Source organism: Ancylobacter sp. FA202 (assembly GCF_000380205.1).
GTDB lineage: Bacteria > Pseudomonadota > Alphaproteobacteria > Rhizobiales > Xanthobacteraceae > Ancylobacter.
Genome location: NZ_KB904818.1, coordinates 1272125 through 1329795, shown reverse-complemented (window position 1 = coordinate 1329795; position 57671 = coordinate 1272125). Strand labels below are relative to the sequence as shown.

The window sequence follows — 57671 nt, the reverse complement described above, 5'->3', positions numbered from 1 at the left end:
AGAGGGTGAGTGGGGCATAGCCGCGCCGGTTGAGGAACAACAGCGCCTGCCCGCCGGCCTCGATGGTGCGCTCCATCTCGCGGGCGAGGCGCGGGGCGATCCACTGGCCGCGCGGCGGGCCCTCGCGGCGCAGATCGATCGGCTCCAGCCGCGGCACCTTGGTGCCGGCGAAGCGCTCGGGCAAGGCGAGGCGGGTGTAGCGCCCGCGCCGGGCGTTCACTTCCGTCTCGATCGAGGGGGTGGCGGAAACCAGGGCGATGGTCGCCCCCTCCAGCCGCGCCCGCACCACCGCCATGTCGCGGGCGTGGTAATGGACGCCGTCCTCCTGCTTGTAGGCGCTGTCATGCTCCTCATCGACGAGGATCAGGCCGAGATCGCGGAACGGCAGGAACAGCGCCGAGCGGGCACCGGCGACCACCGAGACCTCGCCCGAGGCGACGCCGCGAAAGATCCGCCCGCGCCGCTTGGTCGACACGGCGGAGTGCCATTCCGCCGGCCGCACGCCGAAGCGGCGGGCAAAGCGGTCGAGAAAGGCCTGGGTCAGGGCGATTTCCGGCATCAGGATCAGCGTCTGCCGTCCCTGCCGCATCGCTTCCGCCACCGCCTCGAAATAGGCCTCGGTCTTGCCCGAGCCGGTGACGCCGTCGATGAGGAAGGGCTGGAAGGCGCGCGCCTTGACCGAGGCCACCAGCTGCGCGGCGGCCTGCGCCTGCGCCGGCAGCAGCTCCGGCACGGCATGGTCCGGGTCCGGCGTCTCGGCGGCGGGCTCGGGCGGCAGCACCACCGTCTCCAGCACGCCATCGTCGATGAGCCCGTCGACCACGGAAGGCGACACGCCCGCCTCCTTCGCCGCCTCGCTCTTGGCGCGCACGAACCCGTCTTCCAGCGCGGCGATTACTTTTTCGCGCGCCTTGGTGCGGCGCTCGGGCCGGTGATCGGTGAGCCGCACGCCGATGCGCTCGCGGGTGATGCCGGCGCTCTCGTCATGGCGCAAGGCGAGGCGCAGCACCATGCCGGGCGGGGTGACGGTGTAGTCGGCGATCCACTCGATGAAGGCGATCATCCCGGCGTTCAGCGGCGCCACATCATAGCGGCGCTGGATCGCCTTCAGCTTGGCGGGGTCGACCGGTTTGGGCTCAGCGGTCCTGGAGTCGGATCGGCTCGGCCAGACGCAGCCGAGCATGGTGCGGGTGCCGAGCGGCACCACCACGATATCGCCCACCGCCACCTCCATGCCCTCAGGCACGCGGTAGGAATAGGCCGAACCGATGGCGAGCGGCAGCAGCACATCCACCACGCGGGCACGCGAGGGGAACAGGGAGGGGGAATCGGCGGGAGCGGACATGGCGGGGGTCTTCATAGCGCATCGGCGCGCGGTGCGCCGGGTCGATCGAGCCGGCGCCGCATGCTGCCGGCAGCTCGATCATTCCCGAGCGAGGCGGGTTTCCGGTTCGCGTGAATGAAATGCGTAAAGACAAATTCCTGGAGCGCGGCCGGTGGACCGGCTTTCACCCGAGTGCCTCTAGGAAGGGACCGCCGGCCTGCTGGCGACGAGCACATAGTTCATGGTGAAGGTTGTCGGCGTGTCGCCTTCGAGAAAAGCGTAGCGCACAAAGGCGCTGAACATGGCTCTCATCAGGCGTCGAACCGGCAGGAACAGCCGGCCCTTGAGGCTGAGGCGGCGTTCGCATGGGGCTTTCAGGAGCTCCAGGCGAAGGCCGGTCGCCGACATGAGGCGCCGCAGCTTGTACACCCCCAGCGCATGCACATGGGTGGGGTCGCCATTCTGGAAGACCATCGAGAAGGGGCTGTCACCGTTCGGAAAGCGGGCGATCAGATGCCCCTCTGGTTTCAGGATTCGATGAATGTCGCGGCAGAGAGCCACCAGATCGTCATAGGGAATATGCTCGAAGACATCCAAGGCAACGACGACATCCGCCGTCTCCGCCGCGATTTCCGAGAGGTCGTCGACCACGGGGAAGCCGGCGCGGCGTGCCCGTTCCTGCAGCGCGGACTGAATCTCGCTTCCGATGACGTCGATGGCGCGGCTCCGACACCACCCCAGGAGCGATCCATTGCCGAAGCCGATTTCAACGAGGGACGCAGGCGTTGTTGATGCCTTCCTAATATAAGGACCAATCTCGCCGTCGAAATATGCTTGGCTGTAGGCATCGCAGGTGCCGAAAGCGTTCTCCTCCCAGCCTTTCCAGTCGATATAATCGGAATACGACATAGGTATTTCCAGCGAATTTCTCGATTGGAAGTCGATGTGACGAGTTGAGAGAGTATAATCAGCTAGCATGCCGCCGGAGTGTTGAACAGGCGGCCGATTCCAAGGTTCTCGGCGCGACTGGATAAGGGTGCCTCCGCCATAACGTCGGAGGTCCGGCAGCATCAGGAACGGCGTTTTTTAACGGCTGCGCCGTTAGAACGGATCGGCCGGCCTGGGGCAGGGCAAGCGGAGGTGAAGCCATGGCGAGCACGGACGCACAGAAGGCGGAGCGGGCCGAACGTGGGCTGCTGGCGGGGGCGGCGCCTGACGTGGCGGCGGCGCTCACAGGCTGGCTCGGGCGGCTCGGCCATGAGCGGCGGCTGGCGGCGAAGACCCGCGAGGCCTATGCCCGCGATGTCGCGACCTTTCTCGGCGTGCTGGCGCGCCATCTCGGCCATTCCCCCACCATGGCCGACCTCGCGCAGATGCAGCCGCGCGATGTGCGCGCCGTGATCGCCGCGCGCCGGGCCGAGGGCATCGAGGCGCGCACGCAGATGCGCTTTCTCGCCGCCGCCCGCTCCTTCGGCCGGCATCTGGAGCGCGAGGGGCTGGGCAAGGTGGGCGCGCTGACCGCCGTGCGCGGGCCGCGCATTCCCCGCACTTTGCCGCGCCCGCTGACCATGGCGGATGCGCGCGCCCTTTCCGACCCGGCCACACGGGCGGGGGATGCGCGCGAGCCGTGGATTCTCGCCCGCGACGCGGCGGTGCTGGCGCTGCTCTACGGTTCCGGCCTGCGTATTTCCGAGGCGCTGGGGCTGATGCGCCGCGACATGCCCCTGCCGGGGCGCGGCGACCAGATTCTCGTCCACGGCAAGGGCGGCAAGACCCGGATGGTGCCGGTGCTGCGCCAGGTTCTTGAAACGGTGGATGCCTATGCCCGCGCCTGCCCCTATGATCTGGAGCCCACGGGGGCGCTGTTTCGCGGCGCCAAGGGCGGTCCGCTCTCGCCGCGCGTGGTGCAGCTGGCGGTGGAGCGGATGCGCGGCGCGCTCGGCCTGCCCGACAGCGCCACCCCGCACGCGCTGCGCCATTCCTTCGCCACCCATCTCTTGGGGCGGGGCGGCGATCTGCGCTCGATCCAGGAACTTCTTGGCCACGCCTCGCTTTCCACCACGCAGATCTACGCCGCCGTCGACACGCAGACGCTGATGGCGGCGTGGAAGGCGTCGCATCCGCGCGCCACAGCGAAATAGGAGCGCGCGATGACTCCCATTCAGCCGATGATCGAGCACATGTCGATCGGGGTCAGCGACTATGAGCGGGCGCTGGCCTTCTATGACGCCGTGCTGGCCCCGCTCGGCTTCATGCGTGTCGCCTCCCATGCCGAGGCGGAGGGCGAATCCGCCTGCTGGGGTCCCGAAGGGGAGCTTCCCTCGCCGGAGGGCACGCCGGGCGCGGCGCCGTTCTGGATCCAGCACCGGGCCGAGGCGGTCACTCCGCCGCCGGGCTTCCACCTGTGCTTCATGGCGCCGACGCGCCGCGCGGTCGAGGCGTTCCACGCCGCCGGGCTGGCGGCGGGCGGGCGCGATGCCGGCGGGCCGGGCCTGCGCCCGCAGTATGGCGAGGGCTACTATGCCGCCTTCCTGTTGGACCCGGATGGCTGGAAGATCGAGGCCGTTACCTACACGGATGCGTGATCCCGCGGGGAAATGGCGGCCGGGCGGTGCCGGGGAACCGGAAGGGGCTTTTCACCTTGGGGAAGCTGGGGGACACTCGCAGGCGTTGGACCCGACCAGAGGAGACCAATTCATGAAGCGTCTCGTGACCGCTCTGTGCGCGCTTGCCCTGACCACCGCCGTCGCCGGAACCGCCTTCGCCTGCCCCTACCAGGCAGCCAAGGCGGCGCAGACCGACGTCAAGGGTTCCTGACCGGCCCTCGTCTTCCCCCTCGATACAGACCGGCCCGGAAGGTGACTTCCGGGCCGCTTTTTGCGTCGATCAAACGTCTGTCGCCGGCCGAGGGCCGCGCCCTCACATGTGGAGGGCGCGCTTTTCCACCGCCATCGCCGCTTCCTTCACCGCTTCCGAGCGGGTGGGGTGGGCGTGGCAGGTGCGGGCGAGGTCTTCCGAGGAGCCGCCAAACTCCATCAGCACCGCGCATTCATGGATCAGCTCGCCGGCCTCCGAGCCGATGATGTGGGCGCCGAGCACGCGGTCAGTGGTGGCGTCGGCGAGGATCTTCACGAAGCCGTCGGTCTCGTCATTGGCCTTGGCGCGGCCATTGGCGAGGAAGGGGAACTTGCCGACCTTGTAGGCGATGCCGGCCTGCTTCAGCTCTTCCTCGCTCTTGCCGACCGAGGCCACCTCCGGGAAGGTGTAGACCACCGAGGGGATGACCTCGTAATTCACATGGCCGGCCTGCCCGGCGAGCAGCTCGGCCAGCGCCACGCCCTCATCCTCGGCCTTGTGCGCCAGCATCGGGCCGGCAATGGCGTCGCCAATGGCGAAGATGCCGGGCACGCTGGTGCGGTAATAATGATCGGTGACGACGCGCCCGCGTGCGTCCTTCTCGACGCCGAGCGCCTCCAGCCCCAGCCCTTCGGTGTAGGCGACGCGGCCGATGGCGACGAGCACCACATCGGCCTCCAGCGTCTCACCTTCGCCGCCGGCGGCGGGCTCGACCGAGACCTTCAGCGTCGCGCCCGAGGCATCGACGCCCGTGACCTTGGCGCCGAGCTTGAACGCCATGCCCTGCTTTTCCAGGATGCGCTGGAACGACTTGGCGACATCAAGGTCCATGCCGGGCAGGATGCGGTCGAGATATTCGACCACCGTGACCTCAGCCCCCAGCCGCCGCCACACGCTGCCGAGCTCCAGCCCGATGACGCCGGCGCCGACCACCAGCAGCTTGCCCGGCACCTTGTCCAGCGCGATGGCGCCGGTTGAGGAGACGATGCGCGTCTCGTCGATCGTGATGCCCGGGAGCTTGGCCACATCCGAGCCGGTGGCGATGACGATGGCCTTGGCTTCCAGCGTCTGCTGCGAACCGTCCGCCATCGCGACATCGACCTTGCCCGGCGCGGGGATGCTCGCCGTGCCGTGGAAGGTGTCGATCTTGTTCTTCTTCATCAGGAAGGCGACGCCCTTGGTGTTGCCTTCCACCGCCTGGTCCTTGAAGCCGAGCAGCGCCGCGTGGTCGAGCTCCGGCGCGCTGACCTTGATGCCCATCTTGGCGAAGCTGTGCCCGGCTTCCTCGAAGCGGTGCGAGGCGTGCAGCAGCGCCTTGGAGGGGATGCAGCCAATGTTCAGGCAGGTGCCGCCGAAGGTGGCGCGCTTCTCGACCACCGCGACCTTGAGCCCAAGCTGGGCGGCGCGGATGGCGCACACATAGCCGCCGGGGCCGGTGCCGATGACGACAAGATCGTAGGACATGGTCAGTTCCTTGAGGGCTTGCTCGACATAGCGAGTTGCGTCAGTTGGCCTTCTGCACCGCGAGGCGCAGGCCCAGCAGCACGAAGGTCGCGCCGGTCAGCCGGTTGAACCAGCCTCCGAACGCCTTGAAACGGGCGCGTACGGAAGGGTTGGTGAAAAACAGCGTGACGCCGGCAAACCACGCGATCAGCGCGCTCGCCATGCCGATGCCATAGAGAAACGACACGGCCGCTGGCGTCTCATGGCTCACCAGCGCAGTGAAGAGCGAGAGGAAGAACAGCACGGGTTTCGGGTTGAGGGCATTGGTGAGGAAACCCATGCCGAAGCAGGCGCCCAGCGAGAGCGGCCGGCCCGCCGTGGCGCCCGCCGCCAGTTCGCCCTCGTTGATGTCGAGCGGCTTGTCGAAAAACGACTTCACCCCGAGATAGAGCAGATAGCCGACGCCCAGCCATTTAATGAGCGCGAACAGCGCGAGTGACTGCGAGACAATCAGGCCGATGCCTAGCAGCGTGTAGCTGATGTGGAACAGCAGCGAGGCGCCGATGCCAAAGCTGGTGAAAAGCGCGGCGCGCCGGCCATGCACCACGCTCTGGCGGACGACGAGGGCGAAATCCGCCCCCGGCGCCACGATTACCACCGCGAACACGGCCATCAGCGCCGCGAATTCGCTGACATAGGTCATTGCATCCTCCGCCGGGCCACGCCCGGTTCACCCACGCGTCCCGCTTACAGATCCAGCACGAGGCGGGTCGGGTCTTCCAGCGCTTCCTTGACGCGGACGAGGAAGGTGACGGCGCCCTTGCCGTCGACGATGCGGTGGTCGTAGCTCAGCGCCAGATACATCATCGGGCGGGCGACGATCTGGCCCTTCACCACTACCGGGCGCTCCTCAATGCGGTGCATGCCGAGAATGCCCGACTGCGGCGCGTTGAGGATCGGGGTCGACATCAGCGAGCCGTAAATGCCGCCATTGGTCAGGGTGAAGGTGCCGCCCTGCATGTCCTCGATGCCGAGCTTGCCGTCGCGCGCCTTGCGGCCGAGGCCGGCAATGGCCTTCTCGATGCCGGCGACCGAGAGCTGGTCAGCGTCGCGCACCACGGGAACCACCAGGCCCTTGTCGGTGCCGACCGCGATGCCGATGTGGTAATAATTCTTGTAGACGAGGTCGGTGCCGTCGATCTCGGCGTTCACCTCAGGCACGTCCTTCAGGGCCTGGATCACCGCCTTGGTGAAGAAGCCCATGAAACCCAGCTTCACGCCGTGCTTCTTCTCGAACACGTCCTTGTACTGGGCGCGCAGATTCATCACCGCCGACATGTCGACATCGTTGAAGGTGGTGAGCATCGCCGCCGTGTCCTGCGCGTCCTTCAGACGGCGGGCGATGGTCTGGCGCAGCTTGGTCATCTTCACGCGCTCTTCGCGCGAGGCGTCGTCTGGCGCCGAGGGGGCGCGGGCCGGAGCCGGGGCGCGGGCGGCGGCGGGTGCCGGCGCGGTGGCCAGCGCCGCGAGCATGTCGCCCTTGGTCACGCGCGCATCCTTGCCGGTGCCGGCGAGCATGGCGGGGTTGAGCCCGCTCTCCGCCGCCAGCTTGGCGACCGCCGGGCCGTTGGCGCCGGAAGACGCGGCAGCGGCCGGGGCCGGAGCTTCAGCCTTGGGGGCCTCTGCCTTCGGAGCATCCTTGGGGGCTTCGGCCTTGGCGGGAGCGGCGGCAGGGGTCGCCTTGGCCGCGCCGGAGCCTTCGCCGATGGAGCCGAGCAGCGCGCCGACGCCGACCGTTTCGCCGTCCTTGGCGATGATCTCGGAGAGCACGCCGGCCGAGGGCGCGGGCACCTCGATCGTGACCTTGTCGGTCTCCAGTTCGACAATGGGCTCATCGGCGACGACAGTGTCGCCCGCCTTCTTGAACCACTTGCCGATGGTTGCCTCGGTGACCGATTCGCCCAGCGTCGGAACGCGGATCTCGGTGGCCATGCTCGTTCTTCCTCACCGTTTGCCGGCTGCGGGGCCGGCACTCCCTCGGGTCTTGCGAACTCAGGTCTTGCGGATAGTCGCTATGCTCAGCCCAGGGCGTCCTGCAGGAACGCCTTGAGCTGCGCGAGATGCTTGGACATCAACCCCGTCGCCGTGGCGGCGGAAGCCGGGCGGCCGGTGTAGCGCGGCCGCGAGGAGGCGGAGCCGGCCTGTTCCAGCACCCATTCGAGATAGGGCTGCACGAAGGCCCAGCCGCCCTGGTTCTTCGGCTCTTCCTGGCACCAGACGATTTCCGCCTGCTTGAAGCGGCCGATTTCCTGCGCCAGCGTCTTGAGCGGGAAGGGGAAGAGCTGCTCGACGCGCATGAGGTAGATGTCGTCCAGCCCCCGGCGCTCGCGCTCCTCATAAAGGTCGTAATAGACCTTGCCCGAGCAGAGCACGACACGGCGGATCTCGCTGTCCGGCTTCAGCGTCACCGCCTCGGCCGGCAGGTTGGCGGCGAAGTTGCGGTCGGCATCGTCCCACAGCACGCGGTGGAAGGTGGTCTGCGGGCCGAACTCCGCCAGCGTCGAGACGGCGCGCTTGTGGCGCAGCAGGCTCTTCGGCGTCATCAGGATCAGCGGCTTGCGGAAGTCGCGCTTGAGCTGGCGGCGCAGGGCGTGGAAATAGTTCGCCGGCGTCGTCAGGTTGGCGACCTGCATATTGTCCTCGGCGCACATCTGCAGATAGCGCTCCAGACGGGCGGAGGAATGCTCCGGCCCCTGGCCCTCATAGCCATGCGGCAGCAGGCAGACCAGGCCCGACATGCGCAGCCACTTGCGCTCGCCGGAGGAGAGGAACTGGTCGAAGATCACCTGCGCGCCATTGGCGAAGTCGCCGAACTGGGCTTCCCAAATGGTCAGCGCGTTCGGCTCGGAGAGCGAATAGCCATACTCAAAACCGAGCACGGCCTCTTCCGAGAGCATCGAGTTGATGACCTCGTAATGCGCCTGCCCCTCCCGCACATGGTTGAACGGGGTGTGGCGCTCCTCGGTCTCCTGGTCGATCAGCACCGAATGGCGCTGCGAGAAGGTGCCGCGCTCGCTGTCCTGGCCGGACAGGCGCACCGGATGGCCGTCGAGCAGCAGCGAGGAGAAGGCGAGCGCCTCCGCCGTCGACCAGTCGATGCCGGCGCCGTCGTCGAGGATCGCCTTGCGGCGGGCGTCGAGGAAGCGCTGGATGGTGCGGTGGACGTGGAACCCCTCCGGCACGGTGGTGATGCGGGTGCCGATCTCGCGCAGCTCGTCGAAATCGACGCCGGTGACGCCGCGGCGCGGGTCGTCCTCGGCGGCGGCGGCCTTCAGCCCGGCCCAGCGGCCGTCGAGCCAGTCGGCCTTGTTCGGCTTGTAGGCCTGGCCGGCCTCATATTCGATGTCGAGCTTCGAGCGCCATTCCGCGCGCATGGCGTCGATCTCGCCCGGCGCGATGACGCCTTCGGCTTCCAGCTTGCGCGAGTACAGCTCCAGCGTGGAGGGGTGCTGCTTGATGAGCTTGTACATCAAGGGCTGGGTGAAGGCCGGCTCGTCGCCCTCATTATGGCCGAAGCGGCGGTAGCAGAACATGTCCACCACCACAGGCTTGCGGAAGCGCTGGCGGAATTCGGTGGCGATCTTGGCGGCGAAGGTCACGGCCTCGGGGTCGTCGCCATTCACGTGGAAGATCGGCGCCTCGATGGTCTTGGCGACATCCGACGGGTAGGGCGAGGAGCGCGAGAAGCGCGGATAGGTGGTGAATCCGATCTGATTGTTGATGATGAAGTGGATCGAGCCGCCGGTGCGGTGTCCCTTCAGTCCCGACAGGCCGAGGCATTCGGCCACCACGCCCTGGCCGGCGAAGGCGGCGTCGCCATGCAGCAGCAGCGGCATCACCTGGGTGCGTTCGGCGTCGCGCAGCAGATCCTGCTTGGCGCGCGACTTGCCGAGCACCACCGGGTCGACGATTTCCAGATGCGAGGGGTTGGCGGTCAGCGACAGGTGGACCTGGTTGCCGTCGAACTCGCGGTCGGAGGAGGCGCCGAGATGGTACTTCACATCGCCGGAGCCCTCGACCTCGTCGGGGGCCCAGGAGCCACCCTTGAACTCGTGGAACAGAGCGCGGTGCGGCTTGCCCATCACCTGCGTGAGCACGTTCAGCCGGCCGCGATGGGCCATGCCGAGCACGATTTCCTTCACGCCGAGATTGCCGCCGCGCTTGATGATCTGCTCCAGCGCCGGGATCAGGCTCTCCGCGCCGTCGAGGCCGAAGCGCTTGGTGCCGGTGTAGCGGACATCGAGGAACTTCTCGAAGCCCTCGGCCTCCACCAGCTTGTTGAGGATGGCGCGCTTGCCCTCGCGGGTGAAGGTGATTTCCTTGTCCGGGCCTTCGATGCGCTCCTGAATCCACGCCTTCTCCTCGGGCGAGGAGATGTGCATGAATTCGACGCCGAGCGTGGCGCAATAGGTGCGCTGGAGGATGGCGACCATCTGGCGGACGGTGGCGAACTCCAGGCCCAGCACATGGTCGATGAAGATCGGCCGGTCGAGATCGGCCTCGCGGAAGCCGTAGGAGGCGGGGTCGAGCTCGGGCGCGGCACGCACCGGCTCAAGACCCAGCGGGTCGAGCTTGGCATGCAGATGGCCGCGCATGCGGTAGGCGCGGATCATCATCAGCGCCTTGACGGAATCGCGGGTGGCCTGCTGGACGTCGGCGCTGGACAGCTCGACGCCGGCCTTCTGCGCCTTCTCGGCTGCCTTGGCCTCGACCTTGCGGCCGATCGCCTTCTCCACCTCGATCCACTGCCCGTCCATCGCCGAAACGAGCTCGCCATTGGCGTGGATCGGCCAGCCCTGCTTCTTCCAGGAGGCGCCGCGGGCGCTCTTCTCGACATCGGCCGGGGCGTCCTTCAGCCCGGCGAAGAAAGCCTGCCACTCAGCGTCCACCGAGCTGGGGTCGGCCTCATAGCGGGCATAGAGGTCCTCGATCCAGGCCGCATTGGCTCCGTAGAGGAAAGAGGTGTTGAGGAAGGTCTCGTTCACGTCCGCGCGCGACATCGTCGGCTCCTGGGGGACCGGTCGGGTCCGTTGGCAGTACTTTCGTGCCGTAGATCGCCTGCGGGGGTTGCCCCGGGCTGACTGCGGCGCCCCTTAGGGTGGGGCGAAAGTCGAAGGCTCTATATAGGCCTCGTATTCACCTCGGGAATGCCGCAGGAATGCGGCACGGGGATGCGAAAACGCTGGCCATCATTCACAAGCAATAACGGCACCGGCACTTGACGCGCCAGCGGCAGGAGCTTCCCGCCGCCTGGAAACGGCGAGATCGCCGTTCACGTCCTCGCGACGGGGCCATGTGCCCCGCCGGAGGCCGCTCGAAAAGCTCAAGCGCCGAGGCCGGGCGCGATCTTCTGGCACTCGCCGACCAGTTCCTTCACCGAGGCGACCGACTTGTCGAGCATGGCGCGCTCATTGGCATCCAGCTCGATTTCGACGATCCGCTCGACGCCATTGGCGCCGATGATGACCGGCACGCCGAGATAGAGGTCGTCAATGCCGTACTGGCCGGTGAGATAGGCGGCGCAGGGCAGCAGGCGCTTCTTGTCGCGCAGATACGAGGTCGCCATCTCGATCGCCGAGGCGGCCGGGGCGTAGAAGGCCGAGCCGGTCTTGAGCAGGTTGACGATTTCGCCGCCGCCCTTGCGGGTGCGGTCGACGATGGCGTCAACCTTCTCCTGGCTGGTCCAGCCCATCTTGACGAGGTCCGGCAGCGGGATGCCGGCGACGCCGGAATAGCGCACCAGCGGCACCATGTCGTCGCCATGGCCACCCAGCACGAAGGCGGTGACGTCTTCCACCGACACGTCGAACTCGTCGGCGAGGAAATAGCGGAAGCGGGCGGAATCAAGCACGCCGGCCATGCCGACCACCTTGTGGGTGGGAAGGCCCGAGGCCTTCTGCAGCGCCCACACCATGGCGTCGAGCGGGTTGGTGACGCAGATGACGAAGGCGTCGGGGGCATGCTGCTTGATGCCGGCGCCGACCTGTTCCATCACCTTGAGATTGATGCCGAGAAGATCGGAGCGGCTCATGCCGGGCTTGCGCGGCACGCCGGCGGTCACGATCACCACATCGGCGCCGGCAATGCCCTCATAGCCATTGGCGCCGACGAGCGCGGCGTCGAAGCCGAGGACCGGGGAGGCTTCGGCAATGTCGAGGCTCTTGCCCTGCGGGATACCTTCCGCCACGTCGAAAAGCACGACGTCGCCAAGTTCCTTGAGGCCGGCGAGAAGGGCGAGAGTACCGCCGATCTGGCCTGCCCCGATCAGTGCAATCTTTGCTCGAGCCATGAGATTTCCTGACTTTCCGAGGGGAGGGTGCGGCGCTCCGCCGCGCCGGGGTTCCGATAGACCTTATCGCTGCGTGGTTCAAGCGAGGAAGGCCGTTGAGGTAAATACGCCCGAGTACAACTTTCGGACCAAGTACTGGTATACGAAATACCTGTCCGCGACGGGCGCTGGCCGTGTTCTAGCGGCGCCGACTGGCGAGATCTTCCATCAGTTCGATCTGGATTGCCTGGATTTCCGCCAGGCGCTCCCATTGCCGCGTGAGCATGTGGTCGATCTTCTCGTGCAGATGGCGGATTTCCAGCTCGGCCTTCAGATTGACGCGGTAGTCGTTCTCCGAGCGTCGCCGGTCCTTCACCTCCTGCCGTTTCTGGCTCATCATGATGACGGGCGCTTGAAGGGCGGCGACGCAGGACAGCACGAGGTTCAAGAGGATGAACGGGTAGGGGTCGAAGGCGCCCATCAGCCCGGCGATGTTCAGCGCCATCCAGAGATTGATGAACACCATGAACGAGATGATGAAGGTCCAGCTGCCGCCGAAGGAGGCGATGGCATCGGCCGCGCGCTCGCCGAAGGTGCGCCCGAGCTCGATCTCGTCCTCGATATTCTCGGTGAGGATGTCGTTGGCGGCGAGGCTGGCGATGACGTCGTGGTCAAGCTCGCTGAGGTCGCCGCGCTCGGCCTTCAGCGTGGCGGCGATATAGGCGCTGCGCTCCTTCGCCAGCGCCTGGCGCGAGATATAGGCATCGGGCGCGATGTCGGGATGCAGCGCCCTGATGTGATCGGCAAGGCCCGGCCGCAGCATGTCGAGGCGCAGGCCATTGCGCGCGGAAACGATCTCGCCGGTGAGGGCGCAGCTGTGATGCGGGGAGGGTTGGTGGGGGTGGGGCGCGTGCGTGCTCATGCCGGAGCGTTCCTGTGAAAGGTGCCCGGGCGGCGGGCGTTTCTGGCATGCGGGAAGGGCCGGGCCGCCATCCGCGCCTCCATTCAGGTCTCGACGAGGCCGGTCGTGTTGCCGCTGGCGTGCGAATCGCCACGCCCATGCGGGCGGGCGATATAGTCGTCCGAGCGCATCTCGTGCAGGCGCGAGACGGTGCGGGCCCATTCAAAGGCTTCCGCACCCTCGGTGCCGAGATAGAGCTGCTCCGGCTCGGCGGGGGCGGAGGCGACCACCTTCACGCCCTTCTCATACAGCTCGTCGATCAGTGTGATGAAGCGCTTGGCCTCGTTGCGCGTGTCCTGGTCGAGCTGGGGAATGTGGTCGATGACCAGCGTGTGGTAGCTGCGGGCGAGGCGCAGATAGTCGGTGGCGCCCAGCGGCACGCCGCACAGATCGGCGAAGCTGAAGCGCGCCGCGCCGCCGCCGGCGCGGGGCACGGGGATGGTGCGGCCGCCGGAGGTGACGCTGGCGGGGGCGCCGCCGTCAATGCCGGCGATGCGGTGCCAGACCTTGTCCATCTCGCGGTCGATATCGGCCATGGTCTCGTGCGCCGCCGGCACATACCAGGTGCGGGCGCCGCCGAGCTTTTCCATCCGGTAGTCGGTGGGCGATTCGATCCGCACCACTTCCATGTGCTGCTCGATCATGGCGATGAACGGCAGGAACAGCGCCCGGTTCAGGCCGCCCTTGTAGAGGTCGTCCGGGGCGACATTGGAGGTGGCGACGATGACGACGCCGAGATCGAACAGTTTCTCAAACAGCCGGCCGAGGATCATCGCGTCGGCGATGTCGGTGACGTGGAACTCGTCGAAGCACAAGAGCCACGCTTCCTCATAGAGCGCGGCGGCGACCGGGGCGATGGGGTCGCCATCCTTGATGCGGCCTTCCTTCATGTCCTTGCGCACCTGGAAGATGCGGGCGTGGACATCGGCCATGAATTCGTGGAAATGCGCGCGCCGCTTGCGCTTGCGCACCGCCACGCTCTCATAGAACAGGTCGACCAGCATGGTCTTGCCGCGCCCGACGGCGCCGTGGATATAAAGGCCGCGCACGCGGGGAATCGTGTCCTCGCGCCGTGCGAACAGCCAGCCCAGCGCCGAGGATTTGCGGGCGAGACGGCGGGAGGCGATGCGCTGTTCGAGAGCCGCCAGCGCCCCGACCACCCGGGCCTGGCCGGCATCGGGCGTGATGTCGCCAGCCGCCATGCGGGCGACATATCGTGCGGCAAGCACCGAGCCGCCGGCTTCCGCCGCCACCATTTCCGCCATATTGGGGCACCCCGCAATGTTGCAGCGCACGCTTAACGTTAGCCGGCCGTTGCGGCAAGGGTTGCGAAAGACTACCGTTGCCCAAAGCAACCGTGGCGCAAGGCAAGCGTTGCGCAAGCCCGGCCAGGGGAAGACCGCCCCCGCCTCGGCCGGGTGCGCCGGACGACGGCACCAATGCGCGACCCATCCCCGAAAAATGCATGGCAGGGCGGCGGGAACCGACGGGCGGTTTGCGCGTTATTTTCGGTTTGCCTTGACCCGTCCGCATTTATTCCCTCACACTCGCTTGGCTTCTCCAGACGGGTGAGACCGGAATGCGGGTGCGCGGCTTTGGCGATTCTGGCGGAAAGGCCCCTTTTGGGCGGGCCGTGTCCGTGGCGTTGGCTGTGGCCTGCGGGATAGGCGTGTGCAGCGCCCCGGCGGGGGCGGTGGAGCGCAAGGCCTCGACCTCCGCCAGCCTGCCATCCTCCGCCATCATCATCGACCGCGATGACCGTCTTTCCCGCGAGGACTATTCCCGCACCTTCGGCCTGACGCCGGCCGCCATGGCCTCGCGCTTCGGCGCCACCGGCCTGGTGCGCTGCGGCTCGGCGGTGGGCACCGGCCAGCTGGTGGGCGCCAACAACGTGCTGGTGACGGCCTCGCATGTGCTGTTCACCCCCGGCGGCGAGCCGCGCGGGCGGGGCGCCGACTGCACCTTCGAGATCACCGCCGGCGGCAGCCGGCAGAAGGTGTCGGTCGATGTCGACAAGGTGGTGTGCGGCGCCCGCGAGCCTTATGGCCAGCCGGCGGTGAAGGACTGGGCGGTGGTGCCGCTCGCCGGGCCGGTGAAGGGCGTGAAGCCCTATATGCCCGGCACGATGCAGGTTCCGGGCGACATCGTGCTGGCGGCGGCGGCGAAGAGCGGCGGCCAGGAATATTATTCGCTGCAGAACTGCCAGGCCCGCAAGGTGACGACCACGGCGTCGAGCGGCCTGCGGGAGGTCGCGATCGACTGCGACGCCGAGGGCGGCGTCTCCGGCGCGGCGATGCTGTCGCCGGACGGGGCGTTTCTCGGCGTCTATGTCGGTTTCCGCTCGGCCCATCCCGGCAAGGTCGGCCCGTTCTCGATGAGCCATTACAATTTCGGCCTGTCGGCCGATGGCGCCCTGCGCGAGGCGATCACCGAGGTGGTGACGCGGGCCCGCACGCTGAGCGCCAGCCGCTAGTTCGCCCTCCCTCTGCCGGAGGGAAGGCGTCAAGCCAGCGGCACGGGCAGGCGCGCGTGTCGTTGCTCCCTCGCACGGTGTCCGCGACCCTACGCATTGGCGCGGTGGTGGCGGTGGCGTAGAGTGGGGCAGGCTCGCCGAGGCCGCATGCGAGCCATGCAGATGCAGGAGTTGTCTCGTTGTGCGGTGCGCATATTTATGCTGCGCCGCAATAATGATCTGCGGTCCCGTCGAGACCGAGCCCATGACACCGTCCGCCGCCCCTTCATCTGCCGCGCCGCGGGCGCCGCTTGCCCCGCCTTCCCCGGCGCTGGTGCGGCTGCCGGGCCATATCCGCAAGCTGGTGCCGGCGGAACGTGAGGCGATACTGGCGCATCTGCTGCGGCTCGATCCGCTGAGCCGCTTCATGCGCTTCGGCGGGGTGGTGTCCGACAGCGCGCTGGCCCGTCACGCCACCCGCCTTGTCTCCGGCGAGGCGAGCGCCATCGGCTATTTCGTCGAGGGCGATTTGCGGGCGGTGGCGGAGTTGCACCCGCTTGGCACGCGCCCGGGAAAGCCGGCGGCAGCCGAGGCGGCGTTCAGCGTCGAGCGTCCCTGGCAGGGCAAGGGCATCGGCTCGGCGCTGATGAAGCATCTGGTGCTGCTGGCGCAGAATCGCGGCATCGAGGAATTGCAGGTGGTGTTCCTGCCCAATAACGGGCCGATGCGGAACCTCGCCGTGCACCACGCGGCTGATCTCCAGCTCGACGACGAGGAGATGGTGGGGCGCATGCGCGCCCCGCGCGCCACCTTGTTCTCGCAGGCCCGCGAATTCATCGGCGACATCTTCGCCGTCTTCTCCTCCGCCGCCGACCTGCAGGAGCGAATGCTGCCGCCGCATCTGCGCGGCAACTGAGGCGCAGGGGCCGGGCAGGCGCGAGGCCCTGATCGCCGGCCTTGATCGCAGGCCTTGATACCCTGCGTTGATGCCTGGCCTTGAGTACCGGCCTTGACTTGGCCTTGATCGGGACTGAGAGAGGTCGGCCACTGGCTCCAATCCGCCCCGGCACGATGTATCCCAGCTCCCGCCTTCCCGCATTTCCTGCCGGCCTGCGCCTCGCGGCCGCGCCCGTCTCGCCTCTGCGCAGCCCCGGCTTCGTGCGATTCATCGCGCGTTTCGTGGCCCGCTCCATGGTGGTGGCGCTGGTCGCGCTCGCCGTTCTGGTCGGGACCAGCGCGAGCTTCGCGCAGATTCCGCCGGAACAGCTGCAGGTTCAGCAGAAGCTGGAGGGCCAGCGCGCCATCGTCGACGGCGTGGAGGCGGCGCTGGGGCGCGACGGTTTGCGCTCGATCGACCTCGACGATCTGCGCAACCGGCTGGACCCGGTGCGGACCGACCTGACCGCCGGCATCGCGCTGCTGGAGCCGCTGCTGGCGAACTTGAATCACCGGGTGAAGGAAATCGGCGCCAAGCCGGCCGAGGACGCCCCGCCGGAAGACGCTTCCATCACCTCCGAGCGCGACGCTCTGACCGCCCGCGCCACCGAGCTCGACGGCGTGCTCAAGCAGGCCAAGCTGCTGAAAGTGCGGGCGGATCAGCTTTCCGACCGCATCACCAGCCGGCGCCGGGCGCTGTTCACCGACACGCTGCTGGCGCGCTCCTACAGCATTTTTGATCCCTCGCTGTGGCTGCAGGCCGCCGCCGCCGTGCCGGTGGAACTGCGCGGCATCAACTATCTGCTGAGCGATTGGGCCGCCTATGCCAATGCGCGCATGCCGTTTCTCGGCCAGGTGGCGGTAGCCTTCGGCGCGCTGGCGATCGTGGCGCTGATCTTCCTGGCGCGCAGCATCCTCGCCCGGCCGCTGCACCGCGCCGAGCTTGGCGCGGAGGGCGAGACGCTCTCGCGCCTGCGGGCGTGCGGGCTTTCGGCACTGGTGGCCATCCTGCGGATGGCGGCGGCGCCGCTGGCCGCCACCGCTGTTCTGGCCCTCCTGAACAGTTTCGACCTGCTGCCCCCGCGCGTGAACGAGATCGCGCAGGGGATTCTGCTCGCGATCACCATCATCGCCATCGGCGTCGGTCTGCTCGACGGGGCGCTGGCGCCGCGCGAGCCTCAGCGCCGCGTGGTGCCGCTGTCGGACGAGATCGCCGGCCTGATCTTCCGCTACACGTCGATTGGCCTTTGGATTCTGGCGACCGCCGTGACGCTCGGCGCCTTCCACCGCGCCCTGGTGGTTCCGGTGCCGCTCTCGGTGGCGACCAGCGCCACCATGTCGCTGTGCCTCGTCCTGGTGGCCTCGCGCAGCATGCGCGCCCTCAACGCCCTGTCCGGCGACACGGATGAGGATGAGGGCAAGGCGGCGGATGGCAAGGGTCCAGAGAGCAGGGGTCCAGAGATCAAGGCGCCGGAGAGCAAGGCCTCGGACGGCAAGGCTTCGGACGGCAAGGCTTCGGACGGCAAGGCCGACGATGGCCGGGACGCCCGTTCCTTCACCCTGCTCAACTGGATCAAGTTTCCCTTCTGGGTGCTGAACCTTTCCATCCTCGGCGCGCTGATTACCGGCTATGTCAGCATCGCCTCCTTCCTGTCCTCGCGAGCGCTGATCGCCGTGGTCATGGCCGGCACGCTCTATCTCGTGGTGGCGCTGATCAATTCGCTGTTCGTCGATTCCCTCGCCACCGGCCCGAGGGCGCGCCACGCGGCGAAGGCGCTCGGCATCCGGCCGGCGAGCCTCGAACTTCTGTCGGTGCTGATCGCTGGCGTGCTGAAGGCGGTGGCGATCATCGGCATCGTCATCGTGACGGTGGGCACCTTCGGCACCTCGACCTCGGACTTCGCCGATCTGGCGAGCCGCGTCACCCTCGGCTTCACCATCGGCAATTCGACGGTCGCCATCGGCGACATTCTGAGCGCGCTGCTGTTCCTGGTGATCGGCATCGTCATCGCCCGCGCGGTGCAGCGCTGGTTCGCGGTGGCGATCCTGCCGAAGACCGCCTTCGACCAGGGCCTGCAGAATTCCATCGCGACCATCATCGGCTATATCGGCTCGATCACGGTGATCGCGATGGCGATGGGGCAGCTGGGGCTGAACCTCGAGAACATCGCGCTGGTCGCCGGTGCGCTCTCGGTCGGTATCGGCTTCGGCCTGCAGTCCATCGTCTCGAACTTCGTCTCCGGGCTGATCCTGCTGGCCGAGCGGCCGATAAGGGTCGGTGACACCATCGCGGTGAAGGGCGAGGAGGGCTATGTGCGCCGCATCAGCGTGCGCGCGACCGAGATCGAGACCTTCGACCGCGCGGCGGTGCTGATCCCCAATTCCGACCTCATCACCGGCATGGTGAAGAACTTCACCCACGCCAACACCACCGGCCGGGTGATCGTGGCGGTCAACGTCTCCTATGACGCGGATGCCGACGAGGTGCGCGACATACTGATCGGCTGCGCCTGCGACCACCCGCAGGTGCTGCGCTCGCCGCCGCCGCGGGTGTTCCTGATGGCGTTCGGCGACAGCTACCTGAAATTCGAGCTGCGCTGCGTGGTGGCGAATGTCGACTATGCGCTCACCGTGAAGAGCGACCTGCATTTCGCCGTGCTCGACCGGCTGAAGACCGCGAAGATCGGCATTCCCTATACGCCGTGGAGCATCTATCGCGGCGGGCGGATCGGCGAGGAGCCGCCGGCCGGCGATGAGGGCGGCTAGGCATTTTCGCTGAACTCGGCGTCATCGCACCCGCGCGTTAGAGATTGGTTTACCGATCCGGGCGGATTCAATCGTTCCCGGACCTCCCCGTCTCCGCGCCCCTTGAGAGTGTCGCATGTCCACCTTCCTGCTGAAGCGCCTTGCCGGCCTGCTGCTCGTGCCCCTGATGCTCGCGGCCTGCGCCGCCGGGCCGACCACGGCGCCGGTGGACGAGACTTTCTATGCCAACATTGCCAAGGGCGGCGCGCTCGACCCGCAGGCGGCGGCCGCGCTGATCAGCGACTACCGGCGCGGGCGCGGCCTACCGGCTGTGACCATCGACCCGGTGCTGATGAATGTTGCCGAGCGTCAGGCCAAGTCCATGGCGGCGGCGGACCAGCTCTCGCACAATATTGGCGGGCGGGGGCTGACCACGCGGCTGAAGGCGGCCGGGTTCAGCGGGCTGAAGGCGGCGGAGAATGTCGGCGCCGGCTATCACACCCTGGCCGAGGCGTTTTCCGGCTGGCGGGATTCGCCCTCGCACAACAAGAACATGCTGCTGTCGGGCGCCACCCGCCTCGGCATCGCCGCCGTGCGCTCGCCGCGCAGCAAGTACAGCGTCTACTGGGCGATGGTGATCGCGGTGCCGGACCCGAGGGCCGAGGCGGCCGAGGCGGCGGCGAACCCGGCCGGCGCGCCCGCCAGCGCACCGGCGGCGGGCGGCACGCAGGTTCTGCTCAATGGCGCGCCGCTGCCCTCGCAATAGGCCGCGAAGGGCGCTCGCGTTCAGCAGCCGGAGCGTGGCCGGCACTCGCGGCTCAGCGCCGCCGAGTGTGCGGCGCTCGCGCTCAGCGCCGCAGAGTGTGCGGCGCGAGCGGATTGTCGGTCATGGCGACGCGGTCGGGCTGGCCGATCGCCGGCAGGCCCATGAAGGCGTCGAACAGCCGGCGGATCATCGCCGGCTCGACATCGCGCACGATCATCACCAGGCGGGTGCGGCGGTCGTCATCCGGCCAGGCGGCGAGCTGGCTCGGCGGGTGCAGCACATGCTGGACGCCGTGCAGCACCAGCGGGTGCTCGGGGTCCTCGGCCAGCTTCACGATACCCTTGAGCCGCAGGAGCTTCGGCCCATGCGTGCCGCGCACCAGCTCCAGGAACATGTCGATGGCGGCGGCGGAAACCGGCGCCTCGGTGGCCACGGTGAAGGCGCGAATGCGCTCGTCATGGCGGTTCTCGTCATGGGCGTGGGCGCGGGAGGCCTCCTCCGCCGCGCTCACCGCCTCGTCGGCCAGCCAGCGCGACACGTCGGGGATCTTGGTGGCGGGATCATAGAGCCCGGCGCCGAGCAGCGCGGCCGGCGTCGCCTCGCCCTTCGCCGCATCCAGCACCGGCGCGCCGGGGGCGAGGCGGGCGAGGCGCTGGCGCAGCGCGGCGAGATCGGCGATCCGCTCGGGCGTATCGACCAGATCGGTCTTGGTGAGCACGATGCGGTCGGAAATCGCCGCCTGCCGCACGGATTCCGGGTGGGCGTCGAGCGTGCCGAGGCCGTTCACCGCGTCGACCACGGTGACGACGCTATCGAGCCGGAAGCGCATCAGCAGATAGGGATGCATCATCAAGACGTGCAGGATCGGCGCCGGGTCGGCGAGGCCGGTGGTCTCGATCACCACCCGGCGGAAGGGAGGGATGACGCCATTGTCCATGCGCCGCAGCAACTGCTCCAGTCCCTCGGACAGATCGCCGCGAATGGTGCAGCACAGGCAGCCGGAGGCGAGCAGCACGGTGGCGTCGTCGAAATGCTGGACGAGGAGATGGTCGAGCCCGATCTCGCCGAACTCGTTGATCAGCACGGCGGTGTCGGCCATGTCCGGCTGCTGCAGCAGCGTGTTGAGCAGCGTCGTCTTGCCGGCGCCGAGAAAGCCGGTGAGCAGCGTGACCGGAAGCGGTTCCGGGGGGAGGCGGGTCGCCTCGCTCATGAGCGAAATCCTGTTCGGGCGCGTGGGCGCCACGGTCCCGCGAGGCTGAGGCGCCCGCAGGCTATTGCGGTGGCGGAGGAACGACGAGATTGGCCGGCGCGGCACCCGGCCCGGAGGCGGGCTTCACGGCGGGTTTGGCCGCCGGCTTCGACGCTGGCTTGGCGGCGGCGGGTTTGGCGGGGGCGCCACCGGCGGGCGACGCCTGCGCCGTGGCCGGCTTGGGTTTGGGCTTCGGCTTGGGGGCTGGCGCAGCAGCGGGAGCGGAGGGATCGGCGGGGTCGATGATCGCCGTGGTCTGGCCCTTCTTGTCGCCCGGCTTTTTCGCGGCCGGCTTCTTCGGCGCCGGCGGCGCCGGGTAGGCGGCGGCGAGCGCCTCGGCGCTGGGGAACGGCCCGACGAACACCTCGACCGGCGGCATGGAGGGCGGCAGCTTTTGCAGCAGGCTGGCGCCAGTCACAGTGCCGTCAAGCCGGGCCATGCCGGCGGCGACATAGCCGGTGGGGGCCGGGCCGCTGTCGTCATCGGCTTCGGAGGCGGTGTTCTTGCGCTTGCCGCCGCACACCTGCTCGCGCATGTCGGTGGGTGGGCCGCTCTCGTTGCGCAGCGATTCCACCGACGGCGCGAGCGAGCCGAACACATTGCCGGACTGCTGGAAGCCGCGCTCCAGCAGCAGGGCGGCCTGCTCGGTGCGGGCCTTGCCGGATTCGGTGCCGAGCACGACGACGAGAAGGTGCCGGTTGCCACGGGTGGCGCTGGCCACCAGGTTGAAGCCGGAGGCGCAGATGAAGCCGGTCTTCATGCCGTCGGCGCCGGGATAGCGGTCGATCAGCTTGTTGTAGCTGCGGATCACCGCCGGGCCGATCTTGATCGCCGGAATGCGGAACAGGTCGGCCTGTTCGGGGAAATTGAGGAAAATGGCGCGGGAGAGGATGGCGAGGTCGCGCGCCGTCGACACCTGCGCCGGGTCGGGCAGGCCGTTCGGGTTGGCGTAATGGGTGCCGGTCATGCCGAGTTCGGCGGCGGTGGCGTTCATCTCGTCGATGAAGGCGGGCAGGTTGCCGCTGACGCCTTCGGCGAGCACCACGGCGATGTCGTTGGCCGACTTCACCAGCATCATCTTCAGCGCGTTGTCGACCGTCACCTGGGTGCCGGCCTTGAAGCCCATCTTGGAGGGCTTCTGCGTCGTCGCGAAGTCGGAAACGGTGATCAGTGTCTCCGGTGTCAGCCGGCCGGCGCGGATGGCCTTGAAGGTAACATAGGCGGTCATCAGCTTGGTGACGGAGGCGGGATACCAGGGCTTGGTGGCGTCTTCCGCCAGCAGCACCTTGCCGCTGTCGACCTCAATGACCAGCGCCGGGGTGGCGCGCGCCGCCAGCGGGGCGACCAGGGCGGCACTGACAAGCCCGGCCACGAGCCAGGCGCGACGGGGGCGGAACAGGGAAAGGTTCAACACGCTTCCAATATCCGTTTCTGACCGGGGCAGCGGGCCGGGCCGGCCCGAGAAGGATTTCGCCCCTTGCATAACCCGAACCCTGCGGCGGCGCAAAAACAAAGCCCGCCGGCCGGATCACAGCGGCGCCATCCGATCGGCGCGATCCGTTCGGCGCACTGCCGCACAGGCTTCACGCAAATGGCTCTAGAATCGACGCATGAGTGATTCGGCATGAGTGATTCGATCCGCCGCCTGCACGCCGCCGTGGCCGCGACACAGAAGGGCGACAACCCTTCCGTGCGGACCCAGAAGCTGTTCCGCAAGGGCCGGGCGGCGATGGCGAAGAAGGTGGCCGAGGAGGCGGTGGAGGTGGCGCTGGACGCCGTGGTCGGCGACCGCGCCGCCACTGTGCGCGAGAGCGCCGATCTTCTCTACAATCTAGTCGTGCTGTGGGTGGAACTCGGCATCGAGCCCGAGGATGTGTGGGCGGAGATGCGCCGACGCGAGAAACTGCTCGGCATGGCGGAGAAGATGCCCAAGCGCCGAGGCAGGGCCGGCAAGGATGCGCCGCTCTTCGAGGCAGGGGTGGCCGTCCGGCCGCTTTTGTGGGACATCGCCGACGGTGCCGGCGCCGCGCCTCTTCCCGACATGCCGCGCCGGCGCCCCTAGCGCACGTCCGGTGAGAGCCGGTTCACCGAACCCACTTCGCTTCGTCAGGTCCTTGCATGCTGCGCCGCCTCTACCAGTGGGTGATCGACCTCGCGGAGCGGCGTTCCGCGCCGTGGGCGCTGGCCGCCGTGTCCTTTGCCGAAAGCTCGTTCTTCCCGGTGCCGCCTGATGTGATGCTGGTGCCGATGTGCCTGGCGCGCCCGGCCCGCGCCTGGTGGTACGCAACGGTGTGCACGCTGGCCTCCGTGGTCGGCGGCCTCTTCGGCTATGCGATCGGTGCGCTGCTCTACGACTCGCTCGGACTGTTCCTGATCCAGCTCTATGGCTATGGCGCCCGGGTAGATGCCTTCACCGAGGCCTATCAGCGCTATGGCCACTGGATCATCCTCATCAAGGGACTGACCCCGATCCCCTACAAGGTGGTGACGATCACCTCGGGCTTCGCCCATTACAGCCTGTTCTGGTTCGTGGTGCTCTCGGTCATCACAAGGGGGCTGCGCTTCTTCATGGTGGCGGGGCTGCTGTACTGGATAGGCCCCTCGGCGCGCACCTTCATCGAGGAACGGCTCGGCCTGGTGACGGCGGCGTTCGCCGTGCTGGTGGTCGGCGGCGTTCTGGCGGCGGTGTACCTGTTCTGAGCGTCAATGGCGTCCGCCGCTGCGGCCAAGGCGCGCTTCCAGCAGCGTCTTCGCCAGCAGCGTGACGATGGCGAGCAGGGCCAGCAGCGAGGCCACCGCAAAGGACGCCTGGAACTGGTACTCGTTGTAGAGGATCTCGACCTGCAGCGGGATGGTGTTGGTCTCGCCGCGCACATGGCCCGACACCACCGAGACGGCGCCGAACTCGCCCATGGCGCGGGCGTTGCACAGCAATACGCCGTAGAGCAGGGCCCATTTGATATTGGGCAGGGTGACGCGCGAGAACACCCGCCAGCCGTCGGCGCCGAGCGTGACCGCCGCCTCCTCTTCGACCGTGCCCTGCTCCTGCATCAGCGGGATCAGCTCGCGCGCGACGAAGGGAAAGGTGACGAAGATCGTCGCCAGCGTGATGCCGGGCCAGGAGAAGATGATCTTCCAGCCATTGTCGATCAGCCACGGGCCGAAATAGCCCTGCGCCCCGAACAACAGCACGAAGACGAGACCGGCGACGACCGGGGATACCGAGAAGGGCAGGTCGATCAGCGAGATGAGCAGGCTCTTGCCGCGAAATTCGAACTTGGTGATCGCCCAGGCCATGACGAGGCCCATCACGGTGTTGGCGGTGAGCGACAGCGCCGTGACCAGAAGGGTGAGGCGTATCGCCGCCAGCGCGTCCGGCTCGACCAGCGCGGCGAGATAGGCGTGCCAGCCCTTCACGAAAGCCTGCGCGAAGACCGCGACCAGCGGCAGCACGATGAGCAGGCCGACAAAGGCGGCGGCGGCAACGATGAGGATGGCCTTGACGAGGCCGGGCTCGTCGCGGACGGGGGAAGCGCTCATGCAAGCCTCCCGGTGCGGCTCTGCGACCAGCGCTGCAAGCCATTGACGACAAAGAGCAAAAGGAAGGACGCCACCAGCATCGTCGCCGCAATCGCGGTGGCGTCGGCGTAGCGGAATTCTTCCAGCCGGATGACGATGAGCAGCGGCGCGATCTCCGACACGTTGGGCAGGTTGCCGGCGATGAAGATCACCGAGCCATATTCCCCGACCGCCCGGGCGAAGGCGAGGGCGAAGCCGGTGAGGAAGGCCGGCAGCACCGCCGGGGCGATGACCCGGCGCGCCGTGGTCCAACGCCCGGCACCGAGCGTGGCGGCGGCTTCCTCCAGATCATGGTCGAGGTCTTCCAGTACCGGCTGGACGGTGCGCACGACAAAGGGCAAGCCTATGAAAATCAACGCGATCAGGATGCCGAGCGGGGTGAAGGCGACCTTGATGCCGAGCGGGGCGAGCAGGGCGCCGATCCAGCCATTCTCGGCATAGAGCGTGGTCAGCGCGATGCCGGCCACTGCCGTGGGCAGGGCGAAGGGAATGTCGATCAGCGCGTCGAGCACCCGCCGGCCGGGGAAATCATAGCGCACCAGCACCCAGACGATGACGCCGCCCAGCACCAGGTTGATGCTCGCGGCGGCGAGCGACAGGCCGAAGGAAATCTTCAGCGCATTCAACGTTCTAGGCGCGGTGAGAATGGCGAGGATCCGTTCCGGCGACAGTTCCGCCGTCTTCAGGAACAGCGCCGCCAGCGGGATGAGCACCACCAGCGACAGCCAGAGCAGGGTCAGCCCCAGGGTGAGGCCGAAGCCGGGGATGACGCTTTGCTGGCGGCGGGTGGGGGCCGGGGGAAGCGCGCCCACCAAGGTGGTTCGATCCAGCGTCGTCTCGTTCAAGGCGGTGCTCCCGAAGGGGATGGTCACGGCGAAGGCCGTGCCTTGCGGCACGGCCCGGGGAGGGATCAAAAGCAGTGGCCGATGAGGCCGATGAGGTGGACAGTGAGGCCGATGGGGCCGATGCGACCAACCTCCCCGGCCGGCCTCAGTTGGAGTAGATCTGGTCGAACACCCCGCCATCGGCGAAATGGGTCTGCTGCGCCTTGCGCCAGCCGCCGAAGGCCGGGTCGTCGATCGTCACCAGCTCGACCTTGGGGAACACCTTCTCATAGGCCTTGGCCACTTCGGCGTCACGCGGGCGGTAGAAGTTCTCCGCCGCGAGCTTCTGGCCTTCCTTGGAGTAGAGCAGCTTGAGATAGGCCTCGGCCACTTCGCGCGTGCCCTTGCGCGCGACATTCTTGTCGACCACCGCCACCGGCGGTTCGGCGAGGATGGAGAGCGAGGGCACGACGATGTCGAACTTGTCGTCGCCGAATTCCTTCTTCGACAGGAACGCCTCGTTCTCCCAGGCCAGCAGCACGTCGCCGACGCCGCGCTCGGTGAAGGTGACGGTGGAGCCGCGCGCGCCGGTGTCGAGCACCGGGACATGCTTGTAGATCTCGCCGACGAATTCCTTCGCCTTGGCCTCGTCGCCGCCATTCTGCTTGAGCGCATAGGCCCAGGCGGCGAGGTAGTTCCAGCGCGCCCCGCCCGAGGTCTTCGGGTTGGGGGTGATGACCTGCACGCCGGGCTTGGTGAGGTCGTTCCAGTCCTTGATGCCCTTCGGGTTGCCCTTGCGCACCAGGAACACGATGGTCGAGGTGTAGGGCGAGGCATTGTCCGGCAGGCGCTGCTGCCAGTCCTTGGCGAGGAAGCCCCTGTCGGCGATGGCGTCGATGTCATAGGCCAGCGCCAGGGTGACGACATCGGCGTCGAGCCCGTCGATCACCGAGCGGGCCTGCTTGCCCGAGCCGCCATGCGAGGTCTTGATCTCGACGCTCTTGCCAGTCTCGGCTTTGTAGCGCTCGGCGAACAGCTTGTTGAACTGGGAATACAGCTCGCGGGTGGGGTCATAGGAGACGTTGAGCAATGTCACGTCGGCGGCGCGGGCTACGGGCGCGTAGGCCAGCGGCGCCGCCAGCGCGGCGATGAGCGCGGCGGCAGCCAGGGGCTTGAAAGGAAAGGACATGAAACGGAAGGACATGAAACGGAAGGACATGGGCAAACTCCCCGGCAGCGCCGTGGCGCTGGTGAATGCGATTGGGGGGAGGTTTTCACAGCAGGCGACGGCGGTCAACATTAATTCTACCGAATTAATAGGAAATAGCGGAAACCTTCGGCAATGAACGGGTTTTGGCCGGGCGCGCGGGCGGCTGGGTCCCCGGGTCATGCCCGGGGATGAGGGGAGAGATGAGGCGCGCCATAGCCGGACGGCCTTCTCCTGCGCTGGCGAGGAAATGCGCCGAGCCAGCGAGATGCCGCGCGGGCTTTGGCCGGGCGCGCGGGCGGCTGGGTCCCCGGGTCATGCCCGGGGATGAGGGGATGGGTGTGCCGGGATGAGGGGCGGCGCGGTTCCGGCGCTGGCCGTGTCAGGCAAGGTCGATCAGGATCTTCAGCTCGGTGCCGGCGGGGCTCAGCAGCGGCTCGAAGCCTTCCGCCACCACATCGTCGAGCTTGATGCGGCGCGTGACCACCTTTTCCGCCGGCAGCAGCCCCGAGCCGATCAGCGCGGCGACGCGCGGCCACATCAGCGTCGAGTAGCACCACGACCCGCGCAGATCGATGTCCTTGAAGGTGAGGGTGAAGCCGTCCACCGCCGGCTTGCCGACATGCAGGCCCACCTGCACCACCACGCCCTGTCGGCGCACCGCCTCAATGCAGGTGGCGGTGGCGGCTTCGGCGCCGACGCATTCCAGCGCCACATCCACCCCGACATGACCCTCCGTCTGGTCGCGGATCGCCTCGACCACATTGTCGGTTCTGGGGTTGAGGGTGATCACGTCGGGCAGCACGGCGCGGGCCATTTTGAGCCGGTTGTCATTGGTGTCGGACAGGAAGATGGTGGTGGCGCCCGCCGCCCGCGCCGCGAGAATCTGCAGCTGGCCGATCGGCCCGGCGCCGGTGACGAGCACGGAGGAGCCCGGCCGCACCCCGCCGCGCTCGGCGGCATAGACCACCACGGCGGTGGGCTCGATCAGCGCCGCCTGCGCGTCCGAAACGCTGTCGGGCATGGCGAACACGTTGTAATCATTGACGACGGAATATTCCGCCATGCCGCCCCATGGCCACATCAGCCCGACAATGCCGAGCTTGTCGGAGAGCTGGTAGAGGCCCCGCCTTCCGTAATGGTCGTCGCGCGGCGAGATCAGCGGCTGAATGGAGACGCGGTCGCCGGGCGCGACATTCGTCACCTCGGCGCCGACCGCGACGACGGTGCCGCCATATTCGTGGCCAAGAATCTGCGGCAGCTGGGCGCCGGTGTAGGGATGCGGCGCGGTGGGGATGAAGATCGGGCCGGCGGCATATTCGTGCAGGTCCGTGCCGCAGATGCCGCAGAAGCGGTTCTTCACCAGCACGTCGCGCGGGCCGAGCCGGGCGCGGTCCGGTTCCGGCACCTCGTCGATGCGTACATCGCGTTTGCCGTGGAAGCGGGCGGCTTTCATGGGAATGTCCTCAAATCGCGAGAAAGGGGAGCGTCAGGGTTTGCCGCGTCAGGCTTTTGGCGCGGCCAGCGCGTCGAAGGCTTCCAGCGCCCGGCTGGCATAGACGGCGGAAGGGCCGCCGCCCATTTCCAGCGCGACGGCGAGCACCTCGATGAGTTCCTCGCGGCTTGCGCCATGGCCGGCCGCGTTGGCGACGTGGAACAGGATGCAGTCGGCGCAGCCCTGATGCACGGCGATGGCGATCGCGATCAGCTCCTTCGTCGCCGCGCTGAGCGCGCCGGGGCGGGAGGCCTCGCCCATCAGCGCGCGGAAGGCGCCCATCGGGCCGGGCGCCGCCTTGGCCAGCGCGGAAAAGCGCCGGTTCATGTCCTTGAGCTGATCGTGGATGCTCTCATTGCTTGCCATGGCCGTTCCTCAGATGAAGACCATGCCGCCATCCACCATCAGGGACTGGCCGGTCATGAAGTCGGAATCCGAGGAGGCGAGGTAGCGGGCGACGCCCACGAGATCGTCCGGCTGCGAGGCGCGGCCGAGCACGGCGGTGGCGGCGAAGGTGTCGAAGGCCTCGTTTTCCTTGGTGGTGAGCTTGTTGTCGCGAAAACCCTTGTCGATCACGTCCCACATCGGCGTGGCGACGACGCCGGGGCAGAAGCAGTTGGCGGTGATGCCCTCCTTGCCGAAGGCGCGCGCCGCCGCCTGCGTCATCGCCACCACGGCGAATTTCGAGGCGCAGTAATGCGCCAGCGGCTCATAGCCCTGTTTTGCGGCGATGGAGGCGGTGTTGATGATCTTGCCGCCGGGGTGTCCGGCTTCTGCCTGTTGCCGGAACGTCTTCACCGCCTCCTGCATGCCGAGGAGCACGCCGAGCGCGTTCACATCGGTGACCAGGCGCCAGTCCTCCTCGGTGATGTCGAGGAAGGGCCGGGTCTGGGCGATGCCGGCATTGTTGAACAGCACATCGACGCGGCCGAAGGCCTCCGCCGCCTTGTCCAGCATGGCGCGGACCTGCGCGCGCTCGCGCACATCCACCGCGACGCCGATGGCCTTGCCGCCAGCGGTGGCGATCTCGCCCGCCAGCGTGTCGGCGGTCGCTTGCGAGAGGTCCGCCACGGTGATGGCGGCGCCGTCGGCGGCGAGCGCCCGGGCGATGGCGGCGCCGATGCCGCCGGTGGCGCCTGTGATGACGATGCTCTTGTCGGTGAGTTTGGACATGATTCCTCCTTCGCCGTCCGCACGCGCGGCGGCGTTGTGTGTCTGGGGGGATGGCTCAGGCGATGTGGGCGAGGATCAGCTCGTTGACCCTTCCGGCCTTCTCCATCTGCACCATGTGGCCGGCGCCCTCGATCACCTCCACCGTCGCGCGGGTGCCGAGCGCCTGTGCGTGGGTGGCCGGGATCACCCGGTCGCTGGCACCAAAGATCACCAGCGCCGGCACGTCGGCGGCGGCGAGCGCCTCCGCCACCAGCTCGGCCTGCCGGCCGCCGGCGAACAGCGCGCCGGACAGGGCCGTGAGCACTTCCGCCACGCCGTCGAGCCGCTTGTATTTCAACAGGTCGTCGACCAACTGGCGGGTGACGGTGTCCGGGTCATGGAACAGCTGTTCCAGCACGGGTTTCAGATCACGCCGGGAACTCGCCTGCACGAAGCCGTCAGTGTAGCCGGCATTGATCTCAGGCCCGAGGCCGGCCGAGCCGATCAGCGTCACCGAAGAGACGCGGCCGGGGGCGTCCAGCGCGGTGCGGGCGGCGATGGCGCCGCCCATGGAGTGGCCGACCAGATGGGCGCGGTCGAGGGCGAGCGCGTCCATGAAGCCGAGAAGCGCGGCGGACAGGCCGGTGAGCGAGGGATCGTCCAGCTTCTTGTCGGACTGGCCATGGCCGGGAAGGTCGAGCGCATAGACGGTCGCGACTTCCGCCAGCGCGTCGATGTTGAACAGCCAATTGTCGAGATCGCCGCCGAAGCCGTGGATGAGGATGACGTTCGCCGCCCCCTCGCCACGCCTGGCGTAGCGCAGGCGCCCGGCCGGGGTGTCGATGAAGTGGGTGCGCGGCGCTTCCTCCTGCGCCGCCTCGGCCGCCGCCTGCGTCGCATATTCGGCGACATAGGCGTCGATCTCGGCGTCCGGCACCGTGTCATCGGCGATGATGCCGAGCAGCGCCTTGACCGGATAGACCGTGTCCGGCGCGCCGATCACCCGGCGCAGCGTGCCCGTCTCATGCGCCTCGACCACGCCGGCGATCTTGTCGGTTTCCACTTCGACGATCTCGTCGCCCGGCGCGATGGCGGCACCGGCGGGCTTGAGCCAGCCGGTGACCTTGCCTTCCGACATCGACAGCCCCCATTTGGGCATGACGACCGGCTTGATGCGTTCATTCATTGCAAGGCTCCTCACGCGGCCGACTTGACGGGGCCGGTGGTCTTGTGGACGGCGGCGACGATGGCCTCGGCCGAGGGGATGTAGAGATCCTCCAGCGCCGGCGAGAACGGCACCGGCGTGTGCGGGGCGGTGACCATCTGCGGTGCCGCTTTGAGCGCGCCAAAGGCGTGCTGCGCGACATAGGCGGCGACATCGGTGGCGAGGGAGCAGCGCGGATTGGCCTCGTCGATCACGACGAGCCGGCCGGTGTTCTCCACGCTCTCGATCACCGTGTCCCAGTCGATGGGCGAGAGGGTGCGCAGGTCGATCACCTCCGCCGAGACGCCGGAGCGGGCCAGCGTGTCGGCAGCGCTGAGCGCGCGCGGCACGGTGAGGCCATAGCCGACGAGGGTCACATCCTTGCCGTCGCGCACAATATTGGCCTCGCCAAAGGGGATGGCGTAGCTCTCCTCCGGCACGTCGGCCTCCGAGCCGTACAGCGCCTTGTGCTCGCAGAAGATCACCGGGTCGTCGTCGCGGATCGCCTGGATCAGCAGGCCCTTGGCGTCATAGGCGTTGGAGGGGCACACCACTTTCAGCCCGGGAATATGGGTGAACAGCGGGGTGAGCATCTGCGAATGCTGGGCGGCGGCGCGAAAGCCGGCGCCGACCATGGCGCGGATGACCACCGGGGTCTTCGCCTTGCCGCCGAACATGTATTTGAACTTGGCGGCCTGGTTGAAGATCTGGTCGAAGCACACGCCCATGAAGTCGAGGAACATCAGTTCCGCCACCGGGCGCATGCCGCAGGCGGCCGCGCCGATGGCGGCGCCGATATAGGCGCTTTCCGACAGCGGGGTGTCCATCAGCCGGTTGCCGTGCTTGGCGTGCAGCCCCTTGGTGACGCCGAGCACGCCGCCCCAGGCGTCCATCTCACCGGGCGCGCCGGCGCCGCCGACAATGTCCTCGCCGAGGAGGATGACGGTGGGATCGCGGCGCATTTCGAGGTCGAGCGCTTCGTTGATCGCCTGCTTGTAGCTGATCATGCGGGCCATGGGATTCCCTCCTTTTATTGGTTGCTTGGCTCAGTAGGCGACATAGACATCGGTGGTGAGTTCGCGCGGGCCGGGCAGCGGCGCGCCCTTGGCGGTGTCCACCGCGTCGTCGATGAGGGTGGCCACCTCGCGGTCGATCAAAGCGAGGTCGGCGTCGGAGACGATTCCGGCCACCGTGACCCGGGCGCCGAACAGCTTCAGGCAGTCGCGGTGAGCTCGGTTGTGCTCGTTCTCACCCTTGGCCTTGTAGGTCTGGGCGTCGCCCTCGAAATGGCCGAAGAAGCGCACGGTCTTGCATTCGAGCAGCGCCGGGCCGCCGCCCTCGCGGGCGCGCTTGATGATCTCGCCCGCCGCCTCATAGACGGCGAAGAAGTCCGTGCCGTCCACCGTCACGCCCGGCAGGCCGAAGCCGGCGGCGCGGTCGACATAGCTGTCGACGGCGGTGGCGTATTCGACCGAGGTGGATTCGGCGTAGCCATTATTCTCGACCACGAAGATGACCGGCAGGTTCCAGATGGCGGCGAGGTTCATGCTCTCCAGCACCGTGCCCTGATTGGCCGCGCCGTCGCCGAAGAAGGTGAGGCCGACGCCGCCATCGCCGCGGAACTTGGCGGCGAGGCCGGCGCCGCAGATCAGCGGCGCGCCGGCGCCGAGAATGCCGTTCGCCCCCATCATGCCCTTGGAGAGGTCGGCAATGTGCATGGAGCCGCCCTTGCCCCGGCAGCAGCCCGTCGCCTTGCCGTAGATCTCGCCCATCATCTCGTGGACATCGACGCCCTTGGCGATGCAGTGGCCATGGCCGCGATGGGTGGAGGCGATGCGGTCAATATCGGTGAGGTGCATCATGATGCCGGTCGCGCAGGCTTCCTCGCCGGCATAGAGGTGGACGAAGCCGGGAATGTCGCCCTTGGCGAATTCCACATGCAGCCGCTCCTCGAAATCGCGGATGGTCCGCATGGTGCGGTAGGCGGTCAGCAATTCGTCCCGGGAGAGGGGAAAGGGATTGTTGGTCATGGCGTTGTCGTTCCTCCTTGGGCATGCCGGGCTTTGGCCGGCGTTGTTGTCGGGGCGGGCACGGCTCAGGCGCCCGCCAGCAGCGGGACGGGGTGGAGAGCGGGGGTGGCATGGCGCAGCAGCAGTTTTTCGCGGGCGGCGAAGCTCATGACAGCGGCGACATCGACGGTGCGGAAGGCGGCGTCGTGCAGGGTGATCGCCACCTGCTGATGCCCGTCGAAGAAAAGCTCGCGCTCGCCATCCAGCGCCACCGCGCCGGCGGCCATGTCGGGCGAGAACAGCTTTCCCGCCGGCATGCGGCGCCAGCCCTCGACGCCGACGGGCGTGACGAGGCCGGGCGCGATGGGCGCGCAGACCGTCATCGCGGCGGTGGCCGCCGGGGCGAGGGTGAGGGCGAGCCCGCCCGGCTCGCGGCGGCTCACCGGCTCGACCAGCCCGGCAATGGCGGCCATGCCGATCACTTCCGGATCGGCGAAGGCGACATAGAGCTCGCGGAAGGTCTCGGTGCGCCAGAGGGCGCGCGCGCCGACATAGCGGTCGGTGACGAGGGCGACATCGACGAGGGCGATGTCAGGCGGGCCGCCATCAATGCGGACCTCGATCTTCTTGTTGGCGGCGAAGGCGAGGCCGGCCGGCACAAGCCCCCTGGCGGCGAGCCCGGTGGCGAGCCCGGTGATGGTGGGCTCGCGATGCTCGGGAAAGGCGTTGTTGGTGCCGGTGGAAATGCCGGCGATCGGCACCGCGCCGCATTCGGCGACCACGGCGCGGTGGGTGCCGTCGCCGCCGAGCACGATGATGGCGGCGATGTCGCCGGCCTCGCGCATCAGCCGGGCGGCGCGGCGTGTATCCTCGGCGGTGCCCGTCACCGGCATGGCGAGATGGGTGAGGCGGGGAAAGCGGGCCTCGCCCTGCGCATTGGAGCGCTCCATGCCGCGCAGCACATGGGTGGCGATGCCGCCGCGCTCGGGCATCATCACCACATCCTCGATGCCGCAGGCGGCCAGCGCGGCCAGCGCCCGCAGCACGATGTTGGCCCGGTCCGCCACCTGCACGCTGTTGGCGCTGGCGACGACGCGGCGAATGTCGCGTGCCGAGATCGGATTGGCGATGATGCCGACCTTCGGCGGCGTCTGTGACGTCATCCGGCGTCCTTCCCGTGGCGTTCGTCCCTGCGGGCCGCGCCTTTGCCGGCGGGCCTCGTTCTGTGCCCGCTTCTTCCGCAAGCGGCGGGCCAACTGCCTGCCGGACGACAAGCCTATGAATTAGTTGAGCTTTACTGCGGGAGGTGCCGTTGCCACGGTGCGGCGCCCGCGCCACAGCTGTGGCGCCCGCTGCCTCAGCTGTGGCGTTGCCGGCACTTCGTGAGGGGTAGGGAATGGCGAGCGCTTGCACCCGCCCGCCAAGGGGACGACACTCGGCTGAAACGGGAGGCTACATCCCGATGCCGGCAGGTCCGGCGCGAAGATATCCGGGAGGACGCCGATGAGACGGGAACAGGCCGCTCATATCGACGAGCTCGTGCGTGCCGCCGGCGGAGCGGCCACCCGCCGCGACGCGGTGATCCAGGAATCCTGGCGGCGCTGCGTGAGCGAGCACCATCTCGACCCCGAGGTGCTGCGCGAGCCCTGCATTATCACCGCCACCCGCCTGCGCGAGCACCAGGACGCGATGGAGGAGTTCACCCACACCGCGCGCTTCGGCGTGGAGACGCTGTACCGGCAGGTGGCGGGCCTCGGCTATGTGCTGCTGCTCACCGACGCCAAGGGCATCACCGTCGATTTCATCGGCGACCCGACCTTCGACAATAATCTGATGCGCGCCGGTCTCTATCTCGGCGCCGACTGGAACGAGCAGCATGCCGGCACCTGCGCGGTCGGCACCTGCATCCACACCGGCGAGGCGCTGGTGGTGCACCAGACCGACCATTTCGACGCCACCCATATTCCGCTCACCTGCACGGCGGCGCCGGTCTATGACCCGTTCGGCGCGCTCGCGGCGGTGCTGGACATTTCCGCCCTGCGCTCGCCCGAGCCGAAGGAGAGCCAGTTTCTCGCCCTGCAATTCGTCAAGGGCGTCGCCAACAAGATCGAGACCGCCAATCTGGTGAACCGCTTCCGGCGCGAATGGATCGTCAAGCTCGCCGCATCGCCGGAATTCGTCGATGTCGAGCCGAGCTATGTGCTGGCGGTGGACGGTGCGGGGCGGCTGCTCGGCTTCAACAACGCCGCCCGGCAGCTGCTGCTGCGCGAGGCGGCGGGGCGGGTGGCTGGAATCGCGGCTGGATTGGCGGCACCGGGATTGGTGGGGCGCCGGCTGGGGGAGTTCTTCCAGCTCGAAGTCGACGATCTGCCGCGTTTCTCGCATGCGCTGCCGGCCGCCCAGCGGCTGGTCCGGCTCGCCGGCTCCGGCACGCCGCTTTTCGCTGCCACCCTCGCCCCACCGAGCCGGCCGGGCCGGCCCATCGCCGAGCCGGCGGCCGCCGCCCTGCCGGCGCCGCTGGCGGCGCTGTTCCGCGACGATCCGGCGATGCGGCAGGTGGCGACGCGGGCGGCCAAGCTGGTCAACACCCAGATGAGCCTGCTGATCACCGGCGAAACCGGCTCCGGCAAGGAATATCTCGCCAAGGCGATCCACGCCGCCGGCGCCCGCGCCGCCCGGCCCTTCGTGCCTGTCAACTGCGCCGCGCTGCCGGAAACGCTGGTCGAGGGCGAATTGTTCGGCTACGAGGCCGGCGCCTTCACCGGCGCGGCGGCGCGGGGCAAGAAGGGGCTGGTGCTGGAAGCCGATGGCGGCACGCTGTTCCTCGACGAGATCGGCGACATGCCGCTGCCGCTGCAGACAAGGCTGCTGCGGGTGCTGGCCGAGCATGAGGTCACGCCGCTTGGCCGCTCGAAGCCGGTGCCGGTGAATATCCGCGTCATCGCCGCCACCCATCGCGACCTGGTGGACGAGATCAAGGCCGGGCGCTTCCGCGAGGACCTGTATTTCCGCATCTCGGGCGCGGTGCTCGCCCTGCCGGCGCTGCGGGAGCGGCGCGACCTGGACTGGCTTGTGAGCCGGCTCATTGCCGGCCGCTGCGATGCCGGGGGCGCGCGCTTCAGCCTGTCGGAGGCGGCGCGGGCGGCGCTGGCGGCGCATGGCTGGCCCGGCAATATCCGCGAACTCGCCAACGCCCTCGACTATGCCTGCGCGGTGGCGGAGAGCGGCATGATCGGCCTCGACGATCTGCCCGACCGGCTGCAGGGGCTGGCGCCGGGGCTGGCATCAGGGCGTGCGGCGGGCGCGGCGCCGCAAGCGGCGGTGCGGGTCTGGCCATCGGACCTTCCCTGCGCCCTGGCCGGCCCTAGCAACGGGCGCGAGGAACTCATCGCCGTCCTCGCCGCGCAGGGCTGGAACGTCTCGGCGGCGGCGCGCGAGCTGGGCCTCGACCGGACCACGGTGCATCGCCGGATGCGGCGCTTCGGGCTGGTGGCGCAGCGGCAGGGGGGAAGCCTCGCGTCGTGAGCGCGCGGGCTGCGGCGGGCGCGACCCTGCCGGGGGACGATTCGAGCGATCCAACCAAAAATAAGCAGGTCGCGCGCGGCCCGTTTTGGCCCGGAATGGTGGAAGTTTGCCGCTGCGGCATGGTAGGTAGCACAGTGGGTATTTCCCCTTGGGCTGTGAGAAAGCATGCGGTTCACTTCGTCCCCCCGTACCCGCGGGGTTGCTGCCGCACAGTTCCTGGCCAGCGCCGCGTTTCTCGCCTCCAGCCTGCCTGCCCTTTCCCAAAGCGCACTACCCACCGCGCCCAGCGTCGCCGCCGGCGCGGCGAGCGTGGCGGCGACCTCTGCCACCAGCGTGCTGGTGACGCAGAGCTCGCGCAACGCCATCATCAACTGGGGCTCGTTCTCCGTCGGGGCCGGCAATTCCGTGCGCTTCGAGAACGGCACCGGGGCGACGCTGAACCGCGTCACCGGCTTCTCGCCCTCGCAGATCGACGGCTCGCTGTCGGCTTCGGGCAGCCTCTATCTCGTCAACCCCAACGGCGTCACCATCGGGGCGGACGGCAGCGTCCTCACCGGTGGCAGTTTCATCGCCTCCACCCATGATGTGTCGGATGGGGAGTTCATGGCCGGCGGCGCCATGACCTTCCGCGGCACCAGCACCGCGTCGATCACCAATTACGGCACCATCGGCGCGCTCGGCGGCGATGTGGCGCTGATCGCCCGCAAGGTGGACAATGCCGGCACCATCACCGCGCCCGAGGGCACGGCGGCACTTGTCGCCGGCTATGAGGTTCTGGTGCGGGACGGCGCGCTCTCCGACGGCAAGTTCGTGGTCAAGGTCGGCGGGGCGGACACCGAGGCGACCACGCGCGGGGTGATCAAGGCGGCCGAGGTCGAGCTGAAGGCCAATGGCGGCAATGTCTATGCGCTGGCCGGCAACACCACCAGCCTGACCAAGGCGACGGGCGTGGCGACCAAGGGCGGGCGGGTGTTCCTCACCGCCGGCGCGGGCGGGTCGGTCAGCGTCAGCCAGAAGGTCTCGGCCCGCAAGGCGAATGGCAAGGGCGGCTCGATCAAGGTTTCCGGCACCAAGGTGAAGGTCGCCGGCACGCTCGACGCGGCGGGGAAGAAGGCCGCGGGCGGCTCCATCGTGGTGGAGGGTAGCGATATCACCCTCAACAGCGCCGCCCTGCTCGATGCCTCCGGCACAAATGGCGGGCTGGTGCTGGTCGGCGGCGACTACCAGGGCGGCAAGGATGCCGCCAAGAACCATCTGGGCGAGGCGGTGGCCACCGCGCAGACGGTGACGGTGGAGGCCGGCGCGCGCATCCAGGCCTCCGGCACGGCCGGGGCGGGCGGCAATGTGGTGGTGTGGTCGGATGTGCGGACATCCTTTGCCGGCTCCATAATCGCCACCGGCGCCGGCACCGGCGCGGGCGGCGATGCGGAAGTCTCCGGCAAGGCGCAGCTCGCCTTCACCGGCACGGCGGACTTGACCAGCGCCAGCGGCCAGTTCGGTACGCTGCTGCTCGACCCCTATAATCTTACCATTTCCAACGCTGCCGACAGCACCATGTCGGGCTTCAGCGCCAATGGCGATGACAGCGTGCTCAACGTGACGACGCTGACTAATGCGCTCGCCACCGCCAATGTCGTGGTCACAACAGGCACCGGCGGCAGCCAGGCCGGCACCATCACGGTGGCGGATGCGGTGAGCTGGTCCAGCGGCTCGACGCTGACGCTCTCGGCTTATGGCAGCATCGCGGTGAACGCGAATCTCGCCGGCGGCTCCGGCTCCAGCATCATTCTGCGCGCCGACAATACCGGCACCGGGGTGGGCACGGTGACCTTCGGGTCCGGCGTGAGCGCGACGGCTGATGGCGGCGTGTCGCTTTATTACAACCCGTCGAGCTATACGGCGGCGACCGACTATTCCGGCAATGCGGGCGCAAGCACGACGCTCACCGCCTATATGCTGGTGAACACGGTCGATAATCTCCAGGCCATCAACACCAACCTTTCCGGCACCTATGCGCTCGGCCGCGACATCGACGCCAGCGCGACGGCGACGTGGAATTCGGGCGCGGGCTTCGTGCCGATCGGAAATGAGAACGCGACGTTCACCGGAACGCTCGACGGGCTGGGGCACGTCGTCACCGGGCTGGTCATCTATAGGCCGACCACGGATTATGTCGGCCTGTTCGGCTTTGCCAACTATGGCTCGGCGATCCGCAATCTCGGCCTCGTCGGCGGCAGCGTGGTTGGCAATAGCAGCGTGGGCGCGCTGGCAGGCTTGGCGGCCGGCCAAGTCTCCAACGTGTCGAGCAACCTGTCCGTGGTGGGCAGCGGAATCTTTGTCGGCGGCCTCGTCGGACTCAATGCCGGCGGCGGCGGCGGCATCTTTGACTCGTCCGCAACCGGGTCCGTGAGCGGCGTCGATTATGTCGGAGGGATTGCCGGAAACTCGCAGGCGTCCATAACCCGGTCCTATGCGACGGGAGCGGTGAATGGCCGAAATTACGTCGGCGGCCTTGCCGGCTCCACTGGAGACATGGTCTCCGAGAGCTATGCCACGGGAGCGGTGACGGCCACGGGCGACACTGTCGGCGGACTGGTCGGCTTGAACGGCATGGCCGTGCAGAACTCCTATGCGACCGGCGCCGTCACGGGTGGATCCAACACTGGCGGGCTCGTCGGCACCAATTATGGTCTGGTGCAGAACTCCTACGCGCTCGGAAGCGTCACCGGCACCACCAATGTGGGCGGTCTCGTCGGGGCCAATTGGGACGCCACCATCGACACGACGTATGCCACCGGCATCGTCACGGGCACGAGCGCGGTCGGCGGCCTTGTCGGCACCAATACCACCTGGGGAACCGTCAGCAGCTCCTATTGGGACATTGACACCACCGGCCAGGCCCATTCCGCCGGCTCGGACGACAGCTATGGCCTCACCACGGCGCAGGCGCGCGACGCCGCCTCCTATGTCGGCTGGGACTTCGACACGGTCTGGTTCCAGTCCGCCGACATGCGCCCGATCCTGCGCTCCGAGGCGGCGGCGGCGGTCGATGGCGTCATCACCGTCACCAACCTGCACCAGCTGGCGCTGGTGGCGACCAATCTCGACGCGGACTATGTGCTCGCCGGCGATATCGACGCTGCCGCCACCTATGGCGCGAATGCCTCGGATATCTGGGGCGCGGGCGGCTTCGTGCCGATCGGCAGCGCATCGGACGCTTTCACCGGCACATTCGACGGCGCGGGTCACACCATCGACGGGCTCGTGATCAACCGGGCGAGCACAGACAATGTCGGCCTGTTCGGGTCCATCAGCGGGGATGCCTTCCTGAACGATGTCGGCCTGGTCGCCGCCAGCGTGAAGGGGCGCGACAATGTCGGCACGCTGGTCGGCTCCATGGACGGCGGAAGCGTGACCGGGGCCTATGCGTCCGGGTCTATGTTGGGCGGAAGCTATGTAGGGGGGCTGATCGGCAAGGCTTCCGGGGGAACCGTCACCGGCTCCCATGCCGCCGTGAGCGTGAGGGCGCCGAACGGCAATTATGTCGGCGGTCTCATCGGTCGAAGCGATGTCGCAATCGCGACTTCCTACGCGACCGGCGCGGTGAGCAACGGCGCGACCTATGTCGGCGGTCTGGTCGGCTACGCGACAGCCGCGATCACCGATAGTTACGCGAGCGGCGAGGTGACCGGCCAAAACCAAGTCGGCGGGCTGGTCGGGCGAAGCGAAGGCGCGGTCTCCAACGGCTACGCCACCGGCAAGGTCAAGGCCAGCAGCGAATATGCGGGCGGCCTGATCGGCTATGCCACCGGCAACGTCACCAAGAGCTACGCGCTGGGTGACGTGAACGCCGGCGGCAGCGCGGGCGGGCTGATCGGGCTCGCGGCGTCGGGAACCATCACCCAAGCCTATGCCACCGGCAAAGTCACCGGCTTTAGCGCAACTGGCGGCTTTATCGGAACCAATAGCGGCGCCACCATCGTCTCCTCCTATTGGGACAAGCAAACCTCCAACATGCTGGGAGGTGTCGGTTCCGGCAGCTCCAGCGGCCTGACCGGCCTCACCACCGCGCAGGCCCGCAATGCCGCCTCCTATGTCGGCTGGGATTTCGCCAATGACTGGTACCAGGCCGGCGACATGCGCCCGATCCTGCGCTCGGAAGCCGCGAGCGCGGTGGATGGCGTCATCACCGTCACCAACCTGCACCAGCTGGCCCTGATCGGGACAAATCTCGCCGGCAGCTATGTGCTCGCCGGCGATATCGACGCCACCGCCACAGCGGGCACCAATGCCGCCGGCATCTGGAGCACGAAGGGCTGGATGGCGATCGGCAGCGACACCACCGCCTTCACCGGCACGCTCGACGGCGACAGCCATGGCATTGCCGGGCTGACCATCGCGCGCGACAGCGATTACAATGGTTTGTTCGGCTATGCCGGCACCAGCGCCGTGTTCCGCGACCTGACGCTTTCAGGCGGCAGTATTTCCGGCCTGGGGACCAATACGGGCGGGCTGGTCGGCTACAGCAAGGGCACCATCATCAATGTCGTCTCGGGTGTGTCCGTTGCAGGTTCGAACAATATAGGCGGCCTGGTCGGCACGCTTGACGGTGGCAGCATTTCGGGATCGAGCGCGTCCGGCACGATCACCGGTGATCTGGCCGGCGGCCTGGTCGGATCTGTCACGGGCGGCACCATTTCGAACTCCTCCGCCAGCGGGACCGTCGGGACCGCGGGCGAAACCTCGGGCAATTCGAAAGGCGGGCTGATCGGCTACCTCGCCGGAAGCACGCTCACCAACAGCCATGCCACGGGAAATGTCACCGGCGGCTATTCCGTGGGCGGCCTGATCGGCTGGCTGGACGGGTCGAGCGTCACCGGTTCCTTCGCCACGGGCACGGTGGAGGGCGCGGGCTATGCGGGTGGCCTGGTCGGCGAAGACCAGAATGGCTCCATTGCGCAATCCTACGCCACCGGCTCGGTCTCGGGCAATGAACGGGCGGGTGGGCTGGTCGGCTCTGTGAGCGGCACCACCATCACGCAAAGCTACGCCAGCGGTGCCGTATCGGGCGGCCAAGCCATTGGCGGCCTGGTGGGGACCCTGGACGGGGGAAGCATCGAGCAGAGCTATGCCCTCGGTTCTGTGACCGGGCGTGACAACAAGGTCGGCGGGCTCGTCGGCGAGGCGGCGCAAGGCACGATCTCGCAGGCCTATGCCTCCGGCGCGGTTTCCGCCGAGGGGTCGGGCGCGGACCTCAGCACCTTCGGCGGGTTGATCGGCGAGAACAATAGCGTAACCGTCACCTTGTCCTACTGGGACATGGGGACCAGCGGCCAGTCCAGCGGCGTCGGCACGGGTTCCGCCGACGGCGTGACCGGCCTCACCACCGTTGAGGCGCGCACCTCCGCCGCCTATGTCGGCTGGGACTTCGATACCGACTGGTACCAGGCCGGCGACATGCGCCCGATCCTGCGCTCGGAAGCGGCGGCGGCGGTGGATGGCGTCATCACCGTCTCGAACCTGCACCAGCTGGCGCTGATCGCCGTCGATCTCGGCGCGGATTATGTCCTGACCGCCGATATCGACGCCGCCGCCACAGCGGGCACGAATGCCGCCGATATCTGGAGCACGCAGGGCTGGGTGCCGCTCGGCAGCGCGGCCACGCCGTTCACCGGCACGCTCGATGGCGACGACCACACCATTTCCGATCTGACCATCGCCCGCAGCGCCAGTTATAAAGGCCTGTTCGGCTATGCCGGCACCAGCGCCGTGATCCGCGACCTGACGCTTTCCGGCGGCAGCATATCCGGCTCGGGCAACTATTCCGGCAGCCTGGTCGCCTACAATATGGGGACCATCAGCAACGTCGACTCCAGCGTCGCCGTCGCCGCCGTGAATTATGCCGGCGGGCTGGTCGGCTATAATGCCGGCGGCAGCATTTCCGGGTCGAGCGCCTCGGGTGTCGTGACGGGTTGGACCTCGGGCGGGCTGGTTGGCTTCAATACCGGTGCCATTTCGGACTCCTCCGCCAGCGGCAATGTCGGGCTGGCGAGCGACAATACGGTCGGCGGGCTGGTCGGCGAGAATGCCGGCGGCACGCTGACCAATGTCCAGGCGACGGGTACTGTCACCGGCAATTCGCCGATCGGCGGCCTGGTCGGGCAGCTGACGTCCGGCAGCATTATCAACGCCTCGGCCAGCGGCGACGTCACCGCCTTCTGGACCAATGCCGGCGGCCTTGTCGGCTATATGGTGGCGGGCAGCATCGCCGGCAGCACGGCCAGCGGCGACGTCACCCTCAACGCCAACTCCTCCTCCACAGCGGCGGGTGGGCTCGTCGGCCAGGGTGAAAATGGCACGATCGTCAGCTCCTCGGCGTCCGGCGCCGTGGTGGCGACCGCGGCGGAGCAGGCGACAGCGGGCGGCCTCGTCGGCTCGGCGGGGGCGATCGCGATCACCTCCAGCCATGCCACGGGCGACGTTTCCGCCGACGGCACCTACACGATGGCCGGCGGGCTGGTGGGCGATACCAACGCCACGATCGGCGACAGCTATGCCACCGGCGACGTGTCGAGCGCCGGCTATGCCGGCGGGCTGGCCGGCCGCAGCTCGGCCGCGATCACCGGGTCCCATGCCACCGGCACCATCACCGCCACCGGCGACTATGCCGGCGGGCTGGTGGGCTATGCGGGCGGCACCATCGGCAGCAGCTACGCGACCGGCGCTGTCTCCGGCACCGGCTATGTCGGCGGGCTGGCGGGCATCAACTATGCCGCGATCACCGGCTCCCATGCCAGCGGCGCCGTCACCGCCACCGACAGCTATTCCGGCGGGCTGGTCGGCTATGCGAACGCCACCATCGGCACGAGCTATGCCACCGGCGCCGTGTCGGGCACCGGCTATGTCGGCGGGCTGGCGGGCATCAATTATCAGGCGATCACCGCCTCCTACGCGCAGGGGAGCGTCACCGCCACCGACAGCTATTCCGGCGGGCTGGTCGGCTACGCCAACGCCACCATCGGCACGAGCCATGCCACCGGCGCCGTGTCGGGCACCGGCTATGTCGGCGGGCTGGCGGGCCGGAGCGCCGAGAGCATCACCGGTTCGCATGCGACCGGCAACGTCGCCGCCACGGCCGCCTCTTCCGGCGGGCTGGTGGGCTATGCCAATTTCCCCGTCTCCGACAGCTACGCCACCGGCGACGTCTCCGGCACCACCCAGGTCGGTGGGCTGATCGGCAATACCAGCACGCAGGGAACGCTGCAGCGGGTCTATGCCACCGGCGATGTCGCCGGCACCGGCGATTATGTCGGCGGTCTGGTCGGCATCTCCGGGGCGGCGATTTCCAATGCCTATGCCACCGGCGATGTCACCACCACGGGGGATTATGTCGGCGGGCTGGTCGGCTATCTCGAAGCCGGCCTGTCTCTCAGCCATGCCACCGGGGCCGTGAGTGGGGCGAGCACGGTCGGCGGCCTGGTCGGCTTGAGCGGTTCGGGCATCGGCATCACCACCTCCTATGCGTCGGGAAGCGTTGCCGGCACGAGCACTGTCGGCGGGTTCATCGGCCAGAGCAACGGTGCGATTTCCCAGAGCTATGCGCTCGGCGCCGTGTCCGGCACCGGCACTGTCGGCGGCTTCGTCGGCGACAACCGCACCAGCCTCGATCAGGTCTACGCCAGCGGGCACGTCACCGGCACCACCGCCACAGGCGGGCTGGTCGGGTCCAACAGTTCGACGATCACCTCGTCCTATTGGGACGAGGGCACCACCGGCCAGTCTGCCGCCGTCGGCACCGGCAGCGCCGACGGCGGCACCGGTCTCTCAACCGAGCAGGCGCGTGATGCCGCGTCCTATGTCGGCTGGGACTTCGACAACGTCTGGTACCAGACGGCGGATATGCGCCCGATCCTGCGGGCGGAAGCCGCGAGCGCGGTCAGCGGCGTCGTCACCGTTTCCAACCTGCACCAGCTGGCGCTGATCGGCACCAACCTCGAAGGCAGCTATGTGCTGGGAGCTAATATCGACGCCGCCGCCACGGCAGGCACCGACGCCGCCGGCATCTGGGGCGCCGGCGGCTTCGTGCCGCTCGGCAGCGATGCGGAGCGGTTTTTCGGCAGCTTCGACGGCCAGGGCCATATTATCTCGGGCCTGACGATCAACCGGCCGACGACCAATCATGTCGGCCTGTTCGGCTATGTCGCCGCCAACAAGACCATCACGAATGTCGGCCTCGTCGGCGGCAGCATCACCGGGCTGGATTATGTCGGCGGGCTGGTGGGGCAGCTGAACGGTAGGGCGTCCGAGGTCTATTCCACGGCCAGTGTGAGCGGCAGAAACAATGTCGGCGGCCTCATCGGTCAGTTCGGGGCGGCGGCGACGCTTTCCTATGCCTATGCCACAGGCCAGGTGAGCGGGAGCGATTCGGTAGGCGGGCTCGCCGGGTACATGGTCGGCGGCACCATCTCGCAGGTCTATGCCTCCGGAGCGGTTTCGGGCACGAGCAACATCGCGGGCCTGATTGGATTTCGAAACGGCGGCACCGTCACCCTCTCCTTCTGGGACATGGGCACCTCCGGCCATTCCAGCGCGACCGGCAGCGGTTCTTCCGACGGTATCACCGGCCTCACCACGGCAGAGGCCCGCACCTCCGCCGCCTATGTCGGCTGGAACTTCGACACGGTCTGGTACCAGACCGGCGACATGCGCCCCATCGGCCGCTGGGAAGCGGCGGAGGCGGTCGATGGCGTCATCACCGTCAATAATCTGCACCAGCTGGCGCTGATCGGCGCCGATCTCGGCGCGAATTATGTCCTGACCGATGATATCGACGCCTCGGCCACCGAGGGCACGGATGCCTCCGACATCTGGAGCACGTATGGCTGGCTGTCGCTCGGCAGCGAGGGCGATGCCTCCACCGCCTTCACCGGTTCGCTGGACGGACAGGGCCACGACATTGCCGGCCTGACCATTGCGCGCAACGCCAATTACAACGGCCTGTTCGGCTATGCCGAAACCAGCGCGGTGTTCAGCGACCTGACGCTTTCAGGCGGCAGTATTTCCGGCTCGCTCCTCTATTCCGGCGGCCTGGTCGCCTACAGCAAGGGCACCATCAGCAACGTCGTCTCCGGCGTCGCCGTCGCCGCCACCAACTATGCCGGCGGGCTGGCCGGCTACAATGACGGCGGCACGATTTCCGGATCGAGCGCCTCGGGTGTCGTGACGGGCTGGACCTCCGGCGGGCTGGTTGGCACCAACACCGGCGCCATCTCGGACTCCTCCGCCAGCGGCGATGTGGGTCTGTCGACCGACAATACCGTCGGCGGCCTGGTCGGGCAGAACAGCGGCACGCTCACCAATGTCCAGGCGTCGGGCGCTGTAACCGGCAATTCGCCGATCGGCGGTCTGGTCGGCCAGATGGATTCCGGCAGCATCACCAATGGCTCGGCCAGCGGCGATGTCACCGCCTTCTGGGACGCCGCCGGCGGACTGGTCGGCTTTATGCTGGATGGCAGCATCACCGGCAGCACCGCCAGCGGCGACGTCACCCTGAATGCGAATTCGTCCTCCACAGCGGCGGGTGGGCTCGTCGGCAAGGCTGACTATGGCACGATCACCGGCTCCTCGGCGTCCGGCGCCGTGGTGGCGACCGTGTCGGACGAGGCGACGGCGGGCGGCCTTGTCGGCTCGGCCGGCGGGATGAACATCACCAACAGCTCCGCGACCGGCACGGTGTCGGCCTCGGGTGGGACCACGATAGCTGGCGGGCTGGCGGGCTCCAGCTACGGCACGATCGAAAACAGCTATGCGACGGGTAGTGTTGCGGGCGCCGGTCAGGTCGGCGGGCTCGTGGGCTGGAGCGCCGGCTCGATCACCGCCTCCTATGCCACGGGGGCCGTGACGGCCACCGACCAGGAGGCGGGCGGCCTCGTTGGACGCAATGAGGGGTCGATCTCCTCCTCCTATGCCACCGGGGCGGTGAGCGGGCAGGGCGACAAGGTGGGCGGGCTGGTCGGCACCAGCACCGGTTCAATCACCCTGTCCTATGCGTCGGGAGCGGTGGAAGGGCAAGCCAACAGCGTCGGCGGGCTGGTCGGCTGGAATGACGGCGGCAGCCTAACGAGCGTCTATGCCACCGGCAGCGTCTCGGGCGTGATGTATATCGGTGGCCTTGTCGGCTGGAATGCCGGTGATATCAGCCAGGCTTACGCCACGGGAGCGCTGACGGCCTCGGACGGATTTGTCGGCGGTCTGGCCGGGGTGCAGCAGACCGGCACCGTCACCGCCTCGTTCTGGGATACCGATACGACCGGGCAGGAGTTCGCCTTCGGCTCCGGCATCAGCTCCGGCGCCACCGGCCTGACCACCGCCCAATTCCAGGACACCGCCAGCTTCATGACGCTGGCCGGCGGCCAGGGCTGGGATTTCACCACCGTCTGGGCCCCGCCCAGCGCCGGCTATTATCCGCAGCTCTATGCGGTGAACGCGGTGGTCTGGGTGGACACCACGGCCTCCAGCTCGACCTATGGCGACAGCACCGCCACCGTCACCTCGGCCAGCGGCGTCGGCGGGCCGGCCAGCTATGTCTTCGGCAGCGCGGATGACACCGTGACCCTCACGGGCGGCACGATCACGGTCGATCCAACCACCAATGCCGGGACCCAGTCGGTCGCCCTCGCGTCGCAGAACGGGTCGGCCACCAGCACGGATGGCGTGAGCTATCGCGTCTTCTATTACGGCACCAATTCGGCGACGGTCGCGCAGGCGACGCTGACCGTGACCGCCGATAATGGCGACATGGTCTATGGCGACGCGGTGCCGAGCCTCGGCTACACGACCTCGGGCTGGAAGAACGACCAGACCGGGGCGCTGCTGACCGGGGTGGACGTGACCACCGACGCGACCTCGCTGTCCAATGTCGGCGACAGCTATCTCACCACGGCTTCAGGCGGCACGCTGTCGGGGGCGGCATCGGGCAATTACGCGCTGACCTATGTCCAGGGCAGCTTCGCGGTGACGCAGGCGACGCTGACCGTGACCGCCGATAATGGCGAGATGGTCTATGGCGATGCGGTGCCGACGCTCGGCTACACGACCTCGGGCTGGAAGAACGACCAGACCGGGGCGCTGCTGACCGGGGTCGACGTCACAACCGACGCCACTTCGCTCTCGAATGTCGGCAGCAGCTACGTCACGACGGCGACGGGCGGCACGCTGTCGGGGGCGGCGAGCGGCAATTACGCGCTGACCTATGTCGCTGGCAGCTTCGCGGTGACGCAGGCGACGCTGACCGTGACCGCCGATAATGGCGAGATGGTCTATGGCGACGCGGTGCCGACGCTCGGCTACACCACCTCGGGCTGGAAGAACGACCAGACCGGGGCGCTGCTGACCGGGGTCGAGGTGAGCACCGACGCGACCTCGCTCTCCAATGTCGGCACCAGCTACGTCACGACGGCGACCGGCGGCACGCTGTCGGGGGCGGCCTCGGGCAATTACGCGCTGGCCTATGTCGCTGGCAGCTTCGCGGTGACGCAGGCAACGCTGACCGTGACCGCCGATAATGGCGACATGGTCTATGGCGACGCGGTGCCCACGCTCGGCTACACCACATCAGGCTGGAAGAACGACCAGACCGGGGCGCTGCTGACCGGGGTGGACGTGAGCACCGACGCGACCTCGCTCTCCAATGTCGGCACCAGCTACGTCACGACGGCGACCGGCGGCACGCTGTCGGGGGCGGCCTCGGGCAATTACGCGCTGGCCTATGTCGCTGGCAGCTTCGCGGTGACGCAGGCAACGCTGACCGTGACCGCCGATAATGGCGACATGGTCTATGGCGACGCGGTGCCCACGCTCGGCTACACCACATCAGGCTGGAAGAACGACCAGACCGGGGCGCTGCTGACCGGGGTGGACGTGAGCACGGATGCGACCTCGCTCTCGAATGTCGGCACCAGCTACGTCACGACGGCAACAGGGGGCACGCTGTCGGGGGCGGCCTCGGGCAATTACACGCTGACCTATGTCCAGGGCAGCTTCGCGGTGGAGCAGGCGACGCTGACCGTGACCGCCAATAATGGCGACATGGTCTATGGCGACGCGGTGCCGAGCCTCGGCTACACCACCTCGGGCTGGAAGAACGACCAGACCGGGGCGCTGCTGACCGGGGTGGACGTGACCACCGACGCGACCTCGCTGTCCAATGTCGGCAGCAGCTACGTCACGACGGCGACGGGCGGCACGCTGTCGGGGGCGGCGTCGGGCAATTACGCGCTGACCTATGTCGCTGGCAGCTTCGCGGTGACGCAGGCGACGCTGACCGTGACCGCCGATAATGGCGAGATGGTCTATGGCGATGCGGTGCCGACGCTCGGCTACACCACCTCGGGCTGGAAGAACGACCAGACCGGGGCGCTGCTGACCGGGGTGACGGTGAGCACGGATGCGACCTCGCTCTCGAATGTCGGCGACAGCTATCTCACCACGGCGACCGGCGGCACGCTGTCGGGGGCGGCCTCGGGCAATTACGCGCTGACCTATGTCCAGGGCAGCTTCGCGGTGGAGGCGCGGGCCATCACCGTGACCGCCGACGCGCAGGCCATGATTTATGGCAATGCCGTGCCGGATCTGACCTATGAGATCACCTCGGGCGATCTGGTCAATGGCGACAGCCTCGCCGGGGCGCTGGCGACGACAGCCTCGTCGACATCAAATGTCGGCACCTATGCCATCACCCAGGGCACGCTCAGCGCCTCCTCCAACTACGCGCTGACCTATGTCGCGGCTGATGTGACGATCGACCAGCGGGGCGTGACGGTCGTCGCTGACAACCAGTCCATGCTGTCGGGTGCGCCGGTGCCGGTGCTGACCTACACACTGGCCAGCGGCAGCCTGGTGAATGGCGATGCCTTCACCGGCGCGCTGGCGACCACGGCCACGTCCGGCTCGTCGCCCGGCCTCTACCCGATCCTGCAGGGCAGCCTCTCGCTCTCGGCCAATTATGCTATGACCTATGTGCCCGGCGAACTTGCCGTTCTCAACACTCAGCCCGTCATCATCGTACCGCCGAGCGTGTTCGTTCCCCAGACGCCGCAGGACCAGTGGGTGGTGACGATGGACACCTTCGTCCTGGTGAGCGAGAGCGAGCAAGGCACGGATGACGACGAGGACGGCTCGGCGCGTGCGTGCGAAGGCGGTCCGGCGGTCTGTGCCAGCCTGCCTCACCCGGACAATCGCTTCTTTGGCCGCTGGCTGGCCTTCAACGTGCCGTGAGGACCGCCATGCCTGCCGCCGCCCTCACTCCCCGCTTGCTGGTCGGCGCGGCGCTTGCGCTGCTGGCCGGCCTCGGCGTGTCGCCGGCGCAGGCGCAGCGCGTGGCGCCGATCGAGCGCAATCTGCCGCCGGTCATTTCCGGCCAGGGGGGCGTCGTGCTTGGCCCGCAGGATCTTGCCGGCAGCGCCGATGACAGCCCGCTCGGCATCCTGCTGGCCGGTCTCACGCTGGTCGGGCCGACCGAAGGCCTCCCGTCGCGGCCGGCGCCCGGCATCCGTGTTGGCAGTATCGGCGCGATCGAGCGCCTGCCGCTGGAAAAGGCGCTGGCGCCGTTCCTGGGCCAGTCGCTCACCCTCAAGCGCATCAGCGAGATCCAGGCGGCCATCGCCAAGGCCTATCGCGCGGCCGGCTATCCTTTCGTTTCGGTGGTGCTGCCGCCGCAGGAAGTGACCGGGGGCGTGCTGGTGCTGCGGGTGGTGGAATTCCGCACCGGCGCCATCCGGGTGATCGGGGCGACGCCGGGAACCGAGGCCGATCTGACCGCGCGGCTGCGCGCCGCGCCCGGCCAGCGCATCTGGGCGCCCGCGCTGGATGAAGACCTGACCTGGCTCAACCGCCATCCCTACCGCACGGTCAATGCGGTGTTCGCGCCCGGCGACGATCTCGGGCTGAGCACGCTGACGCTGGAGGTCACGCCGCAGAAGCCGTGGCAGATCTTCTCCGGCGCGTCCAATACCGGCACGCATTCGACCGGCTTCGACCGCTACTATGCCGGCTTTGGAGCCATGCTTCCGGGGCTGCCGGAGAGCTTCGTGTCCTATCAGGTCACCGGCAGCGCGGATTTCTGGGCCGACCCCGCTTCCGTGGGCGCGGGCGCCACGCAGCCGAACTATTACAGCCAGTCCGCCCGCGTGGTGATCGGCACCGGGGCGCGCCAGAGCGTGGAAATCGCGCCCAACTATGTCGCCACCCGGCAGAACGAGGTGGGCACCGTCTTCGCCTTCGACAATATGACGTTTGAACTGCCGATCATCTACCGCACGGCGATCTCCAACCTGCTGCCGGGTGTGTTCGCCGGTGATCTCATCGTCGGCGCGTCCGGCAAGACGGTGTCACGTGGCAGCTATTTCGATGGCGCCGACATTGGCGGCGCCTCGGCCGATCTGTTCCAGATGATGTTGGGCTGGGTGGTGGCGCGCTCCGACGCATGGGGCACGACCAGCCTCGAGGCGCGGCTGGTGGCCAATCCGGGCGGGGTGCTGGGCGGCAACACCGCGGCCGACTGGAGCGCCTATTCCGCCGGGCGCGTCACCGACCTGACCTATGTCTATGGCGGCGCCGACATCACACGGCTGACGCGGCTGCCCAAGGGCCTGTCCTGGGTGAGCCAGCTCTCGGGGGTCGCGGCCGGCCAGCCGCTGCCGAGCACGGAGCAGCTGAGCCTGGGCGGCCTGTATGCGACGCGGGGCTACACGCTGGACGATGCCACGGTGGATACCGGCTTCGTCTGGCGCAACGAACTGCGCACCCCGGCCTTCCCGCTGCTCTCGAAGCTCGGTGTGGCGAACGTCACCGACGAGGTTTCGCCCTACGCCTTTCTCGATGTCGGCTGGGGGCATCTGTTCGGCTATGAGAGCGAACTCGGCCCCGTGGCGCATGAGGATTTCTCGCTTGCCGGCGTCGGCCTCGGCGTCGACTACACGTTCAACCGGAACCTGACCGCCAGCCTGGTCGCCGGCGTCGCCCTGACCGATGCGATCTACAGCCGGCCGGGCGATATCACGGTTCAAGCCCGCATCTATGTCAGCTATTAAGTCCGGGAGCCTGTGCCGGGCCGACGCCCTCCCGCCGCGCGGCAGCGCCTTGGGAGCCGCGCGGCGCCGGTGCGCCGACCCGGGCGACCTGACGCGGCTGTCGCCGGGTGCCCGGCGGAAAACTGCTTTTGACGTGAGGAAACATCCATGACATCCACCGCCGCTTCCGCCCTGCCGCTGTTCTACCGGAACCCGATGCTGCTGCGCAGCCAGGAGCACGGCACGTTCGGTTTGCGCCGGGCGCATGATTTCCGCTTCGCCGCCGACACCGCCGTGGTGCCGCTGGTGGCCAGCGAATTCGCGCCGGCGAGCCGCCACTACCCCATCGTCTTCGCGCCCGACGCCACCGCCACGCCGCTCGCCGTGCTGGGCGTGGCAGCGGGGCGCAACCTGTTCGTCGATGGCGACGGCCAGTGGCGGGCGGGGGCCTATGTGCCCGGCTATGTGCGCCGCTACCCCTTCGTGCCGATGACCAATGAGAACGGCGGAGCGCCGATGCTGGCGGTCGACAGCGCCTCTCCGCGCGTGGTCAACCAGGTGTCCGGGGAGGAGGCGGACGCCTTCTTTGATGCCGCCGGAAAGCCCACGCCCACCAGCCAGGCGGCGATGGCGTTCTGCGAGAGCTACCGGATCGAGGCTCTGCGGATCGTCGCCTTCGCCAAGGCGCTGCTGGAGCACAAGCTGCTGGTCGATCGCTCGGTGCGGATCAACTACCACGCGCCGAAGGATTCCGCTGAGGCACCGCGTCCCGAGGCGGTCATCAATGGCTTCCGTATGGTGGACGAGGCGGCGTTCCGCGCCCTGCCGGCCGATGTGGCGGCGACGTTCCATGCCGAAGGCTGGAGTGATCTCGTGGTGCTGCACCTCGCCTCGCAGCTCGGCTGGCAGACGCTGGTGGAAGCCTCCGCTCCGAAGGCGGCCAAGGCCGCCGCTGCCGCCTGAGCGATCGACCCTTCGCCCGAAGCCGCCGGCGCGGCACCCCCCGCCCGGCGTGCGGCGCCGGACGGGGGCGGCTTTCCGACCGTCCCCGCTCGTCCCTGCGCCTGGCCGGGGCCCGCTCCTTGAAGGAAACACGACGAATGGCCCGTCCGCTTCGCCCCCTCCTGCTCGCCGCGCTGGGTTTTGCCGCGCTGGGAACTGCCGGCATGACCTCTGCCGCCATGACCCCGGCCTCGGCGCAGACGGCGCCCAAGCCCGCTGCGGCGGCGCCCAAGCCGGACGCCGCCAAGCCGGACGCCGCCAAGCCGGACGCCGCCAAGCCCGCCGACACGCTGCCGGGCGGAGCGACCTCGCTGCAGGAGAGCTTCGAGGACTGGACGGTGAATTGCGGCCTGCCGGGCGGGCGGCGCGTCTGCGTGCTGACGCAGGTGCAGACCGACCCGCAGAGCAAGAAGCGGGCGCTGACGATCGAGATCGGGGCTGCCGACGGCAAGAGCCTGACCGGCGTGCTGGCGCTGCCCTTCGGCATCGATCTGACGAGCGGGGCGACGATGCAGATCGACGCGGCCGCCCCGCTGCCGCCGCAGCCCTTCAGGGTCTGCCTGCCGGCGGGCTGCATGGTGCCGTTCGCCTTCGAGGGCGAGACGCTGGCGCAGATGAAGACCGGCCAGCAGCTGAAAATCACCACCCGCGCCTTCGAGGGCGGCCAGCCGCTGGCGTTCACCGTCTCGCTCAAGGGCTTCGCCGCCGGCCTCGCCCGGCTGCAGGCGCTGCTCTGAGCGGCGCGCGGCCGGCCTGAATCGAGCGGCAGCGGCCCCATGTACAAAACCCCGCCACCGCGAGGTGCGCGGGGTTTTTCATCTGGCGCTGGAAGGCGAGGAAAACGCCCGCGCGGCTCAGGCGCTAACGGTGCTGAGCAGCGTGTGGATGCCGCACTCGGTCTTGCCCTTGCCCCGCCAACGGCCGGCGCGGGACTCCTCGCCGGCGGCGGCGGCACGGCTGGTGCAGGGCATGCAGCCAACCGAGGTGAAGCCCTTGGCCAGCAGCGGATGGTCCGGCAGGGCGAAGTCCCGGTGCGCGGCTTCCACGCCCGCGCGGTCGAGATTGGCCAGCGGGTTGAACTTCAGGCGGGCGCCGTCGCGCTCGACCACCGGGATCGAGGCGCGCAGGCCGCCCTGGTAGCGCTTGCGCCCGTTCAGCCAGCCGTCGAAACCTTCCAGCGCCCGCGCCAGCGGCTCCACCTTGCGGATGCGGCAGCAGGTGTCGGGGTCGGTGAACCACAGGTCGCGCCCTTCATCGAGCGCCGCCACCCGGGCCGCATCGGGCTGGATGCTGCGCACATCGGTCAGGCCAAGCCGGGCGGCGAGCGTGTCGCGATAGGAAAGCGTTTCCTCGAACAGAAAGCCGGTGTCGAGGAAGATGACGGGGATCGAGCGGTCGACCTCAGCCGCATAGGCCAGCAGCACGGCGGATTCCGTGCCGAAGGAGGAGACGAGGCAGAGCCGGCCGGGCCCGAGCGTACGCAAGGCGGCGGCGATGATCTCGGTCGGGCCGGCATCGGCCAGCGCGCAGGCGAGGCCGCCCACTTCGTCGGTGCAGGGCGTGGCGGGGGCGAAATCCGTGCCGGGGCGCTGGAAGCTCATGAACGTACTCCCGGAAGGGTGCGGCCGAGACGCTGGCGCAGCAGGCTCGGCCGCGCATCGGTCGCCGGCTGGTAGAACACGGTGTAGGCCTGCACCGCCTCGTCGAAGGCCTCGGCGTCGGCGGTCTTGACCGCCTCGATCTGGTCGAAGCCGGAACGCTCCATCAGCAGGAACTGGTCGCGCAGCACATTGCCGATGGCGCGCAGCGGGCCGGTCCAGCCCAGCCGCTCGCGCAGCAGCCGCGCCTGGCTATAGGCGCGCCCGTCGCGGAAGGAGGGGAAGTTAAGCGCGATGAGCGCCAGCTGGTCGAGATAGGGCGCGATCTCGGCGATCGGCCGGCTGTTCGGCCAGATGAGGCCGATGGGTGCCTGCCGGCCTTTCAACGCCTCCGCCTCCTTCAGGAAACGGTCGAGGCCGATCAGCACCGGCGCGCCTTCCGGCAGCGCCTCGTCGTCATGCACGCGAACGAAGCTGTCCTCGACGATCTCGCCTTTTTCAATGAGCGGCATAGACGCGCTCCTTGAACGGCTCGACGCCGAGGCGGGCGACGGTGTCGATGAAGAGTTCCTGCGGCCCGGCGCGCAGCTCCATATAGGTGTCGACCACGTCCTCGACGAGGCCGGGCACCTGCTCATAGGACACCGCCGGCCCCAGCAGCGTGCCGAGCTGGGCGTGCTCGTCGGCGCGTCCGCCCAGGGTGATCTGGTAGAATTCCTGGCCGTTCTTCTCGACGCCGAGAATGCCGATATGGCCGACATGGTGGTGGCCGCAGGCATTGATGCAGCCGGAGATGTTGATGTGTAGCCGGCCGACGCCGCGCGCCCGGTCGAGATCGGCGAAGCGCTTGGCGATTTCCTGCGCCACCGGAATGGCGCGGGCATTGGCCAGCGCGCAGTAATCCAGCCCCGGGCAGGCGATGATGTCGTTGACGAGGTTGACGTTCGGCGTGGCGAGGCCGGCGGCGTCAAGCGCCGCCCACAGCGCCGGCAGGTCCTGCTGCGCCACATGCGGCAGGCACAGATTCTGCTCGTGGCCGACGCGGATCTCGCTGAAACCGTAGCGTTCGGCGAGGTCGGCGACCACGTCCATCTGGTCCGCCGTGGCGTCGCCCGGAGGGGCGCCGACGGGCTTCAGGGAAATGGTGACGATCGAATAACCGGGCACCTTATGGGCGTGCACGGAATTGCGGTGCCAGGTGGCGAAACGCGGGTCGGCCAATGCCTCGGTCAGCGCGGCCGGCTCGTTCTCCAGCGGCGCGAAGGCGGGGTAGATGAAGCGGTCGCGGATTTCGGCGATGGCCTCGTCGGTGAGGTGCAGCGCACCGTCGCGGATCGCCGCCCATTCGGCCTCGACCGCCTTGGAGAATTCCTCGGCGCCGATCTCGTGCACCAGGATCTTGATGCGCGCCTTGTAGATGTTGTCGCGGCGCCCGTACTGATTGTACACGCGCATGATCGCTTCGATGTAGCTCAGCAGCTCGCGCGCCGGCAGGAACGGGCGGATCGACTTGCCGACGAACGGCGTGCGGCCGAGCCCGCCGCCGACCAGCACCTCGAAGCCGAGTTCGCCCTCAGAATTGCGGTGCAGGCGCAGGCCGACATCGTGCACCTTGATCGCCGCACGGTCATGGCCGGCGGCGGTGATGGCGATCTTGAACTTGCGCGGGAGATAGGTGAATTCCGGGTGCAGCGTCGAGTACTGGCGCAGGATCTCCGCCCAGATGCGCGGGTCGTCGCATTCTTCCGGCGTCGCGGCGGCCCACTGGTCGGTGGTGACGTTGCGGATGCAGTTGCCCGAGGTCTGGATGCCGTGGACGCCGACCTCGGCCAGCGCGGCCATCGCTTCGGGCAGCTCGTCCAGCTTGATCCAGTTGAACTGGATGTTCTGCCGGGTGGTGAAATGGCCGTAGCCGCGATCATAGACGCGCGCGACATGGGCCATGCGGCGCAGCTGGGCGGCGTTCAGCGTGCCATAGGGGATGGCGATCCGCAGCATATAGGCATGCAGCTGCAGATAGACGCCGTTCATCAACCGCAGCGGCTTGAACTCGTCTTCCGAGAGCGCGCCGGACAGGCGGCGGCCGACCTGATCGCGGAACTCGGCGACACGTTCGGCCAGAAAGGCGCGGTCGAATTCATCATAGGCATACATGTCAGCGATCGGCCTTGTGCGTCAGTGAGGCAGTTCGAAGGTCGGGCCGTCGACGCGGATGCGCTCGCGCAGATTGCCCGGGGAGAGCGCGCCATCGGCACCGATGATGACCGGCGCCACATAGGGCCCGACGGCGTCGAGATCGCGCTGGCCGGCTTCCGTCAGCAGGGCGATGGCGGCATCGGCGGTCGTCACCACGGCGGCGTCCGCCAGCTCCACCGACCAGCCGCCGGCAGGCGTGCGCCACACCACGGCGCCGTCGGTGAGACGGTTGGCGGTGACGGCGACGGGGCCGTTGACCTTCAGTTTCTGCTGTTGCGGCGCGGCCATGCGCTATTCCCTCTCATCTCTGGGTTAATTTCCTATCACACCAATTTAGAACGTACAAAAGAAATAAATGCACAAGTATGACGTGTAATTAGGGTGATGGCCTTGGCTGTCGTGGATTCTAGATGGGAGATGATGAAGATATTGGTGCCGGAGATAGTGGCGAAGAGCCGTCACCGAAGAGCCATGCGCGATCCCGGATCGGCCTGCGGCCGTCCGGGATGACGATGGCCGTTGGATGGGAGGCCCCCCCCCACCCCTCCTCAGATAATGTTCAGCTCCGCATGCGGGCGTCCGGCCGCGATCCGTTCATAGGAGAACACGCCGAGATCGAGCGAGAGCGAGCTTCCATGCACCAGCCATTCGGCGATGGCGCGGCCGGCGGCGGGGGCCTGTTGCAGGCCGTGGCCGGAGAAGCCGTTCATGAAGTAGAAGTTCGCCACCTCCGGGTGCGGGCCGATCACCGCGTTGTGGTCCAAGAGGTTCATCTCGTAATGCCCGGCCCAGGCGCGCACCACCTTCAGCTCCTCCATCGCCGGGATGCGATGGGCGAGGTTCGGCCAGATGTTCTCCTCGAACACCGACCAGTCGACCTCGAAATCGCCGTCCGCGTCGGGGTCATTGTCTTCTGCCGGCGGCGCGCCGCAGATCTGGTAGGCGCCTTCGGGCCGGATATAGAAGCCGGAGGGGTCGACCAGCAGCGGCAGCTTTTCGATCGGCGTGCGGCAATGCACGACGAAGACGCAGCGCTTCTTGCCCTCGACGGGGAGGGGAATGCCCGCCATAGCGGCCACCCGCCCGGCGCGCGGCCCGGCAGCGTTGACCAGCGCGCCGCAACTGAGGCTTCGCCCGTCCGCCAGCGTCGCGCCCGTGATGCGCGCGCCGTCACGGGTGAGGCCGACCACCTCGCCGGTGATGAAATGCGCTCCCTGCGCCTTTGCCGCCGCGCGCAGGCAGGCGAGCAAAGCGTGGGCGTCGAACCAGCCCTCGCCCGAGCGGCCATAGGCGCCGGCGGCGAGATCCTCGACATTCAGCCAGGGGAAGGTCGCTTTCAGTTCGGCGGGGTCGAGCAGCGCGATGTCGGCGCCCTCCTGCTGCTGGACGCGGTGATTGGCGGTGAGGATCGGCAATCCGGCCGCGCTGGCGAGAATGAGATAGCCGCCCTCGTGAAAGGCGAGATCGGTGTCCGGCCCGAAGCGCTCCTTGGCGCTCCTCAGGAAATCCAGCCCGAACAGCGACATGCGGATATTCTCCGGAATGGAGAATTGCTGGCGCAGCGAGGCGGCGGACAGAGTGGTGGAGGCCTGCGCGAAGCTGGGGTCACGTTCGATGACGCCGACCCGGCCGCGAAAGGCGGGATCGAGGGTGAGGAAGTAGGCGGTGGCGGCGCCCATGATCGCACCGCCCACGATGAGCACGTCGTAAGTCTCGTCCATGGCCTTGACCCATAAAGGCGGCGCGACCGGG

39 protein-coding genes (1 of these 39 cut by a window edge) are annotated in these 57671 nt (G+C 68.2%); 13 read left to right on the top strand and 26 right to left on the bottom strand.

What is annotated here, in order from left to right:
- Together A3M1_RS0105990 and A3M1_RS0105985 are read right to left on the bottom strand one after the other, a co-directional pair.
- Positions 1 to 1345, bottom strand: the 5' portion of a protein-coding gene (locus tag A3M1_RS0105990) for a primosomal protein N' (RefSeq protein ID WP_018388046.1). Its footprint begins 881 nt before the window's first position; 1345 of the gene's 2226 nt are visible here — the first part of the coding sequence; its start codon is at positions 1343 to 1345; its stop codon lies beyond the left edge, outside the window.
- Between the two features lie 177 nt (positions 1346 to 1522).
- The gene (locus A3M1_RS0105985; protein ID WP_018388045.1) at positions 1523 to 2233 is read right to left on the bottom strand and encodes a class I SAM-dependent methyltransferase; all 711 of its coding nucleotides are present in this window, start codon (positions 2231 to 2233) and stop codon (positions 1523 to 1525) included.
- Positions 2234 to 2472: 239 nt separating this feature from the next.
- On the opposite strand from A3M1_RS0105985, the gene A3M1_RS0105980 reads away from it, so the two are divergent.
- A complete protein-coding gene (locus A3M1_RS0105980) occupies positions 2473 to 3465 on the top strand; it encodes a tyrosine recombinase XerC (RefSeq protein ID WP_018388044.1) in 993 nt (330 codons plus the stop codon).
- 9 nt (positions 3466 to 3474) lie between these two features.
- Complete coding sequence (locus A3M1_RS0105975; RefSeq protein ID WP_018388043.1) at positions 3475 to 3909, top strand: VOC family protein; 435 nt, start codon at positions 3475 to 3477, stop codon at positions 3907 to 3909.
- 334 nt (positions 3910 to 4243) lie between these two features.
- Here the strand turns inward: A3M1_RS0105975 and lpdA are convergent, their stop codons facing one another.
- The 7 genes from lpdA to zapE form a co-directional block, all read right to left on the bottom strand.
- On the bottom strand, positions 4244 to 5644 hold the full coding sequence (gene lpdA / locus A3M1_RS0105965) for a dihydrolipoyl dehydrogenase (RefSeq protein WP_018388041.1): 1401 nt from the start codon (positions 5642 to 5644) through the stop codon (positions 4244 to 4246).
- Between the two features lie 40 nt (positions 5645 to 5684).
- Positions 5685 to 6326, bottom strand: a complete 642-nt coding sequence (locus A3M1_RS0105960; RefSeq protein WP_018388040.1) for a LysE family translocator — start codon at positions 6324 to 6326, stop codon at positions 5685 to 5687.
- A 44-nt stretch (positions 6327 to 6370) separates the two neighbouring features.
- Entirely contained in the window at positions 6371 to 7615 is a 1245-nt protein-coding gene (gene odhB / locus A3M1_RS0105955) for a 2-oxoglutarate dehydrogenase complex dihydrolipoyllysine-residue succinyltransferase (protein ID WP_018388039.1), read from the bottom strand.
- 86 nt (positions 7616 to 7701) lie between these two features.
- Complete coding sequence (locus tag A3M1_RS0105950) at positions 7702 to 10683, bottom strand: 2-oxoglutarate dehydrogenase E1 component (protein ID WP_018388038.1); 2982 nt, start codon at positions 10681 to 10683, stop codon at positions 7702 to 7704.
- 323 nt (positions 10684 to 11006) lie between these two features.
- On the bottom strand, positions 11007 to 11972 hold the full coding sequence (mdh, locus tag A3M1_RS0105945) for a malate dehydrogenase (protein WP_018388037.1): 966 nt from the start codon (positions 11970 to 11972) through the stop codon (positions 11007 to 11009).
- 178 nt (positions 11973 to 12150) lie between these two features.
- Entirely contained in the window at positions 12151 to 12873 is a 723-nt protein-coding gene (locus A3M1_RS0105940) for a DUF1003 domain-containing protein (RefSeq protein WP_018388036.1), read from the bottom strand.
- A gap of 83 nt (positions 12874 to 12956) precedes the next feature.
- Positions 12957 to 14177, bottom strand: a complete 1221-nt coding sequence (zapE, locus tag A3M1_RS0105935) for a cell division protein ZapE (RefSeq protein ID WP_018388035.1) — start codon at positions 14175 to 14177, stop codon at positions 12957 to 12959.
- Positions 14178 to 14581: 404 nt separating this feature from the next.
- On the opposite strand from zapE, the gene A3M1_RS0105930 reads away from it, so the two are divergent.
- From A3M1_RS0105930 to A3M1_RS0105915, 4 genes are all read left to right on the top strand, one after another.
- Positions 14582 to 15385: a trypsin-like peptidase domain-containing protein gene (locus A3M1_RS0105930; protein ID WP_245261588.1), complete on the top strand. Its 804-nt coding sequence runs from the start codon at positions 14582 to 14584 to the stop codon at positions 15383 to 15385.
- A 244-nt stretch (positions 15386 to 15629) separates the two neighbouring features.
- Positions 15630 to 16280 carry a GNAT family N-acetyltransferase gene (locus A3M1_RS0105925; protein ID WP_018964181.1) on the top strand — a complete coding sequence of 217 codons (651 nt, stop codon included), beginning with the start codon at positions 15630 to 15632 and terminating at the stop codon, positions 16278 to 16280.
- A gap of 242 nt (positions 16281 to 16522) precedes the next feature.
- The gene (locus tag A3M1_RS0105920) at positions 16523 to 19066 is read left to right on the top strand and encodes a DUF3772 domain-containing protein (RefSeq protein ID WP_245261587.1); all 2544 of its coding nucleotides are present in this window, start codon (positions 16523 to 16525) and stop codon (positions 19064 to 19066) included.
- 115 nt (positions 19067 to 19181) lie between these two features.
- Positions 19182 to 19811 (top strand): CAP domain-containing protein, encoded by a 630-nt coding sequence (locus tag A3M1_RS0105915; RefSeq protein ID WP_018388031.1) that lies wholly within the window; start codon positions 19182 to 19184, stop codon positions 19809 to 19811.
- 82 nt (positions 19812 to 19893) lie between these two features.
- On the opposite strand, the gene A3M1_RS0105910 is transcribed toward A3M1_RS0105915, so the two are convergent.
- The gene (locus A3M1_RS0105910) at positions 19894 to 21021 is read right to left on the bottom strand and encodes a GTP-binding protein (RefSeq protein ID WP_018388030.1); all 1128 of its coding nucleotides are present in this window, start codon (positions 21019 to 21021) and stop codon (positions 19894 to 19896) included.
- A gap of 61 nt (positions 21022 to 21082) precedes the next feature.
- Entirely contained in the window at positions 21083 to 22474 is a 1392-nt protein-coding gene (locus A3M1_RS27125; protein ID WP_026221165.1) for a D-alanyl-D-alanine carboxypeptidase family protein, read from the bottom strand.
- Positions 22475 to 22684: 210 nt separating this feature from the next.
- Here A3M1_RS27125 and hisE point away from each other — a divergent pair, with 210 nt between their 5' ends.
- A complete protein-coding gene (hisE, locus tag A3M1_RS0105900) occupies positions 22685 to 23122 on the top strand; it encodes a phosphoribosyl-ATP diphosphatase (protein ID WP_018388028.1) in 438 nt (145 codons plus the stop codon).
- A 56-nt stretch (positions 23123 to 23178) separates the two neighbouring features.
- Complete coding sequence (locus A3M1_RS0105895; protein ID WP_018388027.1) at positions 23179 to 23760, top strand: YqaA family protein; 582 nt, start codon at positions 23179 to 23181, stop codon at positions 23758 to 23760.
- Positions 23761 to 23763: 3 nt separating this feature from the next.
- On the opposite strand, the gene cysW is transcribed toward A3M1_RS0105895, so the two are convergent.
- From cysW to A3M1_RS0105845, 10 genes are all read right to left on the bottom strand, one after another.
- Positions 23764 to 24600, bottom strand: a complete 837-nt coding sequence (gene cysW / locus A3M1_RS0105890) for a sulfate ABC transporter permease subunit CysW (RefSeq protein ID WP_018388026.1) — start codon at positions 24598 to 24600, stop codon at positions 23764 to 23766.
- Entirely contained in the window at positions 24597 to 25406 is an 810-nt protein-coding gene (gene cysT / locus A3M1_RS0105885; RefSeq protein ID WP_026221164.1) for a sulfate ABC transporter permease subunit CysT, read from the bottom strand. Before cysT ends, cysW begins: the two co-directional genes overlap by 4 nt.
- Before the next feature lie 223 nt (positions 25407 to 25629).
- Complete coding sequence (locus tag A3M1_RS0105880; protein ID WP_051087039.1) at positions 25630 to 26652, bottom strand: sulfate ABC transporter substrate-binding protein; 1023 nt, start codon at positions 26650 to 26652, stop codon at positions 25630 to 25632.
- A 400-nt stretch (positions 26653 to 27052) separates the two neighbouring features.
- On the bottom strand, positions 27053 to 28126 hold the full coding sequence (locus tag A3M1_RS0105875; RefSeq protein ID WP_018388023.1) for a 2,3-butanediol dehydrogenase: 1074 nt from the start codon (positions 28124 to 28126) through the stop codon (positions 27053 to 27055).
- A 48-nt stretch (positions 28127 to 28174) separates the two neighbouring features.
- A complete protein-coding gene (locus A3M1_RS0105870; RefSeq protein ID WP_018388022.1) occupies positions 28175 to 28531 on the bottom strand; it encodes a carboxymuconolactone decarboxylase family protein in 357 nt (118 codons plus the stop codon).
- 9 nt (positions 28532 to 28540) lie between these two features.
- Positions 28541 to 29338: a glucose 1-dehydrogenase gene (locus A3M1_RS0105865; protein WP_018388021.1), complete on the bottom strand. Its 798-nt coding sequence runs from the start codon at positions 29336 to 29338 to the stop codon at positions 28541 to 28543.
- A 55-nt stretch (positions 29339 to 29393) separates the two neighbouring features.
- The gene (locus A3M1_RS0105860) at positions 29394 to 30503 is read right to left on the bottom strand and encodes an acetoin dehydrogenase dihydrolipoyllysine-residue acetyltransferase subunit (protein ID WP_018388020.1); all 1110 of its coding nucleotides are present in this window, start codon (positions 30501 to 30503) and stop codon (positions 29394 to 29396) included.
- 11 nt (positions 30504 to 30514) lie between these two features.
- On the bottom strand, positions 30515 to 31537 hold the full coding sequence (locus tag A3M1_RS0105855) for an alpha-ketoacid dehydrogenase subunit beta (RefSeq protein WP_018388019.1): 1023 nt from the start codon (positions 31535 to 31537) through the stop codon (positions 30515 to 30517).
- Between the two features lie 30 nt (positions 31538 to 31567).
- On the bottom strand, positions 31568 to 32551 hold the full coding sequence (locus A3M1_RS0105850) for a thiamine pyrophosphate-dependent dehydrogenase E1 component subunit alpha (protein ID WP_018388018.1): 984 nt from the start codon (positions 32549 to 32551) through the stop codon (positions 31568 to 31570).
- Positions 32552 to 32616: 65 nt separating this feature from the next.
- On the bottom strand, positions 32617 to 33693 hold the full coding sequence (locus tag A3M1_RS0105845; protein WP_018388017.1) for an ATP-NAD kinase family protein: 1077 nt from the start codon (positions 33691 to 33693) through the stop codon (positions 32617 to 32619).
- A 340-nt stretch (positions 33694 to 34033) separates the two neighbouring features.
- On the opposite strand from A3M1_RS0105845, the gene A3M1_RS0105840 reads away from it, so the two are divergent.
- The 5 genes from A3M1_RS0105840 (at position 34034) to A3M1_RS0105820 (ending at position 52862) form a co-directional block, all read left to right on the top strand.
- Positions 34034 to 36055, top strand: a complete 2022-nt coding sequence (locus tag A3M1_RS0105840) for a sigma-54-dependent Fis family transcriptional regulator (RefSeq protein WP_018388016.1) — start codon at positions 34034 to 34036, stop codon at positions 36053 to 36055.
- A gap of 165 nt (positions 36056 to 36220) precedes the next feature.
- Positions 36221 to 49330, top strand: coding sequence for a GLUG motif-containing protein (locus A3M1_RS0105835; protein WP_018388015.1), 13110 nt, complete (start codon positions 36221 to 36223; stop codon positions 49328 to 49330).
- Positions 49331 to 49338: 8 nt separating this feature from the next.
- Positions 49339 to 51144, top strand: coding sequence for a ShlB/FhaC/HecB family hemolysin secretion/activation protein (locus tag A3M1_RS0105830; protein ID WP_018388014.1), 1806 nt, complete (start codon positions 49339 to 49341; stop codon positions 51142 to 51144).
- 147 nt (positions 51145 to 51291) lie between these two features.
- Positions 51292 to 52086: a SapC family protein gene (locus A3M1_RS0105825; RefSeq protein WP_018388013.1), complete on the top strand. Its 795-nt coding sequence runs from the start codon at positions 51292 to 51294 to the stop codon at positions 52084 to 52086.
- Between the two features lie 137 nt (positions 52087 to 52223).
- Positions 52224 to 52862: an invasion associated locus B family protein gene (locus A3M1_RS0105820; protein WP_018388012.1), complete on the top strand. Its 639-nt coding sequence runs from the start codon at positions 52224 to 52226 to the stop codon at positions 52860 to 52862.
- 117 nt (positions 52863 to 52979) lie between these two features.
- Here the strand turns inward: A3M1_RS0105820 and A3M1_RS0105815 are convergent, their stop codons facing one another.
- The 5 genes from A3M1_RS0105815 to A3M1_RS0105795 all read right to left on the bottom strand — a co-directional run bounded on the left by A3M1_RS0105815 (position 52980) and on the right by A3M1_RS0105795 (position 57640).
- Positions 52980 to 53726: a phosphoadenylyl-sulfate reductase gene (locus A3M1_RS0105815; RefSeq protein ID WP_018388011.1), complete on the bottom strand. Its 747-nt coding sequence runs from the start codon at positions 53724 to 53726 to the stop codon at positions 52980 to 52982.
- Complete coding sequence (locus A3M1_RS0105810; RefSeq protein WP_018388010.1) at positions 53723 to 54235, bottom strand: DUF934 domain-containing protein; 513 nt, start codon at positions 54233 to 54235, stop codon at positions 53723 to 53725. Before A3M1_RS0105810 ends, A3M1_RS0105815 begins: the two co-directional genes overlap by 4 nt.
- Positions 54222 to 55877, bottom strand: coding sequence for a nitrite/sulfite reductase (locus A3M1_RS0105805; RefSeq protein WP_018388009.1), 1656 nt, complete (start codon positions 55875 to 55877; stop codon positions 54222 to 54224). The genes A3M1_RS0105810 and A3M1_RS0105805 overlap by 14 nt, the downstream gene beginning before the upstream one ends.
- 21 nt (positions 55878 to 55898) lie before the next feature.
- Positions 55899 to 56207, bottom strand: coding sequence for a DUF2849 domain-containing protein (locus A3M1_RS0105800; RefSeq protein WP_018388008.1), 309 nt, complete (start codon positions 56205 to 56207; stop codon positions 55899 to 55901).
- 260 nt (positions 56208 to 56467) lie between these two features.
- On the bottom strand, positions 56468 to 57640 hold the full coding sequence (locus A3M1_RS0105795; protein WP_018388007.1) for an FAD-binding oxidoreductase: 1173 nt from the start codon (positions 57638 to 57640) through the stop codon (positions 56468 to 56470).
- Between the last annotated feature and the right edge of the window lie 31 nt (positions 57641 to 57671).

Coding starts and splice junctions, on each gene's coding strand:
- A3M1_RS0105985 (WP_018388045.1), bottom strand. CDS start 2,233: ATGTCGTATTCCGATTATATCGACTGGAAAGGCTGGGAGGAGAACGCT.
- A3M1_RS0105980 (WP_018388044.1), top strand. CDS start 2,473: ATGGCGAGCACGGACGCACAGAAGGCGGAGCGGGCCGAACGTGGGCTG.
- A3M1_RS0105975 (WP_018388043.1), top strand. CDS start 3,475: ATGACTCCCATTCAGCCGATGATCGAGCACATGTCGATCGGGGTCAGC.
- lpdA (WP_018388041.1), bottom strand. CDS start 5,644: ATGTCCTACGATCTTGTCGTCATCGGCACCGGCCCCGGCGGCTATGTG.
- A3M1_RS0105960 (WP_018388040.1), bottom strand. CDS start 6,326: ATGACCTATGTCAGCGAATTCGCGGCGCTGATGGCCGTGTTCGCGGTG.
- odhB (WP_018388039.1), bottom strand. CDS start 7,615: ATGGCCACCGAGATCCGCGTTCCGACGCTGGGCGAATCGGTCACCGAG.
- A3M1_RS0105950 (WP_018388038.1), bottom strand. CDS start 10,683: ATGTCGCGCGCGGACGTGAACGAGACCTTCCTCAACACCTCTTTCCTC.
- mdh (WP_018388037.1), bottom strand. CDS start 11,972: ATGGCTCGAGCAAAGATTGCACTGATCGGGGCAGGCCAGATCGGCGGT.
- A3M1_RS0105940 (WP_018388036.1), bottom strand. CDS start 12,873: ATGAGCACGCACGCGCCCCACCCCCACCAACCCTCCCCGCATCACAGC.
- zapE (WP_018388035.1), bottom strand. CDS start 14,177: ATGGCGGAAATGGTGGCGGCGGAAGCCGGCGGCTCGGTGCTTGCCGCA.
- A3M1_RS0105925 (WP_018964181.1), top strand. CDS start 15,630: ATGACACCGTCCGCCGCCCCTTCATCTGCCGCGCCGCGGGCGCCGCTT.
- A3M1_RS0105915 (WP_018388031.1), top strand. CDS start 19,182: ATGTCCACCTTCCTGCTGAAGCGCCTTGCCGGCCTGCTGCTCGTGCCC.
- A3M1_RS0105910 (WP_018388030.1), bottom strand. CDS start 21,021: ATGAGCGAGGCGACCCGCCTCCCCCCGGAACCGCTTCCGGTCACGCTG.
- hisE (WP_018388028.1), top strand. CDS start 22,685: ATGAGTGATTCGATCCGCCGCCTGCACGCCGCCGTGGCCGCGACACAG.
- A3M1_RS0105895 (WP_018388027.1), top strand. CDS start 23,179: ATGCTGCGCCGCCTCTACCAGTGGGTGATCGACCTCGCGGAGCGGCGT.
- cysW (WP_018388026.1), bottom strand. CDS start 24,600: ATGAGCGCTTCCCCCGTCCGCGACGAGCCCGGCCTCGTCAAGGCCATC.
- A3M1_RS0105880 (WP_051087039.1), bottom strand. CDS start 26,652: ATGTCCTTTCCTTTCAAGCCCCTGGCTGCCGCCGCGCTCATCGCCGCG.
- A3M1_RS0105875 (WP_018388023.1), bottom strand. CDS start 28,126: ATGAAAGCCGCCCGCTTCCACGGCAAACGCGATGTACGCATCGACGAG.
- A3M1_RS0105870 (WP_018388022.1), bottom strand. CDS start 28,531: ATGGCAAGCAATGAGAGCATCCACGATCAGCTCAAGGACATGAACCGG.
- A3M1_RS0105865 (WP_018388021.1), bottom strand. CDS start 29,338: ATGTCCAAACTCACCGACAAGAGCATCGTCATCACAGGCGCCACCGGC.
- A3M1_RS0105860 (WP_018388020.1), bottom strand. CDS start 30,503: ATGAATGAACGCATCAAGCCGGTCGTCATGCCCAAATGGGGGCTGTCG.
- A3M1_RS0105855 (WP_018388019.1), bottom strand. CDS start 31,537: ATGGCCCGCATGATCAGCTACAAGCAGGCGATCAACGAAGCGCTCGAC.
- A3M1_RS0105850 (WP_018388018.1), bottom strand. CDS start 32,551: ATGACCAACAATCCCTTTCCCCTCTCCCGGGACGAATTGCTGACCGCC.
- A3M1_RS0105845 (WP_018388017.1), bottom strand. CDS start 33,693: ATGACGTCACAGACGCCGCCGAAGGTCGGCATCATCGCCAATCCGATC.
- A3M1_RS0105840 (WP_018388016.1), top strand. CDS start 34,034: ATGAGACGGGAACAGGCCGCTCATATCGACGAGCTCGTGCGTGCCGCC.
- A3M1_RS0105835 (WP_018388015.1), top strand. CDS start 36,221: ATGCGGTTCACTTCGTCCCCCCGTACCCGCGGGGTTGCTGCCGCACAG.
- A3M1_RS0105830 (WP_018388014.1), top strand. CDS start 49,339: ATGCCTGCCGCCGCCCTCACTCCCCGCTTGCTGGTCGGCGCGGCGCTT.
- A3M1_RS0105825 (WP_018388013.1), top strand. CDS start 51,292: ATGACATCCACCGCCGCTTCCGCCCTGCCGCTGTTCTACCGGAACCCG.
- A3M1_RS0105820 (WP_018388012.1), top strand. CDS start 52,224: ATGGCCCGTCCGCTTCGCCCCCTCCTGCTCGCCGCGCTGGGTTTTGCC.
- A3M1_RS0105815 (WP_018388011.1), bottom strand. CDS start 53,726: ATGAGCTTCCAGCGCCCCGGCACGGATTTCGCCCCCGCCACGCCCTGC.
- A3M1_RS0105810 (WP_018388010.1), bottom strand. CDS start 54,235: ATGCCGCTCATTGAAAAAGGCGAGATCGTCGAGGACAGCTTCGTTCGC.
- A3M1_RS0105805 (WP_018388009.1), bottom strand. CDS start 55,877: ATGTATGCCTATGATGAATTCGACCGCGCCTTTCTGGCCGAACGTGTC.
- A3M1_RS0105800 (WP_018388008.1), bottom strand. CDS start 56,207: ATGGCCGCGCCGCAACAGCAGAAACTGAAGGTCAACGGCCCCGTCGCC.
- A3M1_RS0105795 (WP_018388007.1), bottom strand. CDS start 57,640: ATGGACGAGACTTACGACGTGCTCATCGTGGGCGGTGCGATCATGGGC.